The sequence below is a fragment of the Candidatus Regiella endosymbiont of Tuberolachnus salignus genome, from assembly GCF_964020115.1.
In the GTDB taxonomy this organism is placed as follows: domain Bacteria; phylum Pseudomonadota; class Gammaproteobacteria; order Enterobacterales; family Enterobacteriaceae; genus Regiella; species Regiella insecticola.
This window is the reverse complement of record NZ_OZ026542.1, coordinates 286,324-343,362: the sequence shown is the minus strand read 5'-3', so window position 1 is coordinate 343,362 and position 57,039 is coordinate 286,324. Positions and strand designations below refer to the sequence as shown.

The window sequence follows — 57,039 nt, the reverse complement described above, 5'->3', positions numbered from 1 at the left end:
GCGAGCGTTTGTTGCAGCGCTAGCGGCTGCTCATGGATTTCTTTTTGCATATAGTGGCGATAGAGCCCTTTATCTCCCGCATGATATTGCGCTTGGGGCTCTGTTTCAGCCCGTTGCACTGCGTTACCTTGACCATCAAAAATAGACAGGCTGCTATGCGTCATTTCCACCAGATCGCCTTCGGCCAGATAAATAAATCGACGGGCAACCTTTAATAGCGCTAATTCATCAGAGGCGATAAAATTTTCTCCCTCGCCATAACCAATCACCAGTGGGCTGCCTGATCGGGCAGCGACTAAGCGAGCGGGATCACGACTATCCATCACCACAACACCATAGGTACCGGATAATTGAGCAACAACAGGTTGCATCACTTCAAGAAGTGAGCCCCCTTGCTGTCGTTGTTGCCAATCTATTAGATGGGCAATCACCTCGGTATCAGTCTCAGAAGTAAAATTATAACCACGATGAATTAATAAATTACGTAATGATTCATAATTTTCGATAATACCATTATGAACCACGGCAATATGCGTCGACAGATGAGGATGAGCATTCAGCTCTGACGGTTTACCATGCGTTGCCCAGCGCGTATGCGCTATGCCGGTATTACCCAGCAAAGGTTGTGTTTTAGCGGCATCCACTAAGGATTGTACTTTGCCTGTTCGGCGCAAGCAGGTCATTTTTCCTTCGCTATCGACAACGGCTAAACCGGCTGAATCATAACCACGGTATTCGAGAGCCTGCAAACCCTTAATCAATATTTCAGTAATATTACGTTGCGCTACGGCGCCAACAATTCCACACATCAGCTTATACTCATACATTAAAAATATTAAAATAGGCTCTATACCCTTTGCCTTTCAAATTACGGCGGCGTTGGCTGCGGGTGCTCGCCTTCATGATCTATCTACGATCATCGGTCGGTCGCCCTGGCAGCCGAAGGGTATGACAAGTCACTTAAGCTTTTTTTTCGGCCGCTGCCATTGCTTAATATGACGTTGTTTAACACGGCTTAATATCAACTCATGTGCCTCGGCATTATCGGTCACTGTTGTACCTGCCCCAACAGTGACACCATGAGCGAGCGTTACCGGGGCTATCAATTGGCTATCAGAGCCGATAAACACATCATCGCCAATGATGGTTTTATGTTTATTAGCACCATCATAATTGCAGGTAATAGTTCCAGCACCAATATTCACACCAGAGCCAATTTCAGCATCGCCTAAATAAGAAAGATGATTCGCTTTAGAGCCTTTACCTAATTGCGTATTTTTTATCTCGACAAAATTACCGACCTGAGCCTTTTCGGCTAATTCACTCCCTGGACGTAAACGAGAGAATGGCCCAACACGACAAGCGCTATTTAAGCAGGCATTTTCTAATATGCTGTAAGGTTCAATGTGACAATCATTGCCGATCACCGAATTTTTTAACACACACCCAGTGCCGATCCATACCCGATCACCCAAGCTGACACGGCCTTCAATAATAACATTAGTATCGATAGTGATATCGCGGCCATAAGACAATTCTCCCCTTAAATCAAAACGGCTAGGATCACGTAATTTCAAGCCTGACAAGAGGAGTTTTGTTGCTTGTTCCGATTGAAATATCCGTTCAAGATTGGCTAACTGTAAATGATTATTGACGCCTTCCACTTCACTCACGCGGGCGGGATGAATCGCCGTTATTTTTTTATTCTCAGCACAAGCGAAGGCAATAATGTCAGTAAGATAAAATTCTCCCTGCGCATTATCGTTATTCAGCATAGATAACCAACGTTTTAGATCGCCGCCAGTAGCCACCAAAATACCACTGTTGATTTCATTGATTTCCCGTTGATGCTCGTCAGCGTCTTTATGCTCGATAACGCCAATCAATTCACCCTTTTTACGTAAAATTCGACCGTAACCACAGGGATCATCCAATTTGGCGGTTAGCAGGCAGATACCACCGACGGGTTTAGCACTTAACAGTCGCTTCAATGTCTCTAACAATATCAATGGCACATCACCATAGAGAATGAGAACATCTTCATCATCGGAAAAATAAGGCGCAGCCTGCAACACAGCATGTCCGGTGCCCTGCTGTTTTTGTTGTAATACCCAGTTCAATCTAGGATCAGGCAGCGCTTTTTTTAGTAATTCGCCTGCATGGCCATAAATGATATGAGTACAGCGGGGCTTTAATTTTAAGGCCGTATCAATCACGTGTTGGATGAGCGCTTTACCTGCCAGGGGATGTAATACTTTAGGCAAATCTGAACACATTCGTGTCCCTTTGCCGGCAGCAAGAATAACGACACTTATCGGACGGTTTGACATAAATAATCTTTCTTTGGTGTTGTATTTTAACTAACGTTATTGATGATCAATCGATAAAATTTTATTTATCACGATTGTTAGGCGTAGTAACGAATTTTTCGCCCTTACTAATATCCCCTCTCAACTCATCCAGCATGTTGTCCAGTGCTTGTTGCTCAAAAGCACTCAATTTGCCTATTTTTTCACGTTTACAAATTCCTTCCTTACCCAGTAAAACAGGCTGAGCAAAAAAACGGGTATGTTCACCATTACCGTCAACATCAACGTAAGCGCATTCAATAATACCTTTTTCACCCTGGAATGCGCGCACCAAAGAAAGAGCAAAACGCGCGGCGGCCTGTGCCATAGAGAGAGTGGCGGATCCGCCTCCGGCTTTGGCTTTGACTACTTCAGTTCCCGCGTTTTGAATACGCTTAGTCAGGTCAATAACCTCTTGCTCAGAAAAACTCAGGCCAGGGATCTGTGATAGCAACGGCAAAATAGTGGCACCCGAGTGCCCGCCGATCACGGATACATTGATTTCCTCGGGTTGTTTTCCCTTTGATTGAGCAACAAAAGTACAGGCTCGTAAACTATCTAGCGCTGTAATACCAAAGAGTTTATTTTTATCGTAGACTCCCGCTTTTTTCAGCACTTCAGCCGCGATGGGAACCGTGGTGTTAACCGGATTAGTAATAATACCAATTAACGCTTTTGGACAGGTTGTGGCTATTTGCTCCACTAAATTTTTTACAATACCGGCATTGACGTTAAAGAGATCATCACGCTCCATCCCTGGTTTACGTGCTACACCCGCGGCGATCAAAACAATATCCGCTTCTTTTAGCGCGTCGGTTGCATCTGTCCCCGTAAATCCTTCAATTGTTACGGCAGTTGGAATATGACTCAGATCAGCAGCAACCCCTGGAGTAACCGGCGCAACATCATAAAGAGAAAGCGCTGAGCCTTTAGGCAATTGTGTTTTAAGTAACAGAGCGAGCGCTTGACCAATACCGCCTGCGGCACCAAGAACAGTAACTTTCATCGTAATACTCCTACATTTTCATTAACCAGCAAGAAGTCTATAAGAAGTCTATTAATTATGGACTCTAGGGTATTGTGTTAGTGAATACAATAGGGATTTCGAATAGATTCTAGCAAAACAAACTTCCACCGTTTCTTTCTATTGTCATAAAACTGTCATAAATAATACATCCTGCTGTCATTAAATTGCGCTATTTTCCTCGCCACGGCTTTTTTATCTGCTTAAAAATAATTTTCATCCTAATGAGAGAACATATGAAACTGATCCGTATCGCTGTAAGAAATTTGATTGCTGTGATCTTCTCTATGCTGATACTGCCCGCTTTTGCTGATGTTAACTTGACTGGTACCGGGGCAACCTTTCCCGCCCCTGTGTATGGCAAATGGGCAGATTCTTATCAAAAAGAAACCCACAATAAAATTAATTATCAAGGCATGGGATCTTCAGCGGGAATAAAACAAGTTATTGCTGATACCGTGAATTTTGGCGCTTCTGATGCGCCATTGTCCGATGATAAATTGGCTGATAAAGGTTTATTTCAATTTCCGACGGTGATCGGTGGTGTGGTGATAGTGGTTAATTTGATGGGTATTCAATCTAATGAATTACTATTAGATGGCACAACTTTAGCTGATATTTATTTAGGTAAAATGAAAAAATGGAATGACCCGGCGATAGTAGCGTTAAATCCAGAAATAAAACTGCCAAACCAAAACATTGCTGTGGTACGTCGTGCGGATGGATCAGGTACTTCTTTCGTCTTTACCCAATATTTGGCGAAAGTGAATGCGGAATGGAAAGAAAAAATCGGTGTTGGCTCCAGTGTTAACTGGCCGACAGGGTTAGGTGGCAAAGGCAATGAGGGAATTGCCGCATTCGTACAACGTCTATCGGGTAGTATCGGTTATGTAGAATATGCTTATGCTAAGCAAAACAATTTAGCTTATACCAAATTGAAATCGGCAGATGATTACCCCGTCAGTCCCAGTATAGAAAGCTTTAGCGCCGCTACAAAAACGGTCGATTGGAACCAATCATTTGCGCAAGATCTAACAAATAAGCCAGGTGAAAATGTTTGGCCGATCACCTCCACCACTTTTATTCTATTAAAGAAAATCCAAAAGGATGCCGTTAACGGCTTGGAAATCCTGAAATTTTTTGATTGGAGTTATAAAAAAGGCGCTGAACAAGCCCATGCACTTGATTATGCTACCTTACCCACTGAGGTGGTTGAACAAATTCGCAGCGCATGGAAAACCCAGATTAAAGATAGTAAGGGTGACGTTTTGTTCAAAGAAGATTTCAAATAATCTCTTAAGTAGTGTCGTCACGTAATAAAAAATATATTATCATGTAACAAATAACGACAACTGTTGAGATGATTCAATAATGAAAGATGATTCGGGAATGAATTTAGCCCATCGCCGCCACGATATATCCGATCATGTTTGGAGCCTATTGGAAGCTCATCTCCCGGGGAGAAAAGGCACTTGGGGTGGCATAGCCAGAGATAACAGGCAGTTTATTAATGCTGTTTTCTGGATATTGAGAACCGGCGCTCCCTGGCGTGATTTACCGCCTGATTATGGCGGTTGGAAAAATACTCATCGCCGGTTTTGCCGCTGGCGTGACAAGGGGCTATGGGAGTCTCTGCTCGAAGCGCTGATTGTGGAGCCAGATTTTGAATGGCTGATGATTGATGCCACTCATAGCAAAGTTCACCCTCATGCAGCAGGCGCAAAAGGCGGTAATCAGGATATGGAGCGCACAAAAGGGGGCTCAACAGTAAGATACATCTGGCCGTGGATGCGCATGGTATGCCGGTCAGAATTTTTATTACATCAGGTACCACAGCAGATTGTCAGCAAGCAACGAATTTAACCAAAGGTATTGCAGCAGAATATCTGTTGGCTGACAAGGGCTATGACAGTGATAACATCATTAAAAAAGCAGAAGAAGCCGGCATGCAAATCGTAATACCACCTAAAAAGAATCGTAAAATTCAACGTGAGTACGATAAAGCGCTCTACAAGCATCGACATCTCGTGGAAAATGCTTTTCTGCACCTAAAGCGCTGGCGAGGTATTGCTACTCGTTATGCAAAAAATACCTCCTCTTTTCTCGCTGCTGTACAAATACGATGCCTTGCTCTATGGCTCAAGATCTCATGACGACACTATATAGAGCCTGTTCCAAAATTTTAGTAATAATTTATGGATAAAATTTATGATCTCTTCTAAACCGTCTATAAAAGCACCTAATAAATACGGTGATATTATTTTCGGCGCTTTGGTTAAGTTAGCCGCGCTTATTACTCTGCTTTTGTTAGGTGGCATCATTTTTTCGTTGATTATTGCTTCTTGGCCAAGCATTGAAAAATGGGGATTCGCTTTTTTGTGGAATAAAGAATGGGATCCCCAGGCTGAAAAATTTGGCGCATTAGTGCCTATCTACGGCACGATAGTGACTTCAGTGATCGCTCTCATCATTGCGGTTCCAGTGAGTTTTGGCATAGCCATTTTTTTAACCGAACTAGCACCCAATTGGCTAAAACGACCGGTGGGCATGGCGATTGAATTGCTTGCTGCCATTCCGAGCATTGTCTATGGCATGTGGGGATTGTTTGTTTTCGCGCCGTTATTTGCTCAATATTTTCAACAACCGATGGATCAGCTGCTTTCCGGTATGCCTATTATTGGTAACCTCTTCTCTGGCCCCGCTTTTGGTATTGGCATCTTGGCGGCTGGCATTATTTTAGCCATTATGATCATTCCTTATATCGCTTCTGTCATGCGTGATGTCTTCGAACAAACACCGGTGATGATGAAAGAATCAGCTTATGGGATCGGTTGTACCACCTGGGAAGTGATCTGGCGTATTGTCTTACCATTCACTAAAAATGGAGTGATTGGCGGAATAATGTTGGGGTTAGGTCGAGCACTGGGCGAAACCATGGCGGTCACCTTTATCATTGGTAATACTTATCAACTCGATAATTTTTCATTATTTATGCCAGGTAACAGTATTACTTCTGCCCTGGCCAACGAATTTGCTGAAGCAGAGTCAAGCTTACACACTGCAGCGTTAATGGAACTGGGATTAATTTTGTTTTTGATCACTTTCGTCATATTAGCGCTCTCTAAGTTAATGATTTTAAAGTTATAGCCAATGAATTTCGAGTTACAGCAAGGCGGCCAGGGCGATCGACCGATGAGCGTAGATAGATCATGAAGGCGAGCACCCGCAGCCACCACTGCCGTAACTTGAAAGGCGAAGGGTATATAGCTAAGCAAAAAGGGCGTTAACAAGATAATGCAAAACGAAAGCTTACAAAATAATGAAAAATTAACCGCCACTCGTCATAAAAAACAAGCATGGCGTCGTCAAAAAAATCGGCTCGCGCTGCTATTTTCCATGATCACGATAATTTTTGGCTTATTTTGGTTGGTATGGATTTTATTCACTACCCTAACCAAAGGGATCGACGGTATGTCATTGGCATTATTTACCGAGATGACACCGCCCCCTAATGCAGCAGGAGGCGGTTTGGCTAACGCCATTGCTGGCAGCGGATTATTAATTTTATGGGCGACCTTGATAGGGACACCACTGGCCATCATGGCTGGCATTTATTTGGCAGAATATGGGCGCCGATCTTGGCTAGCTGAAATAACGCGCTTTATTAACGATATTCTCTTGTCTGCTCCCTCTATTGTGGTTGGATTATTCGTCTACACCATAGTGGTCACTAAGATGGGGCATTTTTCCGGCTGGGCAGGGGTGATCGCACTGGCATTACTCCAAGTACCCATTGTGATCCGTACCACGGAAAATATGCTAAAACTGGTGCCAGATAGCCTGAGAGAAGCGGCTTACGCATTAGGAACACCAAAATGGCGCATGATCACGGCTATCACTTTAAAGGCATCGATATCTGGCATTCTAACGGGGGTTCTACTGGCAATCGCTCGTATTACCGGTGAAACCGCTCCCTTATTATTTACTTCGCTCTCTAATCAATTTTGGAGCACAGATTTACAGCATCCCATTGCTAACTTACCGGTCACGATATTCAAATTTGCCATGAGCCCATTCAATGAGTGGCAGAAACTCGCTTGGGCAGGCGTATTGCTCATCACCCTCTGTGTTCTGTTATTGAATATTTTAGCGCGGGTGATGTTTGCTAAAAAATAAACTAATTTACCAAGGAGAAATATTCTAAATGAGCAGCACTACTGCCAGTAAGCTCCAGATCCGCAATTTAAATTTCTACTACGGCAAATTCCATGCGTTGAAGAATATTTCGTTGGATATTGCTAAAAATCAGGTCACGGCTTTTATTGGCCCTTCGGGCTGCGGTAAATCGACACTATTACGTACTTTCAATAAGATGTATTTACTGTATTCGGATCAATATGCCCAAGGCGATATTGTTCTGGATGGAAAGAATATCCTGACCGATAAACAAGATGTTGCTTTATTACGCGCCAAGGTGGGGATGGTTTTTCAAAAACCGACGCCGTTTCCGATGTCGATTTACGACAATATCGCCTTTGGGGTTCGTTTATTTGAAAATTTATCGCGTTCTGATATGGATGAGCGTGTGCAATGGGCGCTGGCAAAAGCGGCGTTGTGGAATGAAACCAAAGATAAATTACATCAAAGTGGTTACAGTTTATCCGGCGGACAACAGCAACGTTTATGTATTGCGCGAGGGATCGCCATTCGACCAGAAGTTTTGCTGTTAGATGAGCCCTGTTCGGCGCTTGATCCTATTTCTACTGGCAAAATTGAAGAATTGATCAGTGAACTAAAATCAGACTATACCCTGGTTATTGTCACACATAATATGCAGCAAGCAGCGCGCTGTTCCGATCACACGGCTTTTATGTATTTAGGTGAACTCATTGAGTTTAGTGATACCGATACCCTATTTACCGCTCCGCAAAAAAAACAGACCGAAGACTATATTACTGGCCGTTACGGTTAAAAACAGGACAAATCATGGATAATTTTAAACTGAATACACATATCTCCGGCCAGTTTAACGCAGAGCTTAAACATATTCGTACCGAAGTTGCGAAAATGGGTGGGTTAGTAGAGCAGCAGCTAACTAAGGCGATCGAGGCTATGCATAATCAAGATAGTAATCTCGCCAACCAAGTTATTGAAGGAGATAAAAAAGTCAATAAAATGGAAATGGATATTGACGAAGCCTGTGTGCGTATCATTGCTAAACGTCAGCCTGCTGCCAGTGATTTGCGTTTGATCATGGTTATCATTAAAACTATTTCAGAATTAGAACGTATTGGTGATATGGCAAATAAAATTTGCCAGATAGCGCTGGAGAAATTTTCTCATCAACCATTGTTAGTTAATTTAGAATCTTTAGGACAACATACTGTAACAATGTTACATGATGTGTTGGATGCCTTTGCTAGAATGGATTTAAAGGATGCGTTCTGTATTTATCGTGAAAATAAAAAAATAGATCAAGAATATGAAGGCATTGTGCGTCAATTAATGACCTATATGATGGAGGATCCTCGGACTATTCCTAAGGTACTAACGGCGCTATTCTGCGCTCGCTCCATTGAACGCATAGGTGATCGCTGTCAAAATATCTGTGAATTTATTTTTTATTTTGTTAAGGGACAAGATATCCGCCACCAGAAAGGTGAGGTGCTAGAAAAATTGTTGGCAAGGGATAATTGACATCCTGCCCGCTCTAAATGGCGAGGATTCCTACCGCGTTCAGACGGAAGCCTAACACACCTCGGTGGGTTCCTGTTTCCTCGAGCGGCCTAAAGCTGCTATCTCTCCACAGGCTAATACGGCATGCCCTGCCGCAATATTACGTGCAGCGTTGATATCGGTGTTCTCTGTATACCCACAGTCCTTCAAGTTGCAGTGTCGCGGCCAGAATGCTCGTCGAATCACGTAGTCTATCTACGCGCTCATCGGTCTCACACTCTGGCCGCGACGCTGCAACTTGAAAGGCCGAAGGGCATAACTCTGCCATGCTCAAGGATAACAGGCAACAAAAAACCCGCAAATTCATTTAGAATGCGGGCTTTTTTAAAACTACAATCAGTAAAAAGTACTGGCTGATACTATGTTTGGCTCCCCCGACTGGACTCGAACCAGTGACATACGGATTAACAGTCCGGTGTTCTACCAACTGAACTACAGGGGAATCGCGTGAACGGTGCGCATCATATCCAGCCATTATCATACTGTCAACGTTAAATTTCTTCTGAAAGTGGGCTAGATTAAAATATCATCAAAATAATGTATTATTTTTAATATCCTTACCCCATTTTTAGCGCGAAGAGAATGTCAATCCATGATATTGCCCAATTGGAAGATAGGTAAATACATAGCAACAACTAAAGTGCCGACAATGATACCAACGACTAATATCAATATTGGCTCAAGCATCTGAGTCAGATTATCAGCCAGTTCTTGAGTTTGTTGTTGGTGCCAATGAGAAAGTTTTTCCAATAACACATCTAAACATCCAGATTCTTCTCCAATACGGATTAATTGTTGACATAAGGGTGGAAACAATCGATATGGAGAAGATAAATTGTATTGGGACATAGCATGGTGCAATGAAATACCTTGGCTTATCTGCTTATTAAGATCGTGCATGGCTTGCTGATAAAAGAAATTATTGACAGATAATGCTGCTGCTTGAAGACTAGCCGCCAACGTTAAACCGGAGCGCTGAGTAATGGCCAGGGTTTGGAATATTTGACTGAGACACCTGCCACGAATTAAGGAAGAAAAAATGGGAAGCCGTAATAGATAAGCTTGCTCTCGTTGTAACCAGTGCGGTATTTTTCTTAATTTATGACAATAAACTATACCGATGATAACCAATGCTAAAATAATATATGACCCTATATAAATAAGGCCGTTAGAAAAAAATAACAATCCACGGGTTAGCAAAGGTAAAGGCGCCGAGAATGATTGGTATATTTGAGCAAATTGCGGTAATACCATAACCAACATCATAGTGCTGACAAATAAAGCGAGAGTGCAGATAAATAGAGGGTATCTCAACGCTTTAGCGACTTTTTTTTGTAATTGTTGCTGTCGTTCTTGCTGCTCTGCTAACCGAGAACAGCACTGATCTAAAGTACCTGTTAACTCGCCAACTGTAATTAACTGACAATATAATTCAGGAAATATTTGTGGATAATCAGAGATGGCTTCAGATAGTGATTGACCTTGGGTAATTTTTTGGCTGATTTCTTGTAAAACACAACGCCAAGCAGGTGCATCTGTTTCTTTGGCTAATAATTGTAAACTATTTACTAAAGGTAAGCTTGATTGTAAAAGGGTCGCGAGTTGGCGAGTAATAGAGATTAGATGTATACCTTGCCAATAACTATCAGGAATACGCTTACCAGATTTTACATTAATAGGCTGTAATCCATGTTGTAGCATATATTCGTAGACTTTATTTTTTTCTGTCGCTAAAGAGATATCTTCCTGAATAGCGCCATTTTTATTAATAGCTTGCCACTGATACAAACGGTGAATATTCATTGGTGAGCCTCAACTTCAGATATGGCACGGCACTGTTAACAAAATTAAACTATTGAATAACAAAGAATTTATAAAAATATTTAGGACGCATAAAATAATGATGAGATAAAAATAATACTTTTTGTGATCGGCTTCATCATTGAAAGAATTCGCCGATCGCTGCCATAAAAAATCGATTCATCTGTTTTTTTAAAGAGGAACTGTTTACTTTAAATGTATTTAAATTATAATTATTTCAATAAGTTAGATGAATACACTTTGTTAACAGTGCCATAGCCAAATCATTTTAATTTGATTCTGTGTTGTCGTCGCTTGCCGTACTATACCTTTCGTCGTTGAAGCCGCCGTATTGTTGGCTGCGGGTGCTCGCCGAATCACGTAGTCTATCTACGCTCATCGGTCAGTCGCCCTGGCAGCCGAAGGCAACTTCAAAGACGAAAGGTATATTTGTACTGTCTGTGCTCCTCCGCCTTGAATCAAATTAAACTAATTCGGCTATATCATACCGATAACACGTTTAATTTCAGTAATGGTGGTAATTCCTTGATCAACTAATGTTAGTCCTGCCGTCAACAACGTCATATTCCCTTGTTGCTGCGCAATATCAATTAATTTAAGGGAATCGAGATGATTAATGAGCGCTTGTTGGATCTCGGGAGTAACCATTAATATTTCATAAACCCCAATGCGGCCATAATAGCCAGCACAGCAATATTCACATCCTATAGCCAGCCAATTACGTAGTGATTTTGGCCATATATTGGCAGGATAGTAGATGACGTCTGCCGCGGGTTTTTTACAATGTAAACAAAGACGGCGTACTAGTCGCTGGGCAATAACTAGCTTGAGACAAGAGGCAAGTAAATAACCTGGAACTTTCATTTGGATTAATCGAGTTAGGGTATCGGTAGTAGAATTAGTGTGTAGAGTAGACAGTACAAGATGGCCTGTTTGTGCTGCCTTTACTGCAATTTCAGCCGTCTCATTGTCACGAATTTCACCGATCATAATGATGTCAGGATCCTGACGTAACAATGTTCGCAGAATACATGAAAAATCCAAACCTATTTTGTTATTAGTTTGAATTTGATTGATGCCTTCAACAGATATTTCTATAGGATCTTCAACACTGCATATATTTTTTTGCCAATGATTAAGTTGTAATAGGCTGTTGTATAAGGTCATTGTTTTCCCGCTTCCTGTTGGCCCCGTTACTAATATCAAACCTTGAGGAGCTGATAATACGTGTATTAATTTTTTGAGTACTTTATCTGTCAATCCTAGTTGTTCCAAGCAGGGCTGCCATTGAGAGTGGAGGATGCGTAGTACGATTTTTTCACCATATTGAACAGGTAATGTAGCAATGCGCATAGAGTAACGTAAATTATCCATTTGTAATGCCAATTGACCATCTTGCGGTAGTCGTTTTTCTGCAATATTGAGTCGAGCCATCACTTTCAGGCAAGCCGCAATACGGGGTATTAATTCAGATGATGGAGGGCTTATCTCTTGTAATACACCGTCGATACGTATGCGAACACGGTAGCGATGCTGATAAGGTTCAAAATGAATATCAGAAGCTCTTTTTTGAATGGCGATACGTATTGTCTGATTAATAAATTGAATAACTGGTGTATCACTATCATCATTAAGGGAAGTCTCTTCGTCAGAAAAATCATGTGAAGGATGATTTTTCACAAGTGATTTATTCGATAATTCTTCAGAATGAGTCGCGACAGTAGAATACGTTGAAAGATGCAAGTTATTTTGTGGTTGCCACTGATGAAGAATTTGTTCAATTTTTGCTTCCGGCCAGTGTTCTACTTTAATCGTACATCCACAAGCAAAACGTAATGCAGAGAGTAGCTCATCACTTGCACCATTAGAGGTAGCGATAGTCAGCGTTGTTTTATCCATTGTCAAAACAATAGCTTTATAACGCTGACAGAGAGCTTGTAATTCTTCATTAATTATTTCATCGGATATTGAATAATCAGTCACTTTGTCGCCTTTTCATTGGGTACGTTTTATACCCTTCGCCTTTGAAGCTGCCGCGTTGTTGGCTGCCAGTATAGTCCAATCATTTTAATTTGATTCTGTGTTGTCGTCGCTTGCCATACTATTTGTAATGTCTGTGCTCTTCCGCCTTGAATCAAATTAAAATGATTCGGTATACCCTGTTCAGATCGAGTTTGACAAAAACCTGTTTTACTAAAATAGATTACCTGTACGCCATTTTTGTTTTTTTATCGTTATGTGCAAAACATGAGCACTGGATATATTAAAGAAAACGAAAAACCGCTTTACAGCTATCCGCAATAGATACTTGCGGAGTTGTACAAGTACTAGCCCAACTCAATCCGTCATTATTATTTTTCTTTGGTGTCATGACGATAGTCAGCCCATCAAGTACTTGCTGACCTGATAACGTAATTACGCCATTAAGAATTTTCATGCTCTTTACATAACGTGTTGTTTTTGTTTCCGGAATATCATTGCTACCAGCGTTACAGCCTGTAATCGAATTTTTTTCGAAAACACAAAGTTCAATAGCCGTTTTGTAAGACATGATGGCTTGTAACATATCGATAAGGGCGGCTTTTTGTATATAACGCTGGTAAGAGGGGATACCTATACTACTGAGGACAGCAATAATAGCGACAGCGACCATCAATTCGATAAGAGTAAAACCTTGTTGTCGATAAATCATTTTATGCATTCTCTTCTCACTCCTCTCACTACCTCTTACAATCTCCTTGGCTCAGGAGATGTGGAGATTTTGACTAGGATTTTAGAATGCCTGTTTTTTATCGTGATCAGTAGAGGCAGTGTTCAATCTTGTAAAGCTTATCGCACGAAATTTTTTCAGTTTGCAAAAATACACTGATCATTGCGGCGGTGTTCACAAAATAAAGAATAACCACTTAATTGTTACTGTCCGCCGGAAATATTTTTGGTATGGAAGCCCTGAAAAACCGATAATGAATGCTATATTTTGAGCTAATAGCGTTAATTCTTAAAGTCATGTAATAAAAAAGAAAATCAATGCACTCTTTTTTTACGGTATAAGAGACGGCGGATACACTTTTTTTCAGTATCAATGGAAAATCAGGGGTTACAGAGCAGGATTTTTCTAGCGAGAAAGAGATTGGTCAAAGCAAATAAGCTGAATAACTGCGCGGTATTTTTTGCCAAGCCCTTGTAGCGCACTTTTCTAAAGTTGAACTGACATTTTAACACCCGAAAGGGATGTTCAACCTTAGCCCGGATTTTCGCAATAAGACTTTGCCGATGCCGATGTTTCTCCCATACCTGCTGCTCCTGCCCGGGCAAGGCCAATACCCTCCGTCGGGGGATGTGCCAGATGACCGCACGATGTTGATGTTCACTGCGTCGCATCACGCCTTTATAACCGGCATCACCATGGACAACCTCTTCTTGGCCGTGAAGAAGGTGATGAACTTGCGTTACCTCGGCTACATTCGCCGAGGTTCCTACCAGGGAATGCACCAGACCCGTCTGTGCATCCACACCAATATGCGCTTTCATACCAAAACACTGATTGCCTTTACGGGTGGCTTTCATTTCAGGATCGCGGCCATTTTGCCGGTTTTTAGTTGAACTGGGTGCATGAATGATCGTAGCATCAACAATACTACCCCGTTTGATAAACAGCCCACACGAAGCTAAATGCGCATTGACCTCTTCAAACAATGATTCGCTTAAATGATGTTTTTCCAGCCAGTGTCGAAAATGCAGAATGGTGGGATCGGAGGGAATCGCATCGACGGAGACACCGGTAAATTGACGTAGTAAGGGGATGTCATATAACGCTTCTTCCATCGATAAATCAGCGTAATTAAACCCATTTTGTAAAAAATAAATCCGCAGCATCACCTCTAAAGGTTTTGCCGGTCTTCCCCCTTTGGCTGTTGGCTTAGGATAATTGATACTGAGTTTAGACAGAATTTTTTCCCAGGGAACTATCCTATTCATCTGCGCTAAAAAGTCGCCTCGTCTCGTCGATTTCGTTTTCATTTCACTATTAACCTAAAAAAATTATTAATGACAGAATAGACTACTTTTAGCGGTTTTTCAGGGCTTCCGTATGGCATAGGTGGTATAAATTGATGTATAATACTGAGATGACCTATCCATTAAAATTTCGCCAACATGTCTTGGCTATTAAAACGCAAGAAAAGCTCACTTATGCCCAAACAGCGACACGTTTTTGTGTGGGGACAGCGAGCCTGATGCGCTGGGCTAAACGCATAGAACCTTGCCTGACTCGAGATAAACCCGCTACCAAAATAAACCAAGCGGCGTTAATCCTTGATGTAGAAACCTACCCTGACGCGTCTCAACACGAACGAGCCCAACGTATGGGGGTTAGTGCTCGAGGTATCTGCGATGCGTTAAAACGTGCCGGGTTTAGCTATAAAAAAAACATTTTATCATCCCAAAATCGACGTCCAAGCGCGAAAAGATTTCCAAAACAAGCTCCAGGCCTATGAAGCCTGTGATACCCCGATAATTTACGTGGATGAAAGCGGTTTTGCCCATGATATGCCACGTCTTTATGGTTATTCAATGAAAGGTAAGCGCTGTTACGGCCAACACGATTGGTGCATATTATCATCAAGAAGATCACTGAATAACCCCCTGTGTCAGCATAGTTGTCGCCTGTTAATATTAAGGAGAACACCATGCCGGCAAACCCCGTGCCTATCAATATCAAGCAACAAGGGTTGCTCTGGCTTCAACCTCCGTATAATTGGTCTCACCGGCAAATAGCGAAGAAGCTAGACGTGAGCCCTTCGGTTGTTTCAAGATGGAGAAACGAGTTAATGAGTGATGGCCTGTTATGTGAAGATGAGCAGTTTTTAAAGAATAACGAAGGTTGGTCGCCCGAACAGCGTTTTGCGGTGGTCATTGAAAGCGCAGTGATGTCTGAAATTGAGCTGGCCGAATACTGTCGGCACAAAGGATTGTTTGTTGAACAGGTAAAGGAATGGCGAACGGCTTCGCTCCGGGCTCATGAGCCGAAAGCCTTGAATAATCATAAAGTTGATAAAGTCGTCAAAGAATACAGACAAAAGATCCGTGAACTTGAAAAAGAACTCACCAGAAAAGAAAAGGCGCTGGCGGAAACCGCAGCGCTACTGGTATTAAGGGAAAAGTTCAATGCCCTCTGGGACAACAGCGAGGACGTCTAATACCTCTCCCGGAGCGGCTTAATATAGTTGATATGCTTAGGAATGCGATGAAACAGGGGGCTCGTAAGGCGCAAGCCTGCCAGGTCATTGGGATTTCAGTCAGAACACTGCAACGCTGGCGCAACAATTGTCACAACGCTCCCCTGGCCGACAAACGGTCAACGGCCGTTCGCAATGCCCCCAGCAACAAATTGTCTGATGCTGAACGACAGCGGATCATGGAAATCTGTAACTCACCAGAGTTTTCAAGTTTCCCTCCGAATGTCATCGTTCCGACGCTGGCTGATAGGGGAATTTATATCGCCTCTGAGTCTACGTTTTATCGCGTGCTCAAAGCGAACAAACTGTTAACACCTAGACGTCGAGAGAGAAGTTATAAACGTCCAGGCGCACAAAAAACGACAGCACCGAATCAGGTATGGTCCTGGGATAGTAGTTATTTGCCAACACCTATAAAAGGTCGGCATCTTTACCTCTACATGATGATGGACATTTTCAGTCGGAAAATTGTGGGGGCAGACGTTTTTGAACAAGAATCCGGCGAACAGGCTGCAGAGCTACTGCAACGATGCATCTGGAAAGAAAAATGCGCGGGCAAAAAAATCATTCTTCATTCAGATAATGGTGGCCCCATGCGTAGTTATACCCTGTTGGCGAAAATGTACGATCTGGGGGTAATCAGTTCATATTCTCGCCCACGAGTCAGCAATGATAACCCTTATTCCGAATCCTTGTTTCGAACGGTGAAATATTGTCCCCAGTGGCCAGCCGAGGGGTTTACTTTACTCAATGATGCCAGAGCCTGGGTAGCTCAGTTTGTGAACGGGTACAACCTTGAACATAAACACAGTGGTATCAAGTACGTTACTCCAGATGAACGTCATAGGGAGGCAGATAAAGAAATATTAGCTAAACGGAAAGCCATCTATGAATTAGCTCGAGCTAAAAAACCCGAACGTTGGAGCAAAGGCTGTCGTAACTGGAATTTTATTCATGAAGTGATGCTGAATCCGGAAGTAAGTGCTGCATAAAACAGTTTCAAGCGACAACTACATTGACAAACACCGATGTCAGATTCTAGCCTAGCTACTCTTGCTTCTAACATTTCATCTCCTCCATCTCCTCCATCTCCTCCATCTCCTCCATCGCCTCCATCAGAATGCTCAACTAGCCTAACTATTCTAGGGGGAAAATCCATAAGCCCCGAATCTTTTTCCACTCTAAACCTCCCTGTTATTTCCAGCGTTTTCTTCAAGCCAATTGAGTATGGGATGCACGGCAATATGGTTGGTAAACCCACATTTTTTACAAATTATTCGATATTGATAACTCAAAACTGAGGTCGGCTGTGTTGGATTGATGCAAATATAACCAACGTAAGAAGAAGATTGAGATGCCCCACCAGATGTACTTTCGCTATCTGGATTATACGCCGCCACTGGAGTTACATCCATTTGTGGAATAGACATATTAGCAGTATGACACCAAAAGCAACTCATCTCTGGTACTTTTTTAGCGTAAAAAAAGCGCGTAAAAAGCTCTGGAGTCACTCTCTCTAAGCGCTGATGTATACTGAGTACTGAACTCATTAATTATTCCTCAACTAATTTACTATAAGGATTTAAGGTTAACGCTGCATCAGGGTGATCTGGAGCAAAATGTGAATAGCGCATCGTCATCAAAATGGTAACTGTGGTCTAATATTTGTTGTAGTACCAGAATGTTGACTTCCTCTATAGTCTTCTTTCAGAAGTACTACATTTGCTTTTTAACTAAATCCGGGTTGCCACATTAAAAATTTATAACAATTGACGTTTTTTGTTATGACTGATATCTGATCTTATTTTTAGCTATGCGCGGGTATAAATAATGTTCTATGACCCAAAAAATCATGGCTAGGTTTTACTACGATTTCAATGTCATAACCGAGCCGATTTAAACAATCCATCAATTTTTTTTCTGACATATTGAAGAATTTGCCGTTATAAAGTGCAGAAACACGCGCTTGAGGTAAATGCATTCTTTTACCGGCTTCAGCCTGATTTAAACCCATTTTTTTTATGGTCGTGATAATTTGTACAGCTAAGTCAGCTTTTAGCTTCAAACTTTCTGAGTTTGGTAAATTTAAATCAGAAAAAACGTTATTTGATCCGACTTCAAAATCATATTCTTTAGATCTTTCCATTCTTCATATCCTCATAAATCTGTTGGGCTGTGTTGAGGCGGGTTCTTATCAGATCAAGATCAGCCTTTGGTGTAGCTATGCCCTTTTTGGATTTTTTCTGGAAGCAATGTAAAACAAATACAACACCTGCAAACTTAACCGTATATACCCAATGAATTTCGAGTTACGGCAAGGCGGCCAGGGCGACCGACCGATGAGCGTAGAAATACTACGTGATTCGGCGAGCACCCGCAGACAACAAAGCCGTAACTTGAAAGGCGAAGGGTATAGATAGCTCGATAGGTATTACCATCATGATTTTCTATGACTTCAAGTACACCAGCACCATGAAACCCAGATAATGGTTTAACGTTTGGAGGCGTTAAGTCTTTTTGGGCAAAATGCAGCGTATAACCGACAGATTTAACAATGTCTTGCGGTAGTTCCAACAAGTCTTTTTTACTGCTTCCTATCCAAACTAAAGATTTTTCAGTCTTGGCATTCATTATCCTAACCTACTGTCTATCCGATAATGCAGTTATATCATAACTGATATAAAAAACCATTAATTAACTTGACAGCACTCAAGGGCAAACCTTCTATCATTATTCCTCAATTAATTTATCATAAGGATTTAAGGTTAACGCGGCATCAAGGTGATCTGGGGCAAAATGTGCATAGCCCATCGTCATTAAAATAGTACTGTGGCCTAATATTTGTTGTAGTACCAGAATGTTGCCCCCATCCATCATAAAATGACTGGCAAAAGTATGTCGGAGAACGTGGGTGCGCTGGCCTTTTGGCAACTCAATAGTCGCTCTCATTGCTCCCTTTCTCAGGGGCAGAATTAACGATAATTTCCAAACCTTCAAGTTGAATGAGTATATAAATAGGCTCTTTGTCCACATTGGAGAGCATAAAAAAAGTGTGGGGCATGTATAGCCAGAAAGAAAACGACTAGCAGCTTGAGCCGTGAGACCTGAGATAAGAATCACGAGGGTGCCACAGTGCACTGAAGCAGCCGCTTGGTTACCATATCACTACTAGCAATGTGGCTGAAAGCTGTTAATAATAAATAAAAATTCTTTTTATTTATTAAATTTAAGGAAGTGATTATGCCAACTCAACCGACTGTAGAAATAAATCAACCAGAGGCGATTTCTTCCGATTCTCATTCTCCGATCTATTACACAGGAAAAACAAAAGCGGCGATGTCTCGCTTTAAAGGTTCAGCCAATTATCTTAAATTTAAACAAGAGTATGAACGAGCTATTCAAAACATCATTGATTTTTATAAACAACATGTTTCAAGTCAAGGAAAAGACGGCATCATGCCTTATAAACCAGACAGGATAACTACTGTAGAAAATATGTTTATAAAATTTAAAACAAACCTATTTTCAGAAAATTCCAAGAATAACCTTCATCACCTATATCAAGCAAAAAAACATATAGAAGAAATTGCTCAATCTCTACAGGAAGAAAGAAATATTCCCACTGCAATAAAAGTGGATGAAATCCGGGAATTAGCAGGAAAAATTATGATGTGTGGCTCGGGTGCATACAGCCACATCATAGCGACTAAACTCAGTTTAACTGCCCCCTCAGGTGAATTATCGGATAATTTTTCGGTCTATAAAAACACAATAGCCCATGCAGTAATAACGGAATTTATCAGTCGCGATCTTACTGATATCAATCCAGCAGAAGAAATACATCTTTTTAATTTATACTGGAATATTTTTAGTAAAAGATTAGGTGTTGCTGCTATTGAGGATAAATTATCTATAATCCTCATTTTTACTACAAAAATCGCAGCCTGTCAGAATGCACTACAACAGGCTTTCACACCTTATCGTCTCACGGATAAGCTGGCGACAGATCATTGGAATAACCTTCATAACATTATAGGCGATGCCGCGGAATGGGAGCAGATAAACGATATACTGGCCGGTGTTAAATCGAGCTATAAACCGATAAACGTTTACGCTTTGACAGAAGAGTCGCCTGATAGCCCAGGAAAATATCGGTTACGACAAGATAAAACCTGGCTACAGGTTGAAATTGCCAAACAACTTTCTCTTTTACCATCACAGATTGCCTGGATAGATTGGACACCTATTGCGGTAGAGGGTCGTAGACTCCAGAGAATAGGCGATCTTTTTTGGCAGGAGATAGACGGTGAATTAATAAGCCCGCCAACGATTGAAGACCTAGTAAAATATGCGGATCAGATGGCTTACAAACAACTAATTGATGGCATTACACATGCTAAAGAGCAAGATGCAATATGGCTAAGTAGGATTGATCCACAATACTTGCAAGCAACCAACGCGGACGATCTCTCCTTATTTTTCTCAAAATTAGGAGCCGAAAAAGGGATTGAGTATGCAAAAATTAACCTTCGCTGGTTTAATAAACTAAAATTCAATCCCTTGATAACTACGCTTTTGACTCTACCCCCTGAACAGCTGGCGACCCTTTCCTCCGATCTATTGTGTTACATAAACGATGAAGAATTGATCTCATTTTTTTTAAAATTAGGTAATGAAAGATTCATTCGCTATGCACAAGATAATCCTCATTGGCTCACGAAATTGATTGTCGACACCCCAGCACTTATCAAGATGCTTTCAACGATGCCTGATAGTGAAGTGGCTAACCTGGATACCAGTTTTTTACATTGGATAAACTTAGAGGAGATAAAATATTTTTTCGCCTATTGGGAAGCGAACACTATCAAGCCCGGCAGTCCGCTGTTAAAAAAACTGTATCAGCGGACACATCGAGAAGTTATTGATGCTGATAAATTCAGCCTCAATAATCTGTGGGGGCTTTTCAAAGGTAGCAAGAGACAGATCTACGCCCATATCATGGGGCAATTATTGAACTATAGCATCGATATTGCAGAAAAATCGCTGATTGAAAACTTACTGAAAGAAAAGCATATCCATCTCAAACAAAGTGATCATGGAGTGGGGGATAACCCCTTGGTGAGGGCACTGGATAAAAACCTAAGCTGGATGATACCTGAGTTATTATCGAAACATAATCTGCAGGCTTATCAAGCGTCATACCAATACAACTTGCTCTATTACCCTATTAAAAACAAAAATTTGACGGCATTGCAGTTGTTACTGAATGCCGGCGCCGATCCGAATAAATATTTAAAATGGGAACCCTCAATTTTACAACAAGCGGTTTTATCAGGAGAGCCCGATTTGGTCGCCCTGCTACTAAAGCATAACGCCCAAGATAACGCCGGCGACGCATTAAAGGCAGCGATACAGCAGGGCAATGTCGAGATGGTAGAGCAACTCGTCGCAGTCGCCCGCCCCATAGATCTTTTAATGCCACTTACCCCATCACTGCTCTCATTAGCCCGCACTGCACCAAACTCAGAAAGAATCATCGACATCCTAGAAAGCCAGATAAATGTAAAACAGCAGCGGTTTGATCAGATAATGTCAGCCAGTGCAGTGAGAGAAATAGCTTATATCCCCTTCAAACCGGTTGGCAGAGTGTATCAAGCTATCCTTGATTCTCTCGAGCGATTACATAACACATTCGATAGTGAACAAATTATCACCGCCTTCATATTGAAAGCCCAAATAGCGGATTATAGTGAAGATTATTTTCATGATGAGAGGCGTGAAGAGGTTTTTCGCGTGTTAGATGCACAACTTGATACCGCCTTGTTTACGCCGGAAACCACAGAGACTAGCATAGAAATCATCACCGATTTTGCCCAAAATAACCTCCCCTTTGCCATTGACCTGTATCAATGGGTCTCCAGTCATGCCCTGCACGCCTCAATGAATTTTTTGCTCGATGAGCTGAAACAACAACAAGATCCTGCTGCCTATTTTAAGGAGATAAAAAACATTTATGGTACCGCCACCCATCTTGCTGACCCATTAGCGGTCACACAGTGGGAGAGCAAATACAGTGGCGCGGCGCGAAATGCGCTGAATCGACAGCTTGAACAAAACCTGGGAGAGAATAATGATGATCCCATCAGTGTCGCGCTAAGACAGGAAGCACAAGGATTGCTATTCGGCTATAGCGATGATGTTCATTATCAGAAAAGCCTGGACTATATTCAACGCTATATGCCTAGCCTCAAAAAAAAGGGCGTTACGACGATTGTTTTGCCGCTGAATGAAGTGGAAGAACAATCCATAAAATCCTACATGAAATCACCTGGGGTGATGAGGGACATCAACAAATTAACCCATGTTAACACCGCGTTGAAACACCTCTGCATTGAAGCCTATCTGCGCGGTATAAAAATTAGGGCACTAATGCCAGAAGACAATCCGCAAAATACCCTTCAGCGCGTGCTATCCGATGACTTCGTGGTGACAGGGTTACAGGAGGTGTTAACCCAATTGCCCCGCAATGAAAAATTTATTGCCCTCTATCCACAACACCGTTTGCTATCACAAAAACTCCAAAACGGCTTCTTACCGGGTATCGCCCGGCGTCTGGGGCTCCCCGCGCTAGCCGTCTCAGGCCATCGATTGTCTCTGCTAAACGACCCGTTACAAAGCGCATCCCCATTCCATTCCGTTGAAGAAATGCCATCCCAGTACGCTTACCACATTGCGGTGGTCGATCCGCATGATACTCATGCGCTCTGGGCGGCGGGTCAATGGTTAAAAGGCGATCCCAAGCGTCGTTATCTTGTTGGTATCGATGGCGCGCATTTCAATCTTTATTCACCGAATGGCCATCCAGCGGATGTGCCGCAAGAGGCGCTGCATAAGTTTAGAACTACCCTCACCGCCCAGCCGGATGCACGCATACAGGTGCTATTTGTCGGTGAAAAATCGCTGTTTTTACCCACGCCAGAGGACGCATCGTCTACAGAAAAATGGAATGGCCAATCATTGGTCGAAACCCGGGAAAAAATAAGTGACTTGATTACGCAACATTTACCCGGCCTACGCACGGAAAATATCCAGGTTATTTTAGGCCAAATCAGTGTGATCACCGATCTTGATGAAAACAACCACCCTCTCCCCCTGCGCACTGAAGTGACGGTTGACTATCTTGCCCCCCTACGCACTTCTGCCGACAACATTATTGTTGATCCCCTGCTTCCGCAGTCACCGCACCGCGTAAGCCCCACAACCGGCCTGCCCGGAGGGCAGGCTGAACACAGTGACGCCATCAAGCTCATTCAGCTTATTGAGAGACAGACGCTGCCGCCCCCTTCAGCCGAAGTGCGCATTCAGCCGCCGGCGATAACCTCCGCGGATAAAGCGTTACTCTTAAAGATGGCGACAGTGCAGAAAAAAATCCATCTACAGGCGCTCGCCCGCCACGTCACCGCCGTTATTGAACAGATGACACAGCAACTCAATAATAATGTAGAAAAAATCCGCTATCGGTTTAAAAAATTTGTCACCACAACAGAAAGTGAAACCGCGCTCCTTTTTGTTCAAGCCAGACCGACAGCACAACAAAATCAGCAACAAGCGCCACTGGAAAAACGCCTTACCCCTGATAACGCTATTTTCGTTACTATGCGCGATAAAATGACAGCGCTCGAGCCTGAAATCGCGCATGTCGATGGCGTGTCGACGTTGAATGTCGCCTTTTTAGCGATGCACCTGTTGGCGCGGCAACATGAAGATGAGGCATCGGCGTGGCGAAAATTTGTCACCGTCGCCAATTTGACCCAAATCCTGCATGGCATAGGGCAAGATATGGGGCGTCTGGCTAACTGCATCAAAATAGTCAATGGCGCCGGTGCCAAAGCAGAAGGGATGTTAGGCAAACTGATGGGAGGCGCGGCTTACACCCATGCCGGGAGTGTGGTCAATGTGGCGGTGGATATCATCAATCTTATCGATGCAATCGAAGAACTGAAACAGATGCCGGCCAGCCCACAAAAAGATTTCGCTACCACGCGAGTGGTGTTAGCCAGTAGCCAATTAGCCGTGGATAGCACACTGACCGTATTAGGTGCCACGGCCAGTTTCTCTCCTGCTATCGCCAACGGCATGGCTGTCGCGGCACCGCTCAGTGTGCCTTTCGTCGGCGTGATGATAGGTGCCAATGCTTTGGTGACGGCAGTTGCTTCTAATAACGCCCATTACCAGGTTGAATTAGACCAAATTATTGCCCCTTTCCGTCATCTGGTGTCTAAAAGCGCGCTCCAGCCCAAAGAAATCCTGCAACCTGATCCGGAACATCCGCAGCTGATGTATTTTGAACCTTACGTCCCGATAAAAAAAATCGTCATTAACGGGGAGCGCGTCTCGGTGCAGGTGGCCGATATCAGGGTACCTCAGTTTGAGGATAAGGCTTTAGGCAAACACACGTCAGATTATCACCGTGCTTTGAGTGCTTATTCGGCTTTCGGTTTTGATGTGACCCGCCCCGGCGAACAAGCTGTGCGGCTTCACCCTTCCAGTATCTTGGCACTCCCTGCTGCCTTGAACGGACATTATCAGTTTATCCATGATACCGGTGCTTATGGGCGTTTGGACGGAAAAGCGATATTCAATCAGTTTCATCAATATCATGATGCGCTTTTCCCTTTCACTATCGAAGGCGTGAATGCCCCGAATAACGTTCGCTTCCATCCCCACCCAACCCGACAGGTCATTGCATTAGATGCCGGGGTGCGTTATATCACTTTTCAAACGATACAACAGGTTAATCGCCTACCGGGTCAGCACCATGACGGCCTTAGCGCAGGTCAATTGCCTACGCCGATAACCGATGCCGCCCATGCCCATTATTTAACTTACCAATTTGAAGGCGCGGGAGGCACGACCTTTATTGACCTGCCCGATGATGCGCGCCAGATTATCATCACGCCGAGCAGTGACAGGCTAAAACGACTCAGCGAAAGCTGGGTATTGGATATCACGCCCGACATAACCATCAGCAACCGCGAAGCACGCATCGCTTTACAACAGGCGCACATCGAGCGGTTAGCATTGCATCATAGCGGTGAGGAATGGGCGCTGACCCTGGCCAATAGCACGGTGAAAATTACCCACCCTACCCTGGAAAACATCCGGCTTCAGCTGCACCCCATCGAATTACCGGGCGTAACCTTTAACCTCACTCTCCTCGGCAATCGGCCAGCCGCTCCTCAATTTCATCTCTCTTTGGCGGTAGAAAGCATCGCCACCTTATCTGATGACAATCTCAGCAACATAAAATCTATCATGCAGCGCTATTTCAGTGATAGCCGCCGATTTTCTTTTAACCCGCCCCTACGCCTGGATATCCAGTTGGGGCAAGGCAATATCGCCACCGGATTACTCGATTTAACCTCAGGGCGTTGGCAGGCAATACATAATGATGGCAGTACCACCGCCCACCCACACCTTTATACCAGTGAAGGACAGCGTGTCGCCTTGCTCGCCCGTCCTAATGCCCGGATAACCGGTGTGGCGCATATCGAATATGACCACGCCCAGCAGCAGTTCTATGTGGCGGGTATCGCCAAACCAAGAGACCATCTCAACAACACGCTCTCCTACCACTATTACCCGCATTTAGCCGAAAAAGCGCGCTATCAGAAAATAGAAATAGCGCACCTCGATGAAGAAAACAGCGAAGAAAACGGCTGGCAAGTACGCTCACTCGAACCGCTGCTGGATGAAATACACGCGCAGTCACCTCAAGCCGTTATCCCCCTCCACCTTCCCACCACAGGCTTACGTGCAGAGTATGCTTGGGACGGTGAGCGGAAATTTTTTAAAAAAATGGCCTGGGAACAGGATGAACACCAATTTATTGCGGAATGCCACGACAGCGAAACGCTCCCGATGCTGACGGTCATTGCCCTGCCTTCTTCTCCCCCCGCGCCGTTGACTGTCAGTAAACTGGGCGCGGATTTTTTATCAAAATATCAGAATGCCTTATCTGCTTTAACCCTGGTGGCACAGGATAATACCCCTAAAGTCGATTTATTGGATTTTCCTTTGATCCCCCTTAAGGTGTTTGCGCATCTGGACACCAAAATAGTGGGTGCACGAGAAGGAACCACCCTGTTTTTACACTCCGGCGCCGTGCCCAACATCACCTTTAAACTCACCGCCCAGCAGCGCGTCCCCGGGGAAAGCGCGCTAAAATGGGGGGTATCACTGTACGCCGAAAATCAGCAAGCCTTGCAAGGCGAGAGCCGCGCAAAAATAGTCCATATCTTACAAAATCACAAAAATAACGCTTTGTCATGGGACATCGGTTTATCCATCCCATTATCTATAGGCGATAGCCAGGGTGGCCAGACAGACGGAATGTTTGATGTCGCCGCGCCTTTAATCAACAACACGGCAGCTTCAACGGCGAAGGGTATAAACAAAACGCCTGATACCGCGCTCCTTGGGCAGGCAATCGGTGCATTTGGTGAAGGAAATGATGAACTTCTGAGCCAAAATCGACGCGATAGCGTATTGGCGTTCTACGCCGGAGCCGCCGGAAATCTTGCCACCCTAGCTTAGGGTGTTGTAAGCACAAAATATATGTTGTAACCAAACAAAGTAACCAGTATAGATTTCACTCGCTGTTTTACTTGCATTGCAATCGTTTTTACAAGGCTTGTGTCAGTGTGCGCTTATCAAAAAGTATACAATTTGATTGTCTTGTAAAAGACCTATCAAAAGTACTGTCATAACTAATTATATGAACGCATCCCGTTTGCCAAGGCTTCCGGTCGTTTTGACTAAAAGAGGTTCAGTTGCAGCTTTATATTCGGCCTTATTGCAGCAAGCAGTACTGCTGCGGGCTCCGATGAAATCCGCTGACTCACGTTTATCAAGAAAAGCACAGCGGTCGCACCGCAGCCCGCCCCGAATTAGAAGATGAACTTTCGATAAAGGAGTCGGAGGGCGCCGCGCATATGGCTCTTTTCAATCTATTTTTGGGTAAAATATCAGCAAAGTGGAATCACGCCCTGTCACTACCTGTTATTGGGTGGCAGCGGCGATGGTTGGTGTGAAAGAAAGACTTACTGAAAAACGACGTTAATCCACGCAATATATTTTATAAGGCTTATGTGTTATTGATTGAGAGGAACGATAGGTAATACCGTGATGCAGTTTATTTTTTATTGAGTTTCTTTCCATAATATAATCGCACGCTTAATTAAATAAGAACAAGAAATAATTTATTCTTGCTGAGATAGTAATAAGAGCGCCTACTGCCATACCTTGTCGAGATAAAGATGCGCTGGATTATATTAAGGAGGAAGATAAACATCCTGATAGAATTATGATAATTTTTCCAGTATGAAAAATGAAAATAATGTAGAAGAAGTGTAGTGTTTTTTATATCTTTAAATGTGTTCGGTGAGCGACGATAACACAGAATCAAACTAAACTGATTCGGCCATACATGAGGATTGCGAGTACCGTGCAACGCAGAAATTCACACCACGCAGTAGGTTATGCAAGAAGTCTAAAGTATCAGTGAGCACAAGAGATTTAGAATAGACTTTCAGAGTGGGTTTATTCGTTGCGTCTGCATAATTAACCCTCTACTATCATTTTATTGATTTTTTAACTTTACGGATAAATGACAATACCATGCATAAATTACCCATAGTCTGTTTCGCTATGCTGATTTTTACTATTTCCTGGCATTCATCAGCCGAAGAAAAACGTTATATTTCTGATAAGTTGATTACCTATGTCCATAGTGGACCCGGTAGTCAATATCGTATTGTCGGTTCACTCAATGTGGGTGATGAAGTGACGCTTCTTAGTGTTAATCAGAGTGAGAATTATGCTCAAATCCGTGATGCAAAAGACCGCGTTGTTTGGCTTCCGCTAAATCAGCTGAGCTCATCAGCTAGCTTACGCTTGAAGCTACCAGAGCTTGAACAGCAATTGGAAACCTTAACGAGTCAATTACAAAACATTGATGCAGACTGGAATCAGCGTACTGCAGAAATGCAACAAAAATTAGCCGACAGTGACGATATAATAAGCAAATTAAACGAAGAAAATGATAGATTGGAAAATCAATTAGTTAAAGCACAAACAGAAATCAGTGCAATGAGTTTGCAACAGGATAACAAACAACGTGCCATCATATTGCAATGGTTTATGTATGGTGGCGGCGTAGCAGGAATAGGTTTAATTTTAGGGTTATTACTGCCTTATCTGATCCCCAGTCGTAAAAAACAAGATCGTTGGATGAATTGATATTGATATAGCCGAATCAAATTAAAATGATTTGGCTATATACCTGAGTAGGAGCATCAAATGAATATCTACCTGGTCGGCGGTGCCGTTCGTGACAATTTATTAAAACTGCCCGTCACCGAACGCGATTGGGTAGTGGTTGGCGCCACAGCCAACCAATTACTTTCTCAAGGTTATCGACAAGTAGGCAAAAATTTCCCCGTTTTTTTGCATCCCAGGAGTCAAGAAGAGTATGCGCTTGCTCGTACAGAACGTAAAACAGGATCGGGGCATACGGGTTTTATTTGCCATGCAGCGCCGGACGTCACTCTGGAAGAGGATTTACGCCGGCGGGATTTGACGATTAATGCCATGGCGTGGCGCGATACTGATAATGGCGGCGAATTAATCGATCCCTATCATGGCAAAGAAGATATTGCAAACCGCGTATTGCGTCATGTTTCTGATGCCTTTAGTGAAGATCCCTTGCGCGTCTTAAGAGTGGCACGTTTTGCTGCCAGATTTGCTTCTTTGGGGTTCACCATCGCCCCTGAAACCGAGCTGTTAATGACCGCAATGACCGATAACGCGGAGCTCTCTACCCTCATGCCTGAACGTATTTGGCAAGAAACAGAAAAAGCGCTGCTAAGTCAAAGTCCGCAAATTTATTTTCAAGTGTTGCATCATTGTGGGGCATTAGCGGTATTGTTTCCCGAAATTGATGCCTTATTTAACGTACCTGCCGCGGTAAAATCACATCCCGCAATAGATATACCCTTCCCCTTTGAAGCAGCCGCTAGGCGGCCAGGGCGACCGATGAGCGTAGACATACTACCTGATGAGGCGAGCACCCGCAGCCAACAACGCGGCGGCTTCAAAGGCGAAGGGTATAATGCGGGGCTGCAAACCATGATGACGCTCCACATGGCAGCCCGCCTTAGCGCGCAACCGGCCGTGCGTTTTGCCGTGCTCTGTCGTGATGTGCATAAAGCTATTCAACAACCCGAATTACATTATCAAGACCCTAATTTAGCGCATGATTTAGGGAATAATGTGACAGGAATACCCTTAATTGAGCAACTATGCCAACGCTTAAGAATACCTAATTCATACCGCAATTTGGCTAGATTGGTCGCTGAGTATCATGGTGTCATTCATCAAGCCAATACATTATCGCCACAATCACTACTAAAACTGTTTGATGCAATAGATGTATGGCGTAAACCAGAGCGTCTAGAGCAAATAATTTTAGCCAGTCAAGCGGATGCGCGAGATCTGACGGATCTTGAAGATCAACATTATCCACAGGGTGATTACTTACGCCGTGCTTTGCGTGCTGTGCAGGCAGTGTCGGTAAGAGAGCTGGTCGCTAGCGGATTACGCGGGCAAGCTATCAATAATGAACTCAGACAACGCCGCCAACAGATTTTGACACAGTTAATGCAGTGATCTCCTCAGTGCCCTTGTTAGTACCGATTTTACCTATACCCTTCGCCTTTGAAGCCGCCGCGTTGTTGGCTGCGAGTGTTCGCCGAATCACGTAGTTGTCTACGCTCATCGGTCTCACCCTCTGGCCGCCTAGCGGCAACTTCAAGGACTGTGGGTATAACCCCCCCCAGAAATATAAAAAAATAACTTGTCAAGAAAACAGTTAACCGGCAAATTGAGCGAAATAAATGGATATACCCACAGCCTTTGGAATAGCCGCCTAGCGGCAGCTTAAAAGGCTATGGGTAACTCAATTAAATGGACTAATTGAATCATGGACAAAGAAACATTAATACGTGAAATACATAATGTACTCAGTATTGACGCCCCTTTTTTTTATAGAATCAAACGCTTACTGAATGAATACCAAGCATTAAGTATTGTTAGCGACACTCAGGAACTCTGCCTGTTGGCTCGTCTCCAAACCGTGTCAACGCTACTTTAGATTGACCACTTTTTGCTACTTTAAAATGTCCAGTTTTTGCTAATTTTCCTGTTGGGTTTCTATTCCAGGCGCCTGGATAATATCAGTCGTTTTTATAGGCAACATGCCTGCTTTGCGTTTATTTTTGAGTCGATAGCTTTCTCCTTTAATATTCAATGTGGTTGAATGATGTAAAAGCCTGTCTAAAATCGCAGTTGCTAAAATGTGATCACCGAATACGTCCCCCCAATCAGTAAAACTTTTATTTGATGTGAGAATGATGCTCGCCTTTTCATAACGACGGCTCAATAACCTGAAAAATAGGCTAGCTTCTTCGCGATTCATCGGTAAATACCCGATTTCATCCAGTATTAATACCCTGGCATAGCACAGTTGCTGAAGTTGGCGTTCCAGACGGTTTTCTTGCTTTGCCTTCATTAAGGTACAGCAGAGTCTATCCAGAGGCATAAACAATACCCGATGCCCAGCTGTAGCTGCCTTGACAGCCAGCGCTATCGCCAAATGCGTTTTCCCTACCCCAGGTGGGCCTAACAAAATGACGTTTTCATGATGTTCGACAAACCTCAGCCCCGCCAGCTCGCGGATAATTTTCCTGTCTATACTTGGTTGGAAAGTAAAGTCAAATTGCTCCAAGGTTTTTATCCACGGCAAACGTGCTTGTTTTAACCGCGATTCCAAGCCTTTTTGGTGACGCCCGTTCCATTCCTGGGCTAATGCCTGCTGGAGAAATTCACGGTAGTTCAGTGCTTTCTTGGTGGCTTCTTCACATAAACTCTCCAACGCATCGCCCAGGTAATCCATTTTTAACCGTATCAACAAGTTTTCCATTTCCATCAGAGTAGCTCCTCATACACACTGAGCGAACGAGACGCTACTCGATTGACCTGTTGCCAAAGGGCTTGATGATGTTCTGGCACCTTTTGCCAGCCCTGCGTTACCTCCTGCAAGAGATGCGTCGCGAGCAGTTGCTCATCGCCGTAAATACGTAGCGTATTATCTAAACCGATACGAATATTAACCGCACGACCACACCAGAATGAAGGCACGCTATAGCGATTACCTCTGACATCGATATAGCTGTCCCATGCCACTTGTCGTAGGTCGAAGTAGCTGGTATCGAAATCAGTCGCAGGGAGTGGCATCAAGGCTATTTTTTCCTCAGCAAAACGATTTTCCGGTGTCTGCTTGAATTGACGAAGATGACGCTGGTCTGCCACTTTCGCCAGCCACATCGCTAGCAGTTGATTAACATGAGCGAAACTCTCAAACTGACGGTAGCGAGTGAAAAAATTGTGTTTAACATAGCCCACCATCCGTTCGGTTTTGCCTTTCGTTTGCGGTCGATAAGGCTTACAGGCGCGAGGGCTAAACCCATAGTGATTAGCCAGTTGCAGGAAGCCCGCATTGAACTCGATGTGGCCATTTTGTCCATGTTTGATAACAGCGGCTTTTTGGTTATCTACCAAGACATTTTTTACGCTGCCACCGAAGTAATTGAAGCTGCGAACCAGCGATTCATACGTGTGCTCAGCATCTTGCTTAGGGGCAGCAAAGACATGAAAGCGACGCGAAAAACCGAGCGTATTAACGGCAAAATTAACCGTACAGGCAGAGCCTGCCACCTCAACGATGATTTCTCCCCAATCGTGTTGAAGTTGATAACCGGGGAGGGTTTCAAAGCGTACCGTGTTTTTCGAGGCCCTGAGCGGACGTTTGGGATGTATATAACGTCGGAGCATCGCACTCCCACCCCGGTAGCCTTTTTCACGGATTTCCTCAAAAATAACCGCCGCATTCCAAACCTGTTCACTCAACCTTGAATCGATGTAGTCTTTAAAGGGCTCGAGTTTAGCAACCTGTTTTTTACCGCGTTTTGCTGTTGGCGGCGCAGGATAGCTAATGTGCCGTCTCACCGTTTTTTCTGAACACCCTATCTGATGGGCAATATCAACAATAAATGCCCCCTGTTGATGGCGTTGTTTTATCATGTAGTGGTCCTCTCTTCTTAGCATGCTTATTTCCCTCATGGCTTTGTCACCACAAAGGAAACTGCATTCTGGCTTGAGTGGACAAATTAAATTAGCAATTTACGGTCTTTTATCATTAGCGCTGACACCGTTCTACGGAGGATACTCGTTTTTCACGTAACTGCCAACGGCGGTATTCGCAGCATAAAGCGCGGGTAAATCCCCAGGCTGAGACAGACAGTAAAAGCACTGAAAACAAGCTGGCTTTTAGCCACACCATCAAGGGCAGGGGGGTGGCATTCAATAACAGCATCGCCATCAGAATACCGATCAAAACTACCGGGATAAATAAAACCCAGCACCAGCGCTGTTTTGACGTGCGATACTGTTTATCCAGCTGCGAGGGTGTCAAGCCACTGGCGTTGACGGCTGCTTGCCAGGAGAGTGACGTTGTCACCGGTTTCACGGTCGATTTTTTTTGACACCCGCCTTGTATCCGATGTATCAGGGTACGCCAGGGGCGGGCAGATACCGTGGCGATGCGGCGTGTTTCCGAGAGCGGTAACAACAAATTAAAGAAATAGTAGCTGCCTTTTAGCCAGCGTGACCTGCTGGCGGGGATCGCGGGTTGAACTTTATCCATTGCGACTGACTCCTGCGCTGATTTGTTGTCGTTTTTGCTGTAACAGCGGCCTGAATTCTTGGGCGGCACTGAGACCCAATTGTTGACCGTTGATGATATTGCTTTCCTGGAGCTGTTGTTTGATGCCAAATAGCAGCCAGTTTTGTAGATTTTGGATGCGTATCGCTTCGCGCATCAGGTTATCGCCTTCCATCGCCTGCAAATCGGTGAGGTAGTCGGTATTGGCATATCGCCGACCCACTTCAAAAAATTCCAGTTCACGCGCTGACAACGTGGCGGTTCGTTTAGCCTCCGGTGAAGCCTGCTCTGCAAAATACGCTGCCGCGGAAGGGGTTTGTAACGCCTCTTTCACTACCGCGCGGGTCTGCGGATTGGCCTGGCTGGCGGCAATCATCGCCAGTTGCGGGTAGGCCGCCGCCGACTGAATCGCCTGGTGCTGATTGAGCAGACCCGCATATTGCTGGCCGGTGGCGGTTCTTACCTCCCCTTTTTTAAGCTGCTCTCCGGCAGATCGCTGCGTGGTGTTTTTCAAGTACATCATTGCGGCATCGGTCTGCGCCTGTGTGAAGGTCAGTACCGGGGGGCTGCCGGGTTTGCCTGCCCCCGTGAGCACCGAGCGTAATTCGCTGTCTCCGCCGGGCAGATCGGCTATTTTCGGGCACAAAGGGGTGCCGCCGATCACCGCATACTCGGCGGCACTGCAATAGTTGGCATGGATAGCAGCGGCACGAAATTGTTCCTGATCCACAGGCTCTGCCGAGGTTGTGATCGCCGTCTGAATGGCTTTATTGGTGATCCCCCGTCCACCCGCTAGGTGACTTTGCATTGCCCTCGCGCCCGTGGCCACGGTTGTGGCCATCCCAGAGGCAGATTCACTGCAAACACTCTCGGGTACCGTATAACTGCGTCGCGCGGTTTCTAATCGCGCGGTCTTACGCGCAAAGGTGTCGAAATCTCGCTGCGTTTTGGCCGTTTCTTCTATCATCGCCGCCAGTTTGTCACTGTTTTGATTAATGGCACTGCCAATTTGAAATTCAGTGGCGGCAATTTGCGCCAAGGTGGCATTAATCGCGGTAAGCTCAGGGATCACCTGACTGGTAACGGGGAAGCTGTGGGTGACTTCTACTGGCATGGCAAGGGCATTTCCTGCGATTATCAGCAGGCTAACTATCAATGTTTTTTTCATCGGGGGTTCCATTTTTGACGACGTATCAGCGAGCGCCTCGGATTTTGGACAGGCGCTTACCAATGCGTGCCGCGACGGGCAATTAATTCCTCCGCCAGTCGGCGGGTAATGTTGCTGTGATCTTGCTCTCCCGCCTGCTTTTGCCGTAATTCGATGATTTTTTCAGCACTGCCGGTGGGGAAATTTTCCGCCAAAATAGCGCGGGCGGTACGACCGTCGCGCTGTTGGTACAGCATATTACGTAGCGCACTGTCTTTAGGGGTGGAATTGAGCGCCCAGAGTTCACGCGATCCCACGGTGTTTTTAAGGATTTGTGCAATCCGCCCGACTTTGGTACGAAATACCGCCAAAAAGCAGGTGCCGCTGCCATCAAAGCAGGCGCCTTTGCTGAGGGTCATAAAACGCCGCACCGTGGCGGGAGGAACCTGGAAGTGCGCGGTTAATACTGATGCATCTTCTGGCCGCACCCGCATCAGGTACAGCGAATTCGCCGATTTCAGCAAATCGGGCGGGAAATCACTTAAATATTGAGAAGACAAAACGGTACGGATAGCAAATTTGCGTTGTTCTCGATCTTGGGTTTCCAGCGCATTAAAAATAAACCGGACTTTACGGGCATTGTGCAGCTCATCATACACCTTGGTTTTCAGCTCCTGATCGAGTTGTTCCAAGCGCGCCCGATGAAACGCTTCATAGCGGTGATCAATGTTAGCCAGCAATTCCTCGCGGTATTGCGGCAAGCTGTAATCCCCGCCGGCGACGTGCCCAGCAAACAGATACAGTATGCCGGTGCGCAACTGCCCCTCATCAGAATCATCGCCCATCACATTATTCAAATCGATGGCAATAACCCGGGTATTCGCATCGAGGGCAAACTGAGTGCGCCCAGCCAACATACGGTATTCGGTGCTGGCTTGGGTCAGGCAGCGGGAAATATAGCCCAGCAACGATTCCTGTGAGCCGTCCCGATTGATGTTGCCAAAGGCTTGGCGGATATCTTCATGATTTAATCCACTTTGTAAGTCGTTAAGCTCCGGTACCGCTTGGTATTGCGCCAAGGTGGCCTCCCTGATACAGCCTTTTTCAAACAGCCGATCACGTACCTCATACCAAGACCATTCTTCCCATTCACTGTTAGCGCGATGATCACGCAAACCGGTGTTAAATAGCGCTTTATCCACTGCTGGCACCAGCGTCGGGGCGTAACGGATCGGATTTTTTTCTGCATTATTACGGTAGGCTTCATCGATCACCCTGCCCAGAATTTGCCGGGTGTCTTTGGCATTGGGGGGATTGCCGGTGGTGGGATCGGTGCACAGGGCATAGCAAAGCGTGAGCAACCAACTCCGTTCTAGCGTCAACGGATAGCGTGCCCCCAGCTGAATATCAAACGGATTGCGGCAATGTTGTGTATCGTTTTGTAGCACCATGCCGACCACCTCGTTGCGACGCGCGGGCGGCAGCGCATCACGGAGCAAGCGTATCAGTCCCTGCGCACTGTAACCCTTATCGATGATACTCAAAAAAGGCAACTGCGTTTGGCCATTGCTGATCACCACTTCATTCAGCACGTTGAGTAATACCGATTTGCCGGAGCCGGGCTCTCCGGTGACGATTTCGGTGAATTTTTCCTGTAGCGAGCTACCTAAACGCACCGGAAAGGGTTTTCCGTCAACGGTTTGAAACACCACACTCGCTTCATCTGGCCAGGGCGTCGCAGGACGATTTAACGGCAGCATCGCCAGCGCGGCTGACAACGGCGGAAACAGCAGATTGACACCCCCGTGAGTCGAGGCGGCCAAGATCGTAGCCGTCCAGGCGCGCAGGGGGTCGCCAAACGTGCGGGTGATCTCACAAATGCCCCAAGATTGGAAGGCTTTCTGCAACATCGTGATATTGCGTTTCACCCCCGGGGGCGTGTCCGCCCAGGTACTGGCCGTGATGGTCATCACGCAGGTGGGATCACGATCATTGGTTTGCGCCAGCCAATTGACGGCGGCATACACGGGGCGCAATGAGGGGATCACCGCCAGAAAATCCAGCGCCGTGCGTTTTTTGCCCAAGATAGCGTGCCCGCCGGGCATGACATCAAAACGTACCCGAAAGGGCACTTTGCGATTAATCTTATTCAACAGCTGGCTGAACGTTTCCGGTTTCTGAGGCCCCAGTGTTACCGCCAGACTGCTGTGCCACAGGCCATCGAGCTCAACCAGATTGCCGTGAGTGTTGACCTCGGACGAAAACAGCTGGTAATTCAGGTGAGGGGGCAGCAGCGCGCTGTCGTCCTCATTTTTCGGTCGCCCATGGGGAAACATCGGATCCCCCGGCAACAGGGGCTGCCAATCGCAAGCAGTGCCTTCCCGATCAATTTCTTCTCGGACAGTGAATCCCACTTCATGCCCCTCCATCAAGCGCAGCAATACGCCTTGACCGTCAGTGGAAAAATCCTGTTCTATCTTGCTCACCAGCGCATCGTGACGAATTTTCAAGCCTTCCAGGCGATAATGCTCTGGATCCTGGCCAAATCGCGCCCTGGGAGCCCCTTCTAGCCGTTGGTTGAGGCGTTGTTGCTCATCCTTGAGTTCTGACGCCGGCAAGGCAATCCGACCGGTGTAAACCACCATGAAAGCCCGTTCTCGCGCGACAAAAGGGACTAATTTATCGATTTTCTCTTGCAAAATATCATCAAGATCAAGACCCAAACGGCGGGTGGCACGGGATTGCGGGGACATCAGTCGGGTTAATTCTTCCCGCGCTTTATCCGGATCACGCTCAAAAACAAAACTGAGTTTATGGCCCAAGGTTTTAAACTCACTGGCCAGCGCAGTATGCAGCCGCGCGATGTAATCATGGAAAGCGTAGCTGTCTTCTTTTTTCGACGTCTCACTTAAGGTCGCTTGCTCATCAAACTCGCAAAAGGCACCTTGTATTTCAAATACGCTGGCGTAATCACCGCGGTGGGTGACAAAGAGGTAAGGCGCTTGCAACGCCGGGCGAAGCATTTTATCTTCTTTGGTTAAGCCAATCACGGTACGCAGATCACAATAGGTAGCGAAATCTTTTCCCAGCGTGTAGCGCGAAAACGCTGCTATCGCTGACTCAATGGCAGTGAGGGTTTTTTCGATCATAAGGAGGTCGATCCCGTGTTGTTCAGATGAAAATAGGATAGGTAAATTGGGCATATTGTCTCTTGTCGCGTTACACGCTACAATTAAACCATGATAATCAATTTTCGCCACAAAGGTCTTGAGGCTTTTTACCGTACGGGTTCGACTCGTGGTATACAGGCCATACATGCTGTTAAGCTTACCCGTATATTGGCATCGCTTGATGCAGCGACGCTGCCCAGAGAATTAAATCACCCGGGTTACAAATTGCATTCACTCCAGGGAAACCTGAAAGGTTACTGGTCTGTGTGGGTCAATGGTAATTGGCGGATCACGTTCCGTTTTGTAGGGGGTGATGTTGAGCTCGTTGATTACCAGGACTATCACTGAAAAAGGAGAATATTATGATGAAGAATCATCCCCATCCTGGTGAAATACTACGTGAAGATGTATTGCTACCACTGGGCATTGAAGTTACCGAAGCCGCTAAAAGATTAGGCATTGCTCGTACCACCTTATCCAGAGTGATCCATTGTCATGCAGGTATCAGCCCTGATTTAGCGCTCAGATTAGAGCTTGCTGGCGTCAGCACTGCACGTTTCTGGATGACATTACAAACCAATTTTGAGTTGTATCAGGCAGGGAAGCGACACCAACCCAAAGTTGAACCGCTACAATCAATCGTGGCTTAAATAACGTTGATACACCGCTTCCCACCTAGCCGTATCCCATTCCGGTCCGTTATCGGCAAAAATACCCTTACCGGTTAATTTTTTAGGATTACGTATTAACGCCAAATGACGCCAGCGGCGCTGTAATTCAGCGCGTTGTTCGTCACCGGCCTGCGCCAGGGCTTCAGCAAATTCACCCGGATGCGCAGTCCCCCAGAACTCTTCCACGTCTTTTTTGTGGGCGGCCAACCAGTTTATTACCGCTTTGGCCGCCTCACGATAAACCGGATCGACTGATTGCAGCGCAAAAATCGCCGCACGCTGCAAGTGATTGACTTCTTCGGGTCTTATTTCCGGCAGATACACCACTACTCCGTCGTCCGCATTCAGTGCGCCCAGGTTTTGCCAAGCTTCACATAAGGGATCAACCACCGTAAGGTTGTCACGGTGGTGATTAAGCGGATTGTGATCAACAAAATGCAGGCGGTTATTTTTTGACGTGTAACCACAATACTCGCATTGATGTTGACTGTTTTCATGCGCGTGGTGATGCAGTTTATCGGGGATTTTTTGGTGCGCCTGACCCCACGTGTGGCGCAAGAGAGAAAAAATCAGCATGGTTGATCCTCAGAAAATGTGTCCCCCCTCAACCCACACTGACCGGCCGCAGACCCGCCTGTTTTTGACCGCGACTGATGAACTGATCGAGGGCTATCAAAATGCAGCCGATGCCAATAAATATCACGATGTGTGATCCTTTTACATGTGGATCGTTTTTCTTGCGTAACCACAAGAAAATACCGGCAATCACACAACCGATGCCCGCCACTTGTGCGGCTAACAGCAGTCCGGGTTTGACGCGGGTAATGCCCGCCGTGATGCTATTGACCATGGCGGCAATATCTTCATCGGCCGACGCCGCCTGCGCACTGCACAGGCCAATCAGCGCGAGGAGCCCTTGTGCCATTTTTTGGCTAACGCGCTCAAACGCCAAAGAAAGATGGGTGCAAACAAAGAGGATGGGGTGATGAAAGGGGCGCATAAAATCTCCTGTATTGAAGTAAGGGGGGATGAATTGTCCGGCGTTTCCATTACCAGACGATGTTAAGGGTGTTTTGCAAGGCGGTTAAAAAGTAAGGATTACAAATGAGTAGCGTGCCAATCAGCAGTTTAATTACGCCGTTGGAGACATCTTCACCGGCGGTCAGACCGGTATGGCCATCGATAAGCGAGCGTTTCATACGTCGCAAGCCTTGGTAGAAAAAAATCACCCCCAGTAAACGCAGCAGCGTGAGTACGGCATTGATAGCTTCAGCAGCAGGGCCGTATTTGGCCTTTGATACATAGGCAATGGCCTCAAAGCTCACATCACCAAAGCCCAGTTGATGTGCGGAGGCATTCATCATTTGCTTTAATGCTATCAACCCGCCACACAGCATCAAAAACAGCAACATTTTACTGAGGCTGGATCCTGAGCCTACCCCACGGTGGCTTTTGGGGCGGGCAAAGCGCAGCAAATAAACCAGGGCGCTGACGATCCCCATCACCCCTGCCAGCGTCATCACCAGATTGATACCGGAGTGGGTGAGGTTGTGGGAAACGTTGACCAACATCTGGATCAAGTCAGTATTCATGTCACGTCCTTTAACGGATGAGGCCCGCAGAGGTTTCCACTTGCCGCCGCAAGGCATCAATGCGTTTTATCGTCAGTTTGCCCAAGGTATCGCCTTCACGGACGGCATAGGTGCTGCCTTGATAGGAAATCCAGGCCAGTCCCTGCCCCAGCGTGTGGATTTGATAACCGGCAGTACTGATGCCGGAGGGACGGGGGGTTCTTTTTTTCACTGGCGCGGGCACCGGGGGCGTCGATACGGCAGGCTGAGTGCGCACACTTTCCAGGCGGATAGCCAGGTTGCTCAATTGGTGCTCCAGTTGTTTTAGTTGTTGATTAACGGTATCGAGACGCGCGGATACGGCATTGACCCCCTCCCGATTTTCCTCCGCGAAATGCCGGCGGGCTTCCAGAATGGTGGCCATCTCTTTTTTAAAGGTGGTCACCGTTTCCGCCGCGGCAGAGCGCGTACGGGGATCGTCGACTAACGGCATAGCGCCCCCCGCCGGATCCGTTTTTGGGTAGGCTGAGTTCCAAGCATTCGGCTCAGCAGGCGCAAATCGGGCAGCACTCGGCTGAACCGGGGCAGGGGGCCAGAAGAGGTAAACCGCGCCCAAGATGACACACAGCGCCAGTATCAAGACTTCCTTTAGCCCTAAGCCAAACCAGCGTTTGGGAGGCGGCTCATCGCTCTCTTTGAGCGTGTCAGGCGGACTGAGGGAAGGGGGTTCATCGTTCCCCTCCCTTTCTACCGACGCGAGGTTAAAAAGATCGGTTTCTTCAGATTTCATGGTGCCTTTCCTGTCAATGGGGGTGCTGGCCACGCGATTTAGCGTGAAGGCGCACATTATTGTTTTCATACACGCCGTCCATAAATTGAATGGCGACGATGTGACCCCGGTTAATCGTGGCTTGTTTGATCGGTAAACGCGCCGCATCGGCGGTCATCACCTGCCCGGCCTGATTACCGATGCCGCCGATAACCGTCCCTGCGATAGCACCACCGCTTGGGGTTGATGGGCGGGTCTGGATCACACTGCCTTGCGGCGTAATGATATTTTGCGTACTCGACTGCTCAAACAGTTGCCCGGTGCGCCCGAGTCCCATCGCGATAGCCGGCAGAATAATGCGCGAGAAATAACGATGATTGACGTCGCTGGCCACCGAGGATTGCAAGGTATCATCGCTGAGCGCATAAGCATCGACGGTATAGGTTTGTCCCCGCCAACGCATGCGCTCAAAGTGAATAGTGACACCGTCACCGGCTAGCTGAACACGGCGAGCATGCAATGTCGCCCCAGCATAACGCCCGGTGGGAATGGTCGCTAACACCGGCGAATCCGGGTTATCGGAATCCACCGCGGTTTCAATCACGCCCGGCACACGGGTATAAGGCGCCACGAGGACGGTATCAGCGATTTCCCTGCGGGCAAGAGGCGCTGCCCCCCTCGAGGGAGGCGCGACACTGGCTGCCCAGGCGCGAAAGGGGTTTTCTTTATTCCCTTCGTCCCCTGCAATTTTTGAAGCCAATTGGAACGGAACCGGTTGCCATTGGCTGTTTAAATCCTGAAGCAGGCTATCAATCGCCTGCTTGCGATTTTCACTTAACGCGGCGTTATCGGGGGCCACTGAAGGTTCTCCACTGGTTTCAGGGGGCAGGGTGTTGAGTTTATCCGGCGGGCGCACCGGCTGTTTTTTCTCATTGGGATCGACCGCCCCTTCACGGATCCGCGCCACAAAGCTTTGCCCTTCCTCGCGCGCTTTCGCCGCTTCGGTGGCATTGTATTTTTCCAGCAATTCGCGGTATTGGGCGCTTTCAGGGGTGTGACGCCCGACATTGGCCGCCACACTGTCAATAGCGTAATTGGATTGGGCTTCAGGCGGGGCAGTGCGCCACAGGTAGCCCAGGTAAATCGCCACCGCTAACACAATCCCGCCGATCATCAGCAGTATTAATGATTTGCTGGTCTCGCGTGCCAGCTCTTTTTCAATCGGCATGGGTCACTCCAGATGGATGGTCAACGGCTCGGTACGATCCATGACAGAAAAATTGACATAGGGGGTCAGCGGCAATTTCCACAGATGCGTGCCGTCGAGGGAGGATAAGGTTTGCTCAAACTCATCTCTTATCTCGCTGCGCGAACGAATATACAGGTTGTCACCCAATTGCCAGACCGTCGTTGAGGCGACCTTACCCTCGGTGCGTAGCCGTTTGGCGTCCAGGGGCGGGACACCGTCTAAAAAGGCTTGCAATACCGTGTTGTACAAGCCAATTTTACTTTCCGGTTGCGCCATCGGTTTCGCATCAGGCCCGCGCTGAGGAATGCGCAAATCTAACCGGCTGTCGATGATTTGGGGGGTTGACGGGTTGTCAGGCTCGCCGCTGGTTAAGTTGACCACCACCGGTACCGCCAGACCTTCCAAGTAAACCGTCACGTTGCCGGTGTCATAACGGCGCAGCGCTTGCACCGCCATCATGGCGCTGCCCGGGATATAGCTCACTTGAAAGCCTTTGTTATTGGAGTTAAACGGCGGAGCACCCAGTTTCCACGGTGCCCCGGTACTGTCAGAAAAGGTGACGCTGCTGGTTTGATCGGCGGCAGTACGCAAAATAGGCACACTCGCGCCGGGCGATAAATTAACCGTCAAGGTACTGATGCGCGGCACCGTGACACGTGCTTGATAAGCCCGCCCCCGATTGGCGGCATCCGCGGCACGGCCAAGCTGCTCGATTTCTGCCCCGGTTAAGGGGGTGGCCTGCTCCTGGGCATAGCGCAGTGCCGCTGACGGTAGCGGCAGCGTTGTCAACGGCGCTTGAGCGCTGGGAGGCGCCTGTGTTGGTGGGGGAGCCGTCGCGGCAGAGGTCGCGGATCGCCAATGATTACTGTTATTGCTACTTTCAGCGGCCATGGCGGAGACCGTCAAGCTAACCAGCAGCAGTAGAAAAAGAGAGGGATTTTTCATCGTCATTGTCCAAGGTTAACCTGCAAGCGGGTTACTGTTTGTGATTCGGAATTGATATGACGTAGTTTTTAAACTACACTCTAACTATGGTAGAGATAAAGCAAACAGAGACTTATCGAAAATGGCACAGACGGCTAAAAGATGAACGTGCCCGTGCATTGATTGCTTCTCGTCTGGATCGCCTTGCCTATGGGCATAGCGGGGATGTAGAGCCTATCGGTCAGGGGATCAGCGAACTGCGTATCCACTCTGGCCCTGGGTACCGTCTCTACTTTCAAAAACGGGGGGAGATGATCATCATATTGCTGTGTGGCGGAGATAAAAGCACACAAATCAAAGACATCAAAACCGCTAAAAAACTGGCTGCTGAATGGGAGTAATAACATGGCTGAACAATTGACAACCTATGATCCTGCTGAATATTTAACCTCCGACACTGCCATCGCGATCTTTATGGCGGAAGCGTTTGAGACCAATGATACCGGCTATATCGCCCACGCCTTGGGGGTGGTGGCACGTGCTAAAGGCATGACCGATATTGCAAATCAAACGGGGCTTTCTCGTGAACAGCTTTATCGTTCATTCAGCGAAAATGGCAATCCAACCTTAAAAACCACCCTGGCGGTGATGAAAGCGCTGGGCATTAAGCTTACCGCTGAAGTCCCTTCCTGATTAATGCTGTAATCATTGTCAGCGCTAATGATAAAAGACCGTAAATTGCTAATTTAATTTGTCCACTCAAGCCAGAATGCAGTTTCCTTTGTGGTGACAAAGCCATGAGGGAAATAAGCATGCTAAGAAGAGAGGACCACTACATGATAAAACAACGCCATCAACAGGGGGCATTTATTGTTGATATTGCCCATCAGATAGGGTGTTCAGAAAAGACGGTGAGACGGCACATTAGCTATCCTGCGCCGCCAACAGCAAAACGCGGTAAAAAACAGGTTGCTAAACTCGAGCCCTTTAAAGACTACATCGATTCAAGGTTGAGTGAACAGGTTTGGAATGCGGCGGTTATTTTTGAGGAAATCCGTGAAAAAGGCTACCGGGGTGGGAGTGCGATGCTCCGACGTTATATACATCCCAAACGTCCGCTCAGGGCCTCGAAAAACACGGTACGCTTTGAAACCCTCCCCGGTTATCAACTTCAACACGATTGGGGAGAAATCATCGTTGAGGTGGCAGGCTCTGCCTGTACGGTTAATTTTGCCGTTAATACGCTCGGTTTTTCGCGTCGCTTTCATGTCTTTGCTGCCCCTAAGCAAGATGCTGAGCACACGTATGAATCGCTGGTTCGCAGCTTCAATTACTTCGGTGGCAGCGTAAAAAATGTCTTGGTAGATAACCAAAAAGCCGCTGTTATCAAACATGGACAAAATGGCCACATCGAGTTCAATGCGGGCTTCCTGCAACTGGCTAATCACTATGGGTTTAGCCCTCGCGCCTGTAAGCCTTATCGACCGCAAACGAAAGGCAAAACCGAACGGATGGTGGGCTATGTTAAACACAATTTTTTCACTCGCTACCGTCAGTTTGAGAGTTTCGCTCATGTTAATCAACTGCTAGCGATGTGGCTGGCGAAAGTGGCAGACCAGCGTCATCTTCGTCAATTCAAGCAGACACCGGAAAATCGTTTTGCTGAGGAAAAAATAGCCTTGATGCCACTCCCTGCGACTGATTTCGATACCAGCTACTTCGACCTACGACAAGTGGCATGGGACAGCTATATCGATGTCAGAGGTAATCGCTATAGCGTGCCTTCATTCTGGTGTGGTCGTGCGGTTAATATTCGTATCGGTTTAGATAATACGCTACGTATTTACGGCGATGAGCAACTGCTCGCGACGCATCTCTTGCAGGAGGTAACGCAGGGCTGGCAAAAGGTGCCAGAACATCATCAAGCCCTTTGGCAACAGGTCAATCGAGTAGCGTCTCGTTCGCTCAGTGTGTATGAGGAGCTACTCTGATGGAAATGGAAAACTTGTTGATACGGTTAAAAATGGATTACCTGGGCGATGCGTTGGAGAGTTTATGTGAAGAAGCCACCAAGAAAGCACTGAACTACCGTGAATTTCTCCAGCAGGCATTAGCCCAGGAATGGAACGGGCGTCACCAAAAAGGCTTGGAATCGCGGTTAAAACAAGCACGTTTGCCGTGGATAAAAACCTTGGAGCAATTTGACTTTACTTTCCAACCAAGTATAGACAGGAAAATTATCCGCGAGCTGGCGGGGCTGAGGTTTGTCGAACATCATGAAAACGTCATTTTGTTAGGCCCACCTGGGGTAGGGAAAACGCATTTGGCGATAGCGCTGGCTGTCAAGGCAGCTACAGCTGGGCATCGGGTATTGTTTATGCCTCTGGATAGACTCTGCTGTACCTTAATGAAGGCAAAGCAAGAAAACCGTCTGGAACGCCAACTTCAGCAACTGTGCTATGCCAGGGTATTAATACTGGATGAAATCGGGTATTTACCGATGAATCGCGAAGAAGCTAGCCTATTTTTCAGGTTATTGAGCCGTCGTTATGAAAAGGCGAGCATCATTCTCACATCAAATAAAAGTTTTACTGATTGGGGGGACGTATTCGGTGATCACATTTTAGCAACTGCGATTTTAGACAGGCTTTTACATCATTCAACCACATTGAATATTAAAGGAGAAAGCTATCGACTCAAAAATAAACGCAAAGCAGGCATGTTGCCTATAAAAACGACTGATATTATCCAGGCGCCTGGAATAGAAACCCAACAGGAAAATTAGCAAAAACTGGACATTTTAAAGTAGCAAAAAGTGGTCAATCTAAAGTAGCGTTGACAAATGCCTGCTGGAGAAATTCACGGTAGTTCAGTGCTTTCTTGGTGGCTTCTTCACATAAACTCTCCAACGCATCGCCCAGGTAATCCATTTTTAACCGTATCAACAAGTTTTCCATTTCCATCAGAGTAGCTCCTCATACACACTGAGCGAACGAGACGCTACTCGATTGACCTGTTGCCAAAGGGCTTGATGATGTTCTGGCACCTTTTGCCAGCCCTGCGTTACCTCCTGCAAGAGATGCGTCGCGAGCAGTTGCTCATCGCCGTAAATACGTAGCGTATTATCTAAACCGATACGAATATTAACCGCACGACCACACCAGAATGAAGGCACGCTATAGCGATTACCTCTGACATCGATATAGCTGTCCCATGCCACTTGTCGTAGGTCGAAGTAGCTGGTATCGAAATCAGTCGCAGGGAGTGGCATCAAGGCTATTTTTTCCTCAGCAAAACGATTTTCCGGTGTCTGCTTGAATTGACGAAGATGACGCTGGTCTGCCACTTTCGCCAGCCACATCGCTAGCAGTTGATTAACATGAGCGAAACTCTCAAACTGACGGTAGCGAGTGAAAAAATTGTGTTTAACATAGCCCACCATCCGTTCGGTTTTGCCTTTCGTTTGCGGTCGATAAGGCTTACAGGCGCGAGGGCTAAACCCATAGTGATTAGCCAGTTGCAGGAAGCCCGCATTGAACTCGATGTGGCCATTTTGTCCATGTTTGATAACAGCGGCTTTTTGGTTATCTACCAAGACATTTTTTACGCTGCCACCGAAGTAATTGAAGCTGCGAACCAGCGATTCATACGTGTGCTCAGCATCTTGCTTAGGGGCAGCAAAGACATGAAAGCGACGCGAAAAACCGAGCGTATTAACGGCAAAATTAACCGTACAGGCAGAGCCTGCCACCTCAACGATGATTTCTCCCCAATCGTGTTGAAGTTGATAACCGGGGAGGGTTTCAAAGCGTACCGTGTTTTTCGAGGCCCTGAGCGGACGTTTGGGATGTATATAACGTCGGAGCATCGCACTCCCACCCCGGTAGCCTTTTTCACGGATTTCCTCAAAAATAACCGCCGCATTCCAAACCTGTTCACTCAACCTTGAATCGATGTAGTCTTTAAAGGGCTCGAGTTTAGCAACCTGTTTTTTACCGCGTTTTGCTGTTGGCGGCGCAGGATAGCTAATGTGCCGTCTCACCGTTTTTTCTGAACACCCTATCTGATGGGCAATATCAACAATAAATGCCCCCTGTTGATGGCGTTGTTTTATCATGTAGTGGTCCTCTCTTCTTAGCATGCTTATTTCCCTCATGGCTTTGTCACCACAAAGGAAACTGCATTCTGGCTTGAGTGGACAAATTAAATTAGCAATTTACGGTCTTTTATCATTAGCGCTGACAGACGCTGGGTTAGGGAAAAATTACAATGTAGGGAGAGTTAGTTTAAAAATGGATTAAGCAGGGAGACATCAAATCGCTCAAAATCGCGGATGTTTCTGGTAACGACAGTAAGGTTATGCATGAGAGCAGTCGCTGCAATCATTGCATCTTCATAAAGTGTATCTGATTGTCGATGCATGAGCTTAGCCCACAGCCGAAACGTTTGGGCATCCATGGGTAATATATTGTAGGTAGTGGAAACCTGATTGAGCCATGCCGCAATTGAGGCTGCTTTGATGGCATCTTGTTCACGGGTGATTTCTATTCCCGCTTGAATTTCTCCTATGGTTACAGCGCTAAGATAAAGATTTTTATCAGCAATGGTTTCAAGCCAAGAAACAACAGCACCATGTGGGCGAATTTTACGAAGTTCCGAGACGATGTTAGTATCAAGAAGGTACATTGTCAGACCGTTACAATGCTATTACAGAACGTCGGTGCGCCGATCCACGCTGAGGTAATTCAATATCAGCAGGGGCATGTTCTAACAAAAGCAATGTTTTAAGGGATGGGCGTGCAGCGCTACTCAAACGCTTCCATTCAGTAATGGGAACCAATATCGCGGTTTCTGTGCCACGCCGAGTGACGAGTTGTGGACCTTCTTTAATGCAGGCATCTAATAATTCGCTGAAACGCGCTTTTGCGTCTTGCACAGGCCAAGTATTCATCATGACACCTCTCAATCAAACTAGTTACATGACTAGTTTAGATGAGGTTCATATCTAATGCAACGACAGAAACATCGAACACATCGTTCGTCACTATCTGGCCTGTATTCAGCAGGGCAACATTTTAAATCCCATTTTCTCAGATAACCGTTCAGTATTATGCTCAACGTAGCCGGGAAAATGATAAGGATAGTGGTACTGTTGATTTCTCATCACGCAGATTTTTTCGTACAACAACCAGGCTCGTCGGTGCTGAATATCAATAAAGGGAACTTCGGTAGAATTAATATAGAATCTTAATTTATTGGTGCCGGTTAATTCACAATGACGCCAATTATTAATATTGAATCCAAAAATATCAATTTCTTTCTTATTGAATAAACGGATATAGAGCATGGTGCCACGTTTGGTATCAATGCCAAAATAAGCACTGGAATGCATTTCGCGTATTTCATTCTCGGGGGCGGGGTCATAACTTTCGTCGCTTTTTATCACGGAAAGTATTTTAGCAATACGGCAGCGTTTATTGATGTAACGGATGACATACCACAGTAGAGGTATAACTATGCCCATCCAAGAAATCCAAGCAAAAAGGGTTTCTTGGCTTCTAATAGAACTATACCTGTAATCGTTAACCAATATTGTACTAGTAATGGCACTAAATAGTAGTATTGGAATACCTGCCCATACATACCAAAACAAAGTGAGAAACATCAGCGCTCCACCAATAGTTCTCTTATTTCGCATGGTCTACCTCCTGATTTTATAGCTAAATAATAGCATTAACCGGCTGATTTTTGTACTAAATTAATATATTTTGATTGATTTATTTTATACCGTCGCTGTGGTTATCCGTGCCTGGTGGAGCCACAATTTTCTTCGCTGTCGGCACTGTTTTTGCGCCGCTGCCAAAATTGGCAAACATACCTTTAATGGACTCGTTCATACCCCCCAGCATACTGGCGCCTTCACGCCCCCCTAACCAGGAGATGACATAATCTGGCATGCTCACTTGCAGACTGAATGCACTGGAGACCAAGGTAGTACAAATACGCGCATAAATCATCAAGACACCCACGATACTGATCAAGCCTGTTATGGAGTCGACCTGTACATTGGCGAGTGCTGATGCAAACAACGTATTGAGTAGAGTGCCTACTGCGACCACCACCAGACTGGCAAAGAGAAAGCCAAATACCATTAACATCGGGCGCAACATCACATCAATCAGAAAGATATAGCCATAAGCCGAGCGGCTGCCTCTGTCTTCCTCACCCCCCAAATGTGTCGCCGCCCATAATGACCCAGCAGTGGCACCAATCAGTACTCCGACAATCCAATTGGTGGCGGCACTTATCCAGTATATGAAGGGAATGAAAGGCAGATAGATCGACAAACTAAAACCGATACTCAGTAATACAAACACCAAAAAATAGACTACCGGTGCTATCGCTTCCAGCAAGCTACCCGCCACCTCCCCAGCGCCAGTAATAGTATTAATAAAATTGCCTGCCAAATTGCCTTTGCCCCAGGCGGTTAGCACTTTAGCACTCGTATAAGCACTAAATATTGATGCGGCTCCGCCTAAGGTGTAATCGCCGACTGCTTTCATTTTAAGAAGAGGATTGACTTGATCATTTGAGCCATTTCCTGAGCCGAAATTTAGGCCGACTAAAGAATTGACTCTTTTTTGTCCCCAAGAATTTGTTATGCCAACCAATACAGACGATGCATCTGTCGCATCACTTGCCTGCTGATTGTCATTGCTGGTTTGTGTTCCCAATGGGGCGGCATAGGTACTGTTCTGTAATTGTGCACGATAGGCAACAGTAAGTTGCTCGTTGTATGATCCAACCCCTAACTCACCCAACCTGGACTTACCGGTTACGGTAGGGCGCATGTTGACCACCGCGTTAGTTTTGTTATTGGCGGTGGCAAAGGTTTGATACCAGCTCCCCAATGCTAGCCAGCCGTATTGTCTGAGCTGCGCCGCCACTACCTCTTGCAACGACGTTCCTTTATCCATGGTACGTACTGCCTGGCTGATGCTGTCCTCGTACTCACGCGCGGCTCGTTGTATTTCACTTTCCACATCGTCAATTTGACCGGTGCCGGTTTGCCTTTTTTGACTAAATTGTCGTGCAAAATTATGGGCAGCCTGTGAGAGTTGATTCTGCATGCGGTTTAGTGCATTACTTTGGGCGATGATCAATGGCCTGGTATTGACCGGTACATTAAAAATGGGTCGCCAGCTGCTGTCTCTTCGGCTGACGGGCAGGCGTGCTGAGCCACATTGTGCACTGCCATTGCTGATCATAAATCCTTCAGGAAAGGTTTTAATGCGCATATAGGGCGTGCCAACGGCGGCTCCACTTTCACTGTATAGGGTGTGAAGTTCGTCATTAATGCCGTACATGCACAGATTCATTTCAAATATGGCGCGTGAAGCACTCAAGGTTTGTGGGGCAATCGGCTGCATTACCAGCGATTGACCGCCTTGCAGTAGAGTGGCAGCTTTATCAGTGATGAGATTGGCCGAGCCGACCCCCATAATGGAGGCCGCCCAGAGTACAATCAGTTGCGATAGTGACCAACCCGAAGCCGTTGGTACCAGGCTTAAGAAGCCGAGCAAGGTGGTTAACGGATATAGCGCACTTCTGCCGCCGCTAAACACTTGACCCTGATGCCCCGCACGTACCATTTGGCGCAGAGTAACCGCGACAAACCAGAACATGGCTAAGGCAGCGATAATGCTGTTGAAAAAAAAAACAGTTGGCCGATTAGGCTGGTGTGGGTCGGATGCAGGGGATTATTGACAATGTCGCCAAAAATCATCACCAGCATTTGGCGGGATAAATCACCGCTGCGTTTTGCCGCGCCGGAGAGGCTGGTAAAATTCATGTCATTGGCAAGCAGGTGCACAGAATAAAGCATCAGTGCCAGGGCACCGAGTAACCGAAGTAAATTTTTCATATTTATTTTCCACGCAATAGCGGACGTATCAGGCAGGCTGACAACATTTATTAGGAAGGCGAAGGTGGTGCTGAAAAGGAATTCTGCTAAGATGGTGTTGGGTGCTTGAGACTTTCTGTCTTGAGCAGTCGTGATAGGCAGAAAGACAAAAGCCCCGAGTCGTTTTTTAATTAACTCGAGGCTCTCGTATGAATCAGCAACATAAGAATAGCCTCTTAACAGCAGTAATGCAATCGGAGGTTAAAATGTCGCGAAGACTTATCCTGTATGGACTTATCGTTATTTGCGTAACGATACTAGTGTTTACCTGGATGGTAAGAGGTTCACTTTGTGAACTGGTATCAAACAAGGAAACACAGAGTTTTCTGTAGTTTTAGCCTACGAAGCAAAACGTTAAGAGCAACTCTGGCGGGAGGTGACTCCCGCCGTTTTGCGGCTGTTGCATTCGAGTTTTTAAGCACCCATTCCTTTCTCTATTTGCTTTTCAGGGTATTTTTTATCCAAGCGGTTTCCTCCAGAAAATAACGAAATTCACCCCGTTGTCAACGCTACTTTAGATTGACCACTTTTTGCTACTTTAAAATGTCCAGTTTTTGCTAATTTTCCTGTTGGGTTTCTATTCCAGGCGCCTGGATAATATCAGTCGTTTTTATAGGCAACATGCCTGCTTTGCGTTTATTTTTGAGTCGATAGCTTTCTCCTTTAATATTCAATGTGGTTGAATGATGTAAAAGCCTGTCTAAAATCGCAGTTGCTAAAATGTGATCACCGAATACGTCCCCCCAATCAGTAAAACTTTTATTTGATGTGAGAATGATGCTCGCCTTTTCATAACGACGGCTCAATAACCTGAAAAATAGGCTAGCTTCTTCGCGATTCATCGGTAAATACCCGATTTCATCCAGTATTAATACCCTGGCATAGCACAGTTGCTGAAGTTGGCGTTCCAGACGGTTTTCTTGCTTTGCCTTCATTAAGGTACAGCAGAGTCTATCCAGAGGCATAAACAATACCCGATGCCCAGCTGTAGCTGCCTTGACAGCCAGCGCTATCGCCAAATGCGTTTTCCCTACCCCAGGTGGGCCTAACAAAATGACGTTTTCATGATGTTCGACAAACCTCAGCCCCGCCAGCTCGCGGATAATTTTCCTGTCTATACTTGGTTGGAAAGTAAAGTCAAATTGCTCCAAGGTTTTTATCCACGGCAAACGTGCTTGTTTTAACCGCGATTCCAAGCCTTTTTGGTGACGCCCGTTCCATTCCTGGGCTAATGCCTGCTGGAGAAATTCACGGTAGTTCAGTGCTTTCTTGGTGGCTTCTTCACATAAACTCTCCAACGCATCGCCCAGGTAATCCATTTTTAACCGTATCAACAAGTTTTCCATTTCCATCAGAGTAGCTCCTCATACACACTGAGCGAACGAGACGCTACTCGATTGACCTGTTGCCAAAGGGCTTGATGATGTTCTGGCACCTTTTGCCAGCCCTGCGTTACCTCCTGCAAGAGATGCGTCGCGAGCAGTTGCTCATCGCCGTAAATACGTAGCGTATTATCTAAACCGATACGAATATTAACCGCACGACCACACCAGAATGAAGGCACGCTATAGCGATTACCTCTGACATCGATATAGCTGTCCCATGCCACTTGTCGTAGGTCGAAGTAGCTGGTATCGAAATCAGTCGCAGGGAGTGGCATCAAGGCTATTTTTTCCTCAGCAAAACGATTTTCCGGTGTCTGCTTGAATTGACGAAGATGACGCTGGTCTGCCACTTTCGCCAGCCACATCGCTAGCAGTTGATTAACATGAGCGAAACTCTCAAACTGACGGTAGCGAGTGAAAAAATTGTGTTTAACATAGCCCACCATCCGTTCGGTTTTGCCTTTCGTTTGCGGTCGATAAGGCTTACAGGCGCGAGGGCTAAACCCATAGTGATTAGCCAGTTGCAGGAAGCCCGCATTGAACTCGATGTGGCCATTTTGTCCATGTTTGATAACAGCGGCTTTTTGGTTATCTACCAAGACATTTTTTACGCTGCCACCGAAGTAATTGAAGCTGCGAACCAGCGATTCATACGTGTGCTCAGCATCTTGCTTAGGGGCAGCAAAGACATGAAAGCGACGCGAAAAACCGAGCGTATTAACGGCAAAATTAACCGTACAGGCAGAGCCTGCCACCTCAACGATGATTTCTCCCCAATCGTGTTGAAGTTGATAACCGGGGAGGGTTTCAAAGCGTACCGTGTTTTTCGAGGCCCTGAGCGGACGTTTGGGATGTATATAACGTCGGAGCATCGCACTCCCACCCCGGTAGCCTTTTTCACGGATTTCCTCAAAAATAACCGCCGCATTCCAAACCTGTTCACTCAACCTTGAATCGATGTAGTCTTTAAAGGGCTCGAGTTTAGCAACCTGTTTTTTACCGCGTTTTGCTGTTGGCGGCGCAGGATAGCTAATGTGCCGTCTCACCGTTTTTTCTGAACACCCTATCTGATGGGCAATATCAACAATAAATGCCCCCTGTTGATGGCGTTGTTTTATCATGTAGTGGTCCTCTCTTCTTAGCATGCTTATTTCCCTCATGGCTTTGTCACCACAAAGGAAACTGCATTCTGGCTTGAGTGGACAAATTAAATTAGCAATTTACGGTCTTTTATCATTAGCGCTGACAGTGAATCAATCCTCACCACCGGAGGCAAAAAAAGTGGCGTTTTCCCTCGATATTTTTCGTGTTGAGAAAAAATCGAAAACGGATCTTAACGATTGGCAGCAGGTGTTTTCTGACGTCAATATCACGCGCTTCTTTACCCGTTTGGTCACGGGGGAATACCCGGGGGCAACATCGCCTAGCATGGCGATCGTTGAGGGGAAGATCGCCGGTTCAAAGGCCTTCATGGCCGCATTATCCAAAAAAGCCAATGTCAGTGTGGTGACACGACAAACGTTTACGACCACGAGCGGGGCAGTGGTGCCGTTCCAGACGTTTATGCAGGAAGGAAATCAGCCGACCACCGGGGTTAACTTGACCATATTGCCTTACATTTTGCCGGAGGCGGACAAAATAAAATTGCAGGTGTCAGTGAATGTGTTTGACTCTGCCCCTGAAAAAACAGCGATGTTTCAGCAGGTAAAGATTAAGTCAGGACAAACGCTGGTGCTATCAGAAAGACGAGAAGACGACACTTTGCTGCTTGTCATGACTACCCCAACCCGCTTGAGGTAGATCATGCCAGAAAATGATAACCGGTTATCTGTCCTGCGCCACGGCACCTGGACTCTGGTGGCGGGATTACACTGGGAACTGCTGGAAGGACGCAGAGGTGCTCGCCCGCTGGCCAGACGGTACGATGCCGACAAGTTTGTGACGGTGTTTGCCGGCCATCACCGCGTAGGGGTGGGGATGGCGAATATGCAAGCCGCGGCGGTGAGCGCCTCTGCGGCACGGAAATCGGCTTCTCTGGCGTTAACGGTCTTACCCGCGTTAGGGGCGAACGGTTGGGGGATTTTTAAGCTGGCGGAGGGAAAATTTTGGTTTGTGGCGGCGCAAGAGGGGCGATTATCCCGCCTCTCTGATGTGATCGGGGATCCGGAGGGTATCCGGCGGGCGCTCGCGACTTTTTTACGTTTTGATGTGCCGTCGCGTGAAGCGCGCCTCATTTTCTGCCCCGCGGGGTTTTTGCCTAGCCCCACCGGGGTCGATCAGCCGTTAGACAGTCTGCTGGCCACGTTAACGGTGCCGCGTCGGGCACGTTTGCGTTCGGTCTCCACGCGCGTAGCGTTCGTCAGCTGGGTGGCCGTACTGGGGGTGGTGTTGGGGAGTTATTGGGGGGGGAGCCAATATCAAGCCTGGCTTGAAAATCAACGTATTACGGCGGCGAGAGAAGCCTTTTTGGCCGCGAAACAGCAAATGAAAACCGCCTTACCGCCCGCCTTGCAGCCCTGGAAAGCCGAGCCGGTGTTAGCCGAGTTTTTAGCCACCTGTACCCGATTGTGGCAAACCGCCCCGTTAAGCATTGCGGGCTGGCGATTTAGCACCGCGGATTGCCATCAAGACGCTTTACGCCTGGCCTGGAATAAACCCCAAGGCGGTACCGTGGGGGACTTTTCACAGCGTCTGGCACAGTGGTATCCGCAGGCCAGCGCCCTGTTCAATATTCCGGGCGAGGCGGATACCGGCGGGGTCGCGCTGCCCTTGCACATGTCGCTTCCTGCCCGCCCAGAAGCGGTGGCTGACAGTGATACTCAAACCCAACGGTTAACGCATTATGCGCAATTACTGCGTGCCCAGCTGAGTTTAACGGAGGAGCCCGCCTCGTCCACCCCAATAAACGGCCAGGCCATCCCGCTGCCCTGGCGTCGTTTCAATTTTACCTTTAAGACGGCGATCCCCCCGGATCGGCTGTTTGCCCCGCGCCAGTTTGATGCCGCGGGGGTGCGGATCAAGCGGATCACCGTCAGTTTAAGTCAGGCACGCCTGCATTACGTGATTGAGGGACATTTGTATGCACAACGTTAATCTTTTCAGCAGGGCAGTCGTGGCGATAGGGGTGATGCTCAGCCTCAGTAGCCAGGCCACGCCCACAACAAAGCTGCCCCCGGCGCCTGAGGCGGCGCTGCCCCCTCTGCCGGCGCGCGTTACCACAGAGAGAACATTGGATTTAGCTCGCCTTGAGCGGATCCAGGCGGAAACGCTGTTATTTGAAGCGCAAGCGGCGCGCGCCAAAGCCCTGCAATCGGTGCAACAAAATAAAGGCGGTGAAATACCGGTTTCGGCGACCTTGGTACAAACGCTGGCAGGAGCGGCAGGGGCAGATCTCACGCCCGCGGCGGCCAGCCCCCCCTTACCGCGGATTGTGCAGATTGCCGGGGCAGGAAACCCGTTACGCGCCCGTTTGTTGTTGCCCGATAGCACCACCGTAGAAGTGACCCCCGGTCAACGTATTCCAGGGACCTCGCATACGGTCAAGCGGATCAGCGCACAAGAAGTCCAGATCCTGTCAAAAAACAATCAAATCCATACCCTGCCGTTTACCGAGTGAGCGAATCATGTCGATAGTGTCTTCTCAATTAACCTTACCCGCCGATATTGCTGACTGGCTGCATATCCATACGGATGAAGCGGATCAGCTGACCTTGATGGTGGCAGAGCATCACCGCGCGGATGTCCGGGTACAGGATTTTTTTAATCGGCTGGCGCGATCACAGGCAAAACCGATTGCCTTTGAATTTTTGCCGCTGGATCGTCTCCGTGAACAAAAAGAAAAACAGCCTTCAGCGGCACGTCATCAAGACTTTAGTGAAAACCAGCAAAAAGTGATCGCCTATTTTCGCAAAGCCAGCAAAATCAATGCCTCTGATATTCATCTTGAGATAGGCAAAGGCAATCTGACCCATGTATTGATGCGGGTGCATGGCGATCTGATCAAAGTGGATGCGATTTCACAACAAGAGGGGGAAGCGTTAGCTTCAACCATTGTGTTATCGATGTGTGATGTGGCGGAATCGCAATTCAATCCTAACCGCCAGCAGGATGGCCGCCTGCGCCGGGACTTTTTGCACAGTGTGAACCTGTTTGGAGCCCGTTATGCTCACACCCCGGCGGTATACGGGCTCTTTGTGGTGATGCGGATTTTGCCGGATGACAGCGCGGCACCGCCCACGTTGGACGCCCTGGGCTTTCTCCCCGAACAGCAAACCTTATTGCGCCGCATGCTGCGCCGGCCGGAAGGCATCATGATCCTCTCCGGCCCAACCGGATCGGGCAAAAGTACGACGCTGCGTACCCTTAGCGCCCTGTACCTGGAAAATACGCACCATCGGCGACGACTGATTACCCTCGAAGATCCCCCGGAAGGCCACATCGAGGGCGCAGTACAAACCGCCATTCTCGCCGATAAAAATAATCCGGCGGCGGTATCCCAAGCTTGGGTACGCGCGATTTCGGCCTCCTTGCGGCTGGATCCGGATGCCTTGGTAGTGGGGGAGATGCGGGATCGCGATTCCGCGCAGACCAGCTTTACGGCGGCGATGACCGGTCATTTGCTGATGACCACCTTGCACGCGAACGACCCGATTAATATTTTAGAACGGCTCGCTGATATGGGGATCACGCCTTCGCTGCTCACCGATCCGCAGTTAATGATAGGGCTGATCAGTCAGCGATTGGCGCAACGGTTGTGTCCTGCCTGTAAAAAGCCGTGGGTGGCGGTGAAAGATCAGCTTAACCGGGATGAACAGGCGCTGCTCACCCCGGATTGTCAGCGTGATAAGCTGTATTTTCGCCACCGCCCTGGGTGTGAGCACTGTCACCTGGGGATTAACGGGCGTAGGGTTATCAGCGAAGTGATCAGCCCGGATGCGCACTTTATGCAGCTTTATCGCGCGCAGGGCAAGCAGGCAGCGCGTCTCTATTGGCATCGCGCCTTAGGCGGCATTACCCGCAATACACAATTGCTCCAGTACATTAACGCGGGTCTGATCGATCCCCTGGAAGCCGATTGCCTGAGTCCGCTGGATGAAGACAGCGCAATGAGGCTTATAAGGAGCGGGCATGAAGACGCTGAATAATGCCGTGCGAGCGGGCTTATCCTCGCTACCTGCTTATCAA

The 57,039-nt window shown here is 46.6% G+C and carries 58 protein-coding genes, 1 tRNA gene and 6 pseudogenes (2 of these 65 cut by a window edge); 27 read left to right on the top strand and 38 right to left on the bottom strand.

Features of this window, described 5'->3' with window-relative positions:
• From glmS to mdh, 3 genes are all read right to left on the bottom strand, one after another.
• Positions 1–809, bottom strand: partial view of a glutamine--fructose-6-phosphate transaminase (isomerizing) gene (gene glmS / locus AACL30_RS01860; RefSeq protein ID WP_339057625.1) — the 5' portion only. Its footprint begins 1,024 nt before the window's first position; 809 of the gene's 1,833 nt are visible here — the first part of the coding sequence; its start codon is at positions 807–809; the stop codon falls past the left edge of the window.
• Between the two features lie 147 nt (positions 810–956).
• Entirely contained in the window at positions 957–2,330 is a 1,374-nt protein-coding gene (gene glmU / locus AACL30_RS01855; RefSeq protein ID WP_339057624.1) for a bifunctional UDP-N-acetylglucosamine diphosphorylase/glucosamine-1-phosphate N-acetyltransferase GlmU, read from the bottom strand.
• Between the two features lie 61 nt (positions 2,331–2,391).
• Positions 2,392–3,354: a malate dehydrogenase gene (gene mdh / locus AACL30_RS01850; RefSeq protein WP_339057623.1), complete on the bottom strand. Its 963-nt coding sequence runs from the start codon at positions 3,352–3,354 to the stop codon at positions 2,392–2,394.
• A gap of 254 nt (positions 3,355–3,608) precedes the next feature.
• Here mdh and pstS point away from each other — a divergent pair, with 254 nt between their 5' ends.
• The 6 genes from pstS (at position 3,609) to phoU (ending at position 9,069) form a co-directional block, all read left to right on the top strand.
• The gene (gene pstS, locus AACL30_RS01845) at positions 3,609–4,664 is read left to right on the top strand and encodes a phosphate ABC transporter substrate-binding protein PstS (protein WP_339057622.1); all 1,056 of its coding nucleotides are present in this window, start codon (positions 3,609–3,611) and stop codon (positions 4,662–4,664) included.
• A 97-nt stretch (positions 4,665–4,761) separates the two neighbouring features.
• A protein-coding gene (locus AACL30_RS01840) for an IS5 family transposase (protein WP_422389587.1) occupies positions 4,762–5,525 on the top strand; the annotation gives its coding sequence in 2 pieces (ribosomal slippage) (positions 4,762–5,122 and positions 5,122–5,525; 765 coding nt in all).
• A 55-nt stretch (positions 5,526–5,580) separates the two neighbouring features.
• Positions 5,581–6,519, top strand: coding sequence for a phosphate ABC transporter permease PstC (pstC, locus tag AACL30_RS01835; protein ID WP_339057621.1), 939 nt, complete (start codon positions 5,581–5,583; stop codon positions 6,517–6,519).
• A 147-nt stretch (positions 6,520–6,666) separates the two neighbouring features.
• Positions 6,667–7,548, top strand: a complete 882-nt coding sequence (gene pstA / locus AACL30_RS01830; RefSeq protein ID WP_339057620.1) for a phosphate ABC transporter permease PstA — start codon at positions 6,667–6,669, stop codon at positions 7,546–7,548.
• Between the two features lie 28 nt (positions 7,549–7,576).
• On the top strand, positions 7,577–8,344 hold the full coding sequence (gene pstB / locus AACL30_RS01825) for a phosphate ABC transporter ATP-binding protein PstB (RefSeq protein WP_339057619.1): 768 nt from the start codon (positions 7,577–7,579) through the stop codon (positions 8,342–8,344).
• 14 nt (positions 8,345–8,358) lie between these two features.
• A complete protein-coding gene (phoU, locus tag AACL30_RS01820) occupies positions 8,359–9,069 on the top strand; it encodes a phosphate signaling complex protein PhoU (protein WP_339057618.1) in 711 nt (236 codons plus the stop codon).
• Positions 9,070–9,120: 51 nt separating this feature from the next.
• Here phoU and AACL30_RS01815 read toward each other — a convergent pair.
• The 7 genes and pseudogenes from AACL30_RS01815 to AACL30_RS01785 all read right to left on the bottom strand — a co-directional run.
• Positions 9,121–9,249, bottom strand: a pseudogene (locus tag AACL30_RS01815) (RNA-guided endonuclease TnpB family protein); the annotation flags it as partial.
• Positions 9,209–9,376, bottom strand: coding sequence for a hypothetical protein (locus AACL30_RS01810; protein ID WP_339058518.1), 168 nt, complete (start codon positions 9,374–9,376; stop codon positions 9,209–9,211). The pseudogene AACL30_RS01815 and the gene AACL30_RS01810, both read right to left, overlap by 41 nt.
• Before the next feature lie 98 nt (positions 9,377–9,474).
• Positions 9,475–9,550, bottom strand: a tRNA-Asn gene (locus AACL30_RS01805).
• Positions 9,551–9,693: 143 nt separating this feature from the next.
• Positions 9,694–10,911: a protein transport protein HofC gene (gene hofC, locus AACL30_RS01800; protein ID WP_339057617.1), complete on the bottom strand. Its 1,218-nt coding sequence runs from the start codon at positions 10,909–10,911 to the stop codon at positions 9,694–9,696.
• 495 nt (positions 10,912–11,406) lie between these two features.
• Positions 11,407–12,912, bottom strand: coding sequence for a type II secretion system protein GspE (gene gspE, locus AACL30_RS01795; protein ID WP_339057616.1), 1,506 nt, complete (start codon positions 12,910–12,912; stop codon positions 11,407–11,409).
• 280 nt (positions 12,913–13,192) lie between these two features.
• Positions 13,193–13,630: a prepilin peptidase-dependent pilin gene (gene ppdD / locus AACL30_RS01790; protein ID WP_339057615.1), complete on the bottom strand. Its 438-nt coding sequence runs from the start codon at positions 13,628–13,630 to the stop codon at positions 13,193–13,195.
• 389 nt (positions 13,631–14,019) lie between these two features.
• Complete coding sequence (locus tag AACL30_RS01785; RefSeq protein WP_339056805.1) at positions 14,020–14,949, bottom strand: IS5 family transposase; 930 nt, start codon at positions 14,947–14,949, stop codon at positions 14,020–14,022.
• A gap of 107 nt (positions 14,950–15,056) precedes the next feature.
• On the opposite strand from AACL30_RS01785, the gene AACL30_RS01780 reads away from it, so the two are divergent.
• Both AACL30_RS01780 and AACL30_RS01775 read left to right on the top strand, forming a co-directional pair.
• The gene (locus AACL30_RS01780; RefSeq protein WP_339058374.1) at positions 15,057–15,425 is read left to right on the top strand and encodes an IS630 transposase-related protein; all 369 of its coding nucleotides are present in this window, start codon (positions 15,057–15,059) and stop codon (positions 15,423–15,425) included.
• Between the two features lie 192 nt (positions 15,426–15,617).
• A protein-coding gene (locus AACL30_RS01775) for an IS3 family transposase (RefSeq protein WP_339057614.1) occupies positions 15,618–17,158 on the top strand; the annotation gives its coding sequence in 2 pieces (ribosomal slippage) (positions 15,618–16,092 and positions 16,092–17,158; 1,542 coding nt in all).
• Positions 17,159–17,347: 189 nt separating this feature from the next.
• Here AACL30_RS01775 and AACL30_RS01770 read toward each other — a convergent pair.
• From AACL30_RS01770 to AACL30_RS01755, 4 genes and pseudogenes are all read right to left on the bottom strand, one after another.
• The gene (locus AACL30_RS01770) at positions 17,348–17,716 is read right to left on the bottom strand and encodes a hypothetical protein (RefSeq protein ID WP_339057613.1); all 369 of its coding nucleotides are present in this window, start codon (positions 17,714–17,716) and stop codon (positions 17,348–17,350) included.
• Between the two features lie 3 nt (positions 17,717–17,719).
• A pseudogene (locus AACL30_RS01765) lies at positions 17,720–17,852 on the bottom strand (site-specific integrase); the annotation flags it as partial.
• A gap of 121 nt (positions 17,853–17,973) precedes the next feature.
• Positions 17,974–18,312: a helix-turn-helix transcriptional regulator gene (locus AACL30_RS01760; protein ID WP_339057612.1), complete on the bottom strand. Its 339-nt coding sequence runs from the start codon at positions 18,310–18,312 to the stop codon at positions 17,974–17,976.
• Positions 18,299–18,460: pseudogene (locus AACL30_RS01755) on the bottom strand (type II toxin-antitoxin system RelE/ParE family toxin); the annotation flags it as partial. The gene AACL30_RS01760 and the pseudogene AACL30_RS01755, both read right to left, overlap by 14 nt.
• A gap of 3 nt (positions 18,461–18,463) precedes the next feature.
• On the opposite strand from AACL30_RS01755, the gene AACL30_RS01750 reads away from it, so the two are divergent.
• A complete protein-coding gene (locus AACL30_RS01750; RefSeq protein WP_339057611.1) occupies positions 18,464–18,586 on the top strand; it encodes a hypothetical protein in 123 nt (40 codons plus the stop codon).
• Between the two features lie 10 nt (positions 18,587–18,596).
• Here the strand turns inward: AACL30_RS01750 and AACL30_RS01745 are convergent.
• Positions 18,597–18,797 (bottom strand): annotated as a pseudogene (locus AACL30_RS01745) (type II toxin-antitoxin system RelE/ParE family toxin); the annotation flags it as partial.
• 99 nt (positions 18,798–18,896) lie between these two features.
• A pseudogene (locus AACL30_RS01740) lies at positions 18,897–19,151 on the bottom strand (tyrosine-type recombinase/integrase); the annotation flags it as partial.
• Positions 19,152–19,406: 255 nt separating this feature from the next.
• Here AACL30_RS01740 and AACL30_RS01735 point away from each other — a divergent pair.
• From AACL30_RS01735 to AACL30_RS01725, 3 genes are all read left to right on the top strand, one after another.
• Complete coding sequence (locus AACL30_RS01735; RefSeq protein ID WP_339057610.1) at positions 19,407–26,762, top strand: membrane-targeted effector domain-containing toxin; 7,356 nt, start codon at positions 19,407–19,409, stop codon at positions 26,760–26,762.
• A 1,083-nt stretch (positions 26,763–27,845) separates the two neighbouring features.
• Entirely contained in the window at positions 27,846–28,466 is a 621-nt protein-coding gene (locus AACL30_RS01730) for a TIGR04211 family SH3 domain-containing protein (protein WP_006704997.1), read from the top strand.
• A 60-nt stretch (positions 28,467–28,526) separates the two neighbouring features.
• Complete coding sequence (locus tag AACL30_RS01725) at positions 28,527–29,894, top strand: multifunctional CCA addition/repair protein (protein ID WP_339057609.1); 1,368 nt, start codon at positions 28,527–28,529, stop codon at positions 29,892–29,894.
• Between the two features lie 29 nt (positions 29,895–29,923).
• Here the strand turns inward: AACL30_RS01725 and AACL30_RS01720 are convergent, their stop codons facing one another.
• Positions 29,924–30,088: a hypothetical protein gene (locus tag AACL30_RS01720; RefSeq protein WP_339057608.1), complete on the bottom strand. Its 165-nt coding sequence runs from the start codon at positions 30,086–30,088 to the stop codon at positions 29,924–29,926.
• A gap of 119 nt (positions 30,089–30,207) precedes the next feature.
• On the opposite strand from AACL30_RS01720, the gene AACL30_RS01715 reads away from it, so the two are divergent.
• Positions 30,208–30,378 (top strand): hypothetical protein, encoded by a 171-nt coding sequence (locus AACL30_RS01715; RefSeq protein ID WP_339057607.1) that lies wholly within the window; start codon positions 30,208–30,210, stop codon positions 30,376–30,378.
• A gap of 39 nt (positions 30,379–30,417) precedes the next feature.
• Here the strand turns inward: AACL30_RS01715 and istB (AACL30_RS01710) are convergent, their stop codons facing one another.
• Together istB (AACL30_RS01710) and istA (AACL30_RS01705) are read right to left on the bottom strand one after the other, a co-directional pair.
• The gene (gene istB, locus AACL30_RS01710; protein ID WP_339058365.1) at positions 30,418–31,215 is read right to left on the bottom strand and encodes an IS21-like element helper ATPase IstB; all 798 of its coding nucleotides are present in this window, start codon (positions 31,213–31,215) and stop codon (positions 30,418–30,420) included.
• Positions 31,212–32,390 (bottom strand): IS21 family transposase, encoded by a 1,179-nt coding sequence (gene istA, locus AACL30_RS01705; protein ID WP_339056344.1) that lies wholly within the window; start codon positions 32,388–32,390, stop codon positions 31,212–31,214. Before istA (AACL30_RS01705) ends, istB (AACL30_RS01710) begins: the two co-directional genes overlap by 4 nt.
• Between istA (AACL30_RS01705) and AACL30_RS01700 the strand changes: the two genes are divergently transcribed.
• Positions 32,389–32,526 (top strand): hypothetical protein, encoded by a 138-nt coding sequence (locus AACL30_RS01700; protein ID WP_339057606.1) that lies wholly within the window; start codon positions 32,389–32,391, stop codon positions 32,524–32,526. The two genes, istA (AACL30_RS01705) and AACL30_RS01700, sit on opposite strands and share 2 nt — an antisense overlap.
• Here the strand turns inward: AACL30_RS01700 and traX are convergent.
• The 3 genes from traX to AACL30_RS01685 are packed head-to-tail and all read right to left on the bottom strand — an operon-like array spanning position 32,482 to position 37,356.
• A complete protein-coding gene (gene traX / locus AACL30_RS01695) occupies positions 32,482–32,988 on the bottom strand; it encodes a conjugal transfer protein TraX (protein ID WP_339057605.1) in 507 nt (168 codons plus the stop codon). The two genes, AACL30_RS01700 and traX, sit on opposite strands and share 45 nt — an antisense overlap.
• Positions 32,981–34,174: a conjugal transfer protein TraW gene (gene traW / locus AACL30_RS01690; RefSeq protein ID WP_339057604.1), complete on the bottom strand. Its 1,194-nt coding sequence runs from the start codon at positions 34,172–34,174 to the stop codon at positions 32,981–32,983. Before traW ends, traX begins: the two co-directional genes overlap by 8 nt.
• 56 nt (positions 34,175–34,230) lie before the next feature.
• Positions 34,231–37,356, bottom strand: coding sequence for an ATP-binding protein (locus AACL30_RS01685; RefSeq protein ID WP_339057603.1), 3,126 nt, complete (start codon positions 37,354–37,356; stop codon positions 34,231–34,233).
• 36 nt (positions 37,357–37,392) lie between these two features.
• On the opposite strand from AACL30_RS01685, the gene AACL30_RS01680 reads away from it, so the two are divergent.
• Positions 37,393–37,671, top strand: coding sequence for a type II toxin-antitoxin system RelE/ParE family toxin (locus AACL30_RS01680; RefSeq protein WP_339057602.1), 279 nt, complete (start codon positions 37,393–37,395; stop codon positions 37,669–37,671).
• A 14-nt stretch (positions 37,672–37,685) separates the two neighbouring features.
• Positions 37,686–37,973: a HigA family addiction module antitoxin gene (locus tag AACL30_RS01675; protein WP_339057601.1), complete on the top strand. Its 288-nt coding sequence runs from the start codon at positions 37,686–37,688 to the stop codon at positions 37,971–37,973.
• Here the strand turns inward: AACL30_RS01675 and AACL30_RS01670 are convergent.
• The 6 genes from AACL30_RS01670 to AACL30_RS01645 are packed head-to-tail and all read right to left on the bottom strand — an operon-like array spanning position 37,959 to position 42,534.
• Positions 37,959–38,570, bottom strand: a complete 612-nt coding sequence (locus AACL30_RS01670) for a TraT conjugal transfer protein (RefSeq protein ID WP_339057600.1) — start codon at positions 38,568–38,570, stop codon at positions 37,959–37,961. The two genes, AACL30_RS01675 and AACL30_RS01670, sit on opposite strands and share 15 nt — an antisense overlap.
• 28 nt (positions 38,571–38,598) lie before the next feature.
• Positions 38,599–38,994, bottom strand: a complete 396-nt coding sequence (locus AACL30_RS01665; protein ID WP_339057599.1) for a DUF6750 family protein — start codon at positions 38,992–38,994, stop codon at positions 38,599–38,601.
• A 49-nt stretch (positions 38,995–39,043) separates the two neighbouring features.
• Positions 39,044–39,586: a conjugal transfer protein TraQ gene (gene traQ, locus AACL30_RS01660; RefSeq protein ID WP_339057598.1), complete on the bottom strand. Its 543-nt coding sequence runs from the start codon at positions 39,584–39,586 to the stop codon at positions 39,044–39,046.
• A gap of 10 nt (positions 39,587–39,596) precedes the next feature.
• Positions 39,597–40,355, bottom strand: coding sequence for a conjugal transfer protein TraP (traP, locus tag AACL30_RS01655; RefSeq protein WP_339057597.1), 759 nt, complete (start codon positions 40,353–40,355; stop codon positions 39,597–39,599).
• A 13-nt stretch (positions 40,356–40,368) separates the two neighbouring features.
• Complete coding sequence (traO, locus tag AACL30_RS01650; protein WP_339057596.1) at positions 40,369–41,562, bottom strand: conjugal transfer protein TraO; 1,194 nt, start codon at positions 41,560–41,562, stop codon at positions 40,369–40,371.
• 3 nt (positions 41,563–41,565) lie between these two features.
• Positions 41,566–42,534 carry a DotH/IcmK family type IV secretion protein gene (locus AACL30_RS01645; protein ID WP_339057595.1) on the bottom strand — a complete coding sequence of 323 codons (969 nt, stop codon included), beginning with the start codon at positions 42,532–42,534 and terminating at the stop codon, positions 41,566–41,568.
• An 80-nt stretch (positions 42,535–42,614) separates the two neighbouring features.
• On the opposite strand from AACL30_RS01645, the gene AACL30_RS01640 reads away from it, so the two are divergent.
• A complete protein-coding gene (locus tag AACL30_RS01640) occupies positions 42,615–42,908 on the top strand; it encodes a type II toxin-antitoxin system RelE/ParE family toxin (RefSeq protein WP_339057594.1) in 294 nt (97 codons plus the stop codon).
• Between the two features lie 4 nt (positions 42,909–42,912).
• Positions 42,913–43,200 carry an addiction module antidote protein gene (locus tag AACL30_RS01635; protein ID WP_339057593.1) on the top strand — a complete coding sequence of 96 codons (288 nt, stop codon included), beginning with the start codon at positions 42,913–42,915 and terminating at the stop codon, positions 43,198–43,200.
• On the opposite strand, the gene AACL30_RS01630 is transcribed toward AACL30_RS01635, so the two are convergent.
• Positions 43,178–43,321 carry a hypothetical protein gene (locus AACL30_RS01630; RefSeq protein WP_339057592.1) on the bottom strand — a complete coding sequence of 48 codons (144 nt, stop codon included), beginning with the start codon at positions 43,319–43,321 and terminating at the stop codon, positions 43,178–43,180. The two genes, AACL30_RS01635 and AACL30_RS01630, sit on opposite strands and share 23 nt — an antisense overlap.
• Between AACL30_RS01630 and istA (AACL30_RS01625) the strand changes: the two genes are divergently transcribed.
• A complete protein-coding gene (gene istA / locus AACL30_RS01625) occupies positions 43,320–44,498 on the top strand; it encodes an IS21 family transposase (protein ID WP_339056344.1) in 1,179 nt (392 codons plus the stop codon). The genes AACL30_RS01630 and istA (AACL30_RS01625) overlap by 2 nt on opposite strands.
• Entirely contained in the window at positions 44,495–45,292 is a 798-nt protein-coding gene (gene istB / locus AACL30_RS01620; protein WP_339058365.1) for an IS21-like element helper ATPase IstB, read from the top strand. The genes istA (AACL30_RS01625) and istB (AACL30_RS01620) overlap by 4 nt, the downstream gene beginning before the upstream one ends.
• Positions 45,293–45,326: 34 nt before the next feature.
• Here the strand turns inward: istB (AACL30_RS01620) and AACL30_RS01615 are convergent, their stop codons facing one another.
• Positions 45,327–45,470, bottom strand: coding sequence for a hypothetical protein (locus tag AACL30_RS01615; RefSeq protein ID WP_339057591.1), 144 nt, complete (start codon positions 45,468–45,470; stop codon positions 45,327–45,329).
• Entirely contained in the window at positions 45,470–46,648 is a 1,179-nt protein-coding gene (gene istA, locus AACL30_RS01610; RefSeq protein WP_339056344.1) for an IS21 family transposase, read from the bottom strand. The genes AACL30_RS01615 and istA (AACL30_RS01610) overlap by 1 nt, the downstream gene beginning before the upstream one ends.
• On the opposite strand from istA (AACL30_RS01610), the gene AACL30_RS01605 reads away from it, so the two are divergent.
• Entirely contained in the window at positions 46,647–46,808 is a 162-nt protein-coding gene (locus tag AACL30_RS01605; RefSeq protein WP_339057590.1) for a hypothetical protein, read from the top strand. The genes istA (AACL30_RS01610) and AACL30_RS01605 overlap by 2 nt on opposite strands.
• Here the strand turns inward: AACL30_RS01605 and AACL30_RS01600 are convergent.
• The 5 genes from AACL30_RS01600 to AACL30_RS01580 form a co-directional block, all read right to left on the bottom strand.
• Complete coding sequence (locus AACL30_RS01600; protein ID WP_339057589.1) at positions 46,789–47,193, bottom strand: type II toxin-antitoxin system VapC family toxin; 405 nt, start codon at positions 47,191–47,193, stop codon at positions 46,789–46,791. The two genes, AACL30_RS01605 and AACL30_RS01600, sit on opposite strands and share 20 nt — an antisense overlap.
• 10 nt (positions 47,194–47,203) lie before the next feature.
• Positions 47,204–47,458 carry a type II toxin-antitoxin system Phd/YefM family antitoxin gene (locus tag AACL30_RS01595; RefSeq protein ID WP_339057588.1) on the bottom strand — a complete coding sequence of 85 codons (255 nt, stop codon included), beginning with the start codon at positions 47,456–47,458 and terminating at the stop codon, positions 47,204–47,206.
• Between the two features lie 108 nt (positions 47,459–47,566).
• Positions 47,567–48,205: a plasmid IncI1-type surface exclusion protein ExcA gene (excA, locus tag AACL30_RS01590; protein ID WP_339057587.1), complete on the bottom strand. Its 639-nt coding sequence runs from the start codon at positions 48,203–48,205 to the stop codon at positions 47,567–47,569.
• Between the two features lie 79 nt (positions 48,206–48,284).
• Positions 48,285–50,192 carry a DotA/TraY family protein gene (locus AACL30_RS01585; RefSeq protein WP_339057586.1) on the bottom strand — a complete coding sequence of 636 codons (1,908 nt, stop codon included), beginning with the start codon at positions 50,190–50,192 and terminating at the stop codon, positions 48,285–48,287.
• Between the two features lie 2 nt (positions 50,193–50,194).
• The gene (locus tag AACL30_RS01580) at positions 50,195–50,431 is read right to left on the bottom strand and encodes a hypothetical protein (RefSeq protein WP_339057585.1); all 237 of its coding nucleotides are present in this window, start codon (positions 50,429–50,431) and stop codon (positions 50,195–50,197) included.
• A gap of 245 nt (positions 50,432–50,676) precedes the next feature.
• Here AACL30_RS01580 and AACL30_RS01575 point away from each other — a divergent pair.
• Positions 50,677–50,828, top strand: a pseudogene (locus AACL30_RS01575) (Hok/Gef family protein).
• A 199-nt stretch (positions 50,829–51,027) separates the two neighbouring features.
• Here the strand turns inward: AACL30_RS01575 and istB (AACL30_RS01570) are convergent.
• Both istB (AACL30_RS01570) and istA (AACL30_RS01565) read right to left on the bottom strand, forming a co-directional pair.
• Complete coding sequence (gene istB, locus AACL30_RS01570; RefSeq protein ID WP_339058365.1) at positions 51,028–51,825, bottom strand: IS21-like element helper ATPase IstB; 798 nt, start codon at positions 51,823–51,825, stop codon at positions 51,028–51,030.
• Positions 51,822–53,000: an IS21 family transposase gene (gene istA / locus AACL30_RS01565; RefSeq protein ID WP_339056344.1), complete on the bottom strand. Its 1,179-nt coding sequence runs from the start codon at positions 52,998–53,000 to the stop codon at positions 51,822–51,824. The genes istB (AACL30_RS01570) and istA (AACL30_RS01565) overlap by 4 nt, the downstream gene beginning before the upstream one ends.
• On the opposite strand from istA (AACL30_RS01565), the gene AACL30_RS01560 reads away from it, so the two are divergent.
• The 5 genes in view from AACL30_RS01560 to AACL30_RS01540 are tightly spaced (at most 57 nt apart) and all read left to right on the top strand, a layout consistent with a single transcriptional unit that may run on beyond the window.
• Positions 52,999–53,655 carry a hypothetical protein gene (locus AACL30_RS01560; RefSeq protein ID WP_339057584.1) on the top strand — a complete coding sequence of 219 codons (657 nt, stop codon included), beginning with the start codon at positions 52,999–53,001 and terminating at the stop codon, positions 53,653–53,655. The two genes, istA (AACL30_RS01565) and AACL30_RS01560, sit on opposite strands and share 2 nt — an antisense overlap.
• A gap of 57 nt (positions 53,656–53,712) precedes the next feature.
• Positions 53,713–54,948, top strand: a complete 1,236-nt coding sequence (gene pilO2, locus AACL30_RS01555) for a type 4b pilus protein PilO2 (protein WP_339057583.1) — start codon at positions 53,713–53,715, stop codon at positions 54,946–54,948.
• On the top strand, positions 54,935–55,471 hold the full coding sequence (pilP, locus tag AACL30_RS01550) for a type IV pilus biogenesis protein PilP (protein WP_339057582.1): 537 nt from the start codon (positions 54,935–54,937) through the stop codon (positions 55,469–55,471). Before pilO2 ends, pilP begins: the two co-directional genes overlap by 14 nt.
• 7 nt (positions 55,472–55,478) lie before the next feature.
• Positions 55,479–56,999, top strand: coding sequence for a GspE/PulE family protein (locus AACL30_RS01545; RefSeq protein ID WP_339057581.1), 1,521 nt, complete (start codon positions 55,479–55,481; stop codon positions 56,997–56,999).
• A gap of 4 nt (positions 57,000–57,003) precedes the next feature.
• On the top strand, positions 57,004–57,039 hold the start of the coding sequence (locus AACL30_RS01540; protein ID WP_339057580.1) for a type II secretion system F family protein. It continues 1,080 nt past the right edge of the window; 36 of the gene's 1,116 nt are visible here — the first part of the coding sequence; it begins with the start codon at positions 57,004–57,006; its stop codon lies beyond the right edge, outside the window.

Coding starts and splice junctions, on each gene's coding strand:
- glmU (WP_339057624.1), bottom strand. CDS start 2,330: ATGTCAAACCGTCCGATAAGTGTCGTTATTCTTGCTGCCGGCAAAGGG.
- mdh (WP_339057623.1), bottom strand. CDS start 3,354: ATGAAAGTTACTGTTCTTGGTGCCGCAGGCGGTATTGGTCAAGCGCTC.
- pstS (WP_339057622.1), top strand. CDS start 3,609: ATGAAACTGATCCGTATCGCTGTAAGAAATTTGATTGCTGTGATCTTC.
- pstC (WP_339057621.1), top strand. CDS start 5,581: ATGATCTCTTCTAAACCGTCTATAAAAGCACCTAATAAATACGGTGAT.
- pstA (WP_339057620.1), top strand. CDS start 6,667: ATGCAAAACGAAAGCTTACAAAATAATGAAAAATTAACCGCCACTCGT.
- pstB (WP_339057619.1), top strand. CDS start 7,577: ATGAGCAGCACTACTGCCAGTAAGCTCCAGATCCGCAATTTAAATTTC.
- phoU (WP_339057618.1), top strand. CDS start 8,359: ATGGATAATTTTAAACTGAATACACATATCTCCGGCCAGTTTAACGCA.
- AACL30_RS01810 (WP_339058518.1), bottom strand. CDS start 9,376: ATGGCAGAGTTATGCCCTTCGGCCTTTCAAGTTGCAGCGTCGCGGCCA.
- hofC (WP_339057617.1), bottom strand. CDS start 10,911: ATGAATATTCACCGTTTGTATCAGTGGCAAGCTATTAATAAAAATGGC.
- ppdD (WP_339057615.1), bottom strand. CDS start 13,630: ATGCATAAAATGATTTATCGACAACAAGGTTTTACTCTTATCGAATTG.
- AACL30_RS01785 (WP_339056805.1), bottom strand. CDS start 14,949: ATGAAAACGAAATCGACGAGACGAGGCGACTTTTTAGCGCAGATGAAT.
- AACL30_RS01780 (WP_339058374.1), top strand. CDS start 15,057: ATGACCTATCCATTAAAATTTCGCCAACATGTCTTGGCTATTAAAACG.
- AACL30_RS01770 (WP_339057613.1), bottom strand. CDS start 17,716: ATGAGTTCAGTACTCAGTATACATCAGCGCTTAGAGAGAGTGACTCCA.
- AACL30_RS01760 (WP_339057612.1), bottom strand. CDS start 18,312: ATGGAAAGATCTAAAGAATATGATTTTGAAGTCGGATCAAATAACGTT.
- AACL30_RS01750 (WP_339057611.1), top strand. CDS start 18,464: ATGAATTTCGAGTTACGGCAAGGCGGCCAGGGCGACCGACCGATGAGC.
- AACL30_RS01735 (WP_339057610.1), top strand. CDS start 19,407: ATGCCAACTCAACCGACTGTAGAAATAAATCAACCAGAGGCGATTTCT.
- AACL30_RS01730 (WP_006704997.1), top strand. CDS start 27,846: ATGCATAAATTACCCATAGTCTGTTTCGCTATGCTGATTTTTACTATT.
- AACL30_RS01725 (WP_339057609.1), top strand. CDS start 28,527: ATGAATATCTACCTGGTCGGCGGTGCCGTTCGTGACAATTTATTAAAA.
- AACL30_RS01715 (WP_339057607.1), top strand. CDS start 30,208: ATGGACAAAGAAACATTAATACGTGAAATACATAATGTACTCAGTATT.
- AACL30_RS01700 (WP_339057606.1), top strand. CDS start 32,389: ATGCTTATTTCCCTCATGGCTTTGTCACCACAAAGGAAACTGCATTCT.
- istA (WP_339056344.1), bottom strand. CDS start 32,390: ATGCTAAGAAGAGAGGACCACTACATGATAAAACAACGCCATCAACAG.
- traX (WP_339057605.1), bottom strand. CDS start 32,988: ATGGATAAAGTTCAACCCGCGATCCCCGCCAGCAGGTCACGCTGGCTA.
- traW (WP_339057604.1), bottom strand. CDS start 34,174: ATGAAAAAAACATTGATAGTTAGCCTGCTGATAATCGCAGGAAATGCC.
- AACL30_RS01685 (WP_339057603.1), bottom strand. CDS start 37,356: ATGCCCAATTTACCTATCCTATTTTCATCTGAACAACACGGGATCGAC.
- AACL30_RS01680 (WP_339057602.1), top strand. CDS start 37,393: ATGATAATCAATTTTCGCCACAAAGGTCTTGAGGCTTTTTACCGTACG.
- AACL30_RS01675 (WP_339057601.1), top strand. CDS start 37,686: ATGATGAAGAATCATCCCCATCCTGGTGAAATACTACGTGAAGATGTA.
- AACL30_RS01670 (WP_339057600.1), bottom strand. CDS start 38,570: ATGCTGATTTTTTCTCTCTTGCGCCACACGTGGGGTCAGGCGCACCAA.
- AACL30_RS01665 (WP_339057599.1), bottom strand. CDS start 38,994: ATGCGCCCCTTTCATCACCCCATCCTCTTTGTTTGCACCCATCTTTCT.
- traQ (WP_339057598.1), bottom strand. CDS start 39,586: ATGAATACTGACTTGATCCAGATGTTGGTCAACGTTTCCCACAACCTC.
- traP (WP_339057597.1), bottom strand. CDS start 40,355: ATGAAATCTGAAGAAACCGATCTTTTTAACCTCGCGTCGGTAGAAAGG.
- traO (WP_339057596.1), bottom strand. CDS start 41,562: ATGCCGATTGAAAAAGAGCTGGCACGCGAGACCAGCAAATCATTAATA.
- AACL30_RS01645 (WP_339057595.1), bottom strand. CDS start 42,534: ATGACGATGAAAAATCCCTCTCTTTTTCTACTGCTGCTGGTTAGCTTG.
- AACL30_RS01640 (WP_339057594.1), top strand. CDS start 42,615: ATGGTAGAGATAAAGCAAACAGAGACTTATCGAAAATGGCACAGACGG.
- AACL30_RS01635 (WP_339057593.1), top strand. CDS start 42,913: ATGGCTGAACAATTGACAACCTATGATCCTGCTGAATATTTAACCTCC.
- istA (WP_339056344.1), top strand. CDS start 43,320: ATGCTAAGAAGAGAGGACCACTACATGATAAAACAACGCCATCAACAG.
- AACL30_RS01630 (WP_339057592.1), bottom strand. CDS start 43,321: ATGCTTATTTCCCTCATGGCTTTGTCACCACAAAGGAAACTGCATTCT.
- AACL30_RS01615 (WP_339057591.1), bottom strand. CDS start 45,470: ATGGAAATGGAAAACTTGTTGATACGGTTAAAAATGGATTACCTGGGC.
- AACL30_RS01605 (WP_339057590.1), top strand. CDS start 46,647: ATGCTTATTTCCCTCATGGCTTTGTCACCACAAAGGAAACTGCATTCT.
- istA (WP_339056344.1), bottom strand. CDS start 46,648: ATGCTAAGAAGAGAGGACCACTACATGATAAAACAACGCCATCAACAG.
- AACL30_RS01600 (WP_339057589.1), bottom strand. CDS start 47,193: ATGTACCTTCTTGATACTAACATCGTCTCGGAACTTCGTAAAATTCGC.
- AACL30_RS01595 (WP_339057588.1), bottom strand. CDS start 47,458: ATGAATACTTGGCCTGTGCAAGACGCAAAAGCGCGTTTCAGCGAATTA.
- excA (WP_339057587.1), bottom strand. CDS start 48,205: ATGCGAAATAAGAGAACTATTGGTGGAGCGCTGATGTTTCTCACTTTG.
- AACL30_RS01585 (WP_339057586.1), bottom strand. CDS start 50,192: ATGTTCTGGTTTGTCGCGGTTACTCTGCGCCAAATGGTACGTGCGGGG.
- AACL30_RS01580 (WP_339057585.1), bottom strand. CDS start 50,431: ATGAAAAATTTACTTCGGTTACTCGGTGCCCTGGCACTGATGCTTTAT.
- AACL30_RS01560 (WP_339057584.1), top strand. CDS start 52,999: ATGCTTATTTCCCTCATGGCTTTGTCACCACAAAGGAAACTGCATTCT.
- istA (WP_339056344.1), bottom strand. CDS start 53,000: ATGCTAAGAAGAGAGGACCACTACATGATAAAACAACGCCATCAACAG.
- pilP (WP_339057582.1), top strand. CDS start 54,935: ATGCACAACGTTAATCTTTTCAGCAGGGCAGTCGTGGCGATAGGGGTG.
- AACL30_RS01545 (WP_339057581.1), top strand. CDS start 55,479: ATGTCGATAGTGTCTTCTCAATTAACCTTACCCGCCGATATTGCTGAC.